Annotated in this window: 48 protein-coding genes and 3 pseudogenes (1 of these 51 running past the window's edge); 35 read left to right on the forward strand and 16 right to left on the reverse strand. The window is 55.4% G+C overall.

Translation table 11 applies throughout. The features are described 5' to 3' along the window. The 3 genes from GOB93_RS15060 to GOB93_RS15070 form a co-directional block, all read right to left on the reverse strand. Window positions 1–1,290, reverse strand: a 1,290-nt coding sequence (locus tag GOB93_RS15060) for a DUF1501 domain-containing protein (RefSeq protein ID WP_173584335.1), incomplete at its 3' end; no start/stop codon positions are given. 3 nt (window positions 1,291–1,293) lie between these two features. Continuing rightward, entirely contained in the window at window positions 1,294–2,601 is a 1,308-nt protein-coding gene (locus tag GOB93_RS15065; RefSeq protein ID WP_173584336.1) for a DUF1800 domain-containing protein, read from the reverse strand. A 483-nt stretch (window positions 2,602–3,084) separates the two neighbouring features. After that, window positions 3,085–5,874: a bifunctional aconitate hydratase 2/2-methylisocitrate dehydratase gene (locus GOB93_RS15070; RefSeq protein WP_173584337.1), complete on the reverse strand. Its 2,790-nt coding sequence runs from the start codon at window positions 5,872–5,874 to the stop codon at window positions 3,085–3,087. 495 nt (window positions 5,875–6,369) lie between these two features. On the opposite strand from GOB93_RS15070, the gene GOB93_RS15075 reads away from it, so the two are divergent. Together GOB93_RS15075 and GOB93_RS21190 are read left to right on the forward strand one after the other, a co-directional pair. Beyond that, a complete protein-coding gene (locus tag GOB93_RS15075; protein WP_173584338.1) occupies window positions 6,370–7,098 on the forward strand; it encodes an SDR family oxidoreductase in 729 nt (242 codons plus the stop codon). A gap of 181 nt (window positions 7,099–7,279) precedes the next feature. Then, window positions 7,280–7,891, forward strand: coding sequence for a hypothetical protein (locus GOB93_RS21190; protein WP_198912707.1), 612 nt, complete (start codon window positions 7,280–7,282; stop codon window positions 7,889–7,891). Here GOB93_RS21190 and GOB93_RS21195 read toward each other — a convergent pair. Then, entirely contained in the window at window positions 7,842–8,111 is a 270-nt protein-coding gene (locus GOB93_RS21195; RefSeq protein ID WP_198912708.1) for a hypothetical protein, read from the reverse strand. The two genes, GOB93_RS21190 and GOB93_RS21195, sit on opposite strands and share 50 nt — an antisense overlap. On the opposite strand from GOB93_RS21195, the gene GOB93_RS21200 reads away from it, so the two are divergent. The 25 genes and pseudogenes from GOB93_RS21200 (at window position 8,094) to grxD (ending at window position 37,275) form a co-directional block, all read left to right on the forward strand. Continuing rightward, on the forward strand, window positions 8,094–8,252 hold the full coding sequence (locus tag GOB93_RS21200; RefSeq protein ID WP_198912709.1) for a hypothetical protein: 159 nt from the start codon (window positions 8,094–8,096) through the stop codon (window positions 8,250–8,252). The two genes, GOB93_RS21195 and GOB93_RS21200, sit on opposite strands and share 18 nt — an antisense overlap. A gap of 288 nt (window positions 8,253–8,540) precedes the next feature. Beyond that, window positions 8,541–14,879 carry a DUF3320 domain-containing protein gene (locus tag GOB93_RS15085; RefSeq protein WP_173584339.1) on the forward strand — a complete coding sequence of 2,113 codons (6,339 nt, stop codon included), beginning with the start codon at window positions 8,541–8,543 and terminating at the stop codon, window positions 14,877–14,879. A gap of 586 nt (window positions 14,880–15,465) precedes the next feature. Then, window positions 15,466–16,299, forward strand: coding sequence for an endonuclease III (gene nth / locus GOB93_RS15090; RefSeq protein ID WP_173584340.1), 834 nt, complete (start codon window positions 15,466–15,468; stop codon window positions 16,297–16,299). A 188-nt stretch (window positions 16,300–16,487) separates the two neighbouring features. Then, window positions 16,488–17,495, forward strand: coding sequence for a tetratricopeptide repeat protein (locus tag GOB93_RS15095; protein WP_173584341.1), 1,008 nt, complete (start codon window positions 16,488–16,490; stop codon window positions 17,493–17,495). 6 nt (window positions 17,496–17,501) lie between these two features. Further along, window positions 17,502–18,215: an LON peptidase substrate-binding domain-containing protein gene (locus GOB93_RS15100; RefSeq protein WP_173584342.1), complete on the forward strand. Its 714-nt coding sequence runs from the start codon at window positions 17,502–17,504 to the stop codon at window positions 18,213–18,215. 54 nt (window positions 18,216–18,269) lie between these two features. Next, on the forward strand, window positions 18,270–18,461 hold the full coding sequence (locus tag GOB93_RS15105; protein ID WP_173584343.1) for a Trm112 family protein: 192 nt from the start codon (window positions 18,270–18,272) through the stop codon (window positions 18,459–18,461). A 62-nt stretch (window positions 18,462–18,523) separates the two neighbouring features. Then, window positions 18,524–18,853, forward strand: a complete 330-nt coding sequence (locus GOB93_RS15110; protein ID WP_242010819.1) for a hypothetical protein — start codon at window positions 18,524–18,526, stop codon at window positions 18,851–18,853. Window positions 18,854–19,020: 167 nt separating this feature from the next. Then, on the forward strand, window positions 19,021–20,559 hold the full coding sequence (hpnR, locus tag GOB93_RS15115) for a hopanoid C-3 methylase HpnR (RefSeq protein WP_173584344.1): 1,539 nt from the start codon (window positions 19,021–19,023) through the stop codon (window positions 20,557–20,559). A 114-nt stretch (window positions 20,560–20,673) separates the two neighbouring features. Further along, window positions 20,674–21,111 (forward strand): annotated as a pseudogene (locus tag GOB93_RS15120) (IS5 family transposase); the annotation flags it as partial. Next, window positions 21,111–21,344: pseudogene (locus tag GOB93_RS21630) on the forward strand (IS5/IS1182 family transposase); the annotation flags it as partial. The pseudogenes GOB93_RS15120 and GOB93_RS21630, both read left to right, overlap by 1 nt. A gap of 580 nt (window positions 21,345–21,924) precedes the next feature. Further along, a complete protein-coding gene (locus GOB93_RS15125) occupies window positions 21,925–23,433 on the forward strand; it encodes an exopolysaccharide biosynthesis polyprenyl glycosylphosphotransferase (RefSeq protein WP_242010820.1) in 1,509 nt (502 codons plus the stop codon). After that, window positions 23,423–24,238 (forward strand): WecB/TagA/CpsF family glycosyltransferase, encoded by an 816-nt coding sequence (locus GOB93_RS15130; protein ID WP_173584345.1) that lies wholly within the window; start codon window positions 23,423–23,425, stop codon window positions 24,236–24,238. The genes GOB93_RS15125 and GOB93_RS15130 overlap by 11 nt, the downstream gene beginning before the upstream one ends. Window positions 24,239–24,302: 64 nt before the next feature. Next, the gene (locus GOB93_RS15135; RefSeq protein ID WP_173584346.1) at window positions 24,303–26,507 is read left to right on the forward strand and encodes a GumC family protein; all 2,205 of its coding nucleotides are present in this window, start codon (window positions 24,303–24,305) and stop codon (window positions 26,505–26,507) included. A 9-nt stretch (window positions 26,508–26,516) separates the two neighbouring features. Then, entirely contained in the window at window positions 26,517–27,671 is a 1,155-nt protein-coding gene (locus GOB93_RS15140; protein ID WP_173584347.1) for a glycosyltransferase, read from the forward strand. After that, window positions 27,668–29,047 carry an outer membrane beta-barrel protein gene (locus GOB93_RS15145; RefSeq protein ID WP_173584348.1) on the forward strand — a complete coding sequence of 460 codons (1,380 nt, stop codon included), beginning with the start codon at window positions 27,668–27,670 and terminating at the stop codon, window positions 29,045–29,047. Before GOB93_RS15140 ends, GOB93_RS15145 begins: the two co-directional genes overlap by 4 nt. Before the next feature lie 45 nt (window positions 29,048–29,092). Continuing rightward, the gene (locus GOB93_RS15150; protein ID WP_242010821.1) at window positions 29,093–29,725 is read left to right on the forward strand and encodes a polysaccharide biosynthesis/export family protein; all 633 of its coding nucleotides are present in this window, start codon (window positions 29,093–29,095) and stop codon (window positions 29,723–29,725) included. A gap of 422 nt (window positions 29,726–30,147) precedes the next feature. Next, entirely contained in the window at window positions 30,148–31,497 is a 1,350-nt protein-coding gene (gene purB / locus GOB93_RS15155; RefSeq protein ID WP_173584349.1) for an adenylosuccinate lyase, read from the forward strand. A gap of 123 nt (window positions 31,498–31,620) precedes the next feature. After that, window positions 31,621–32,116 (forward strand): annotated as a pseudogene (locus GOB93_RS15160) (transposase); the annotation flags it as partial. 133 nt (window positions 32,117–32,249) lie between these two features. Continuing rightward, the gene (gene purC, locus GOB93_RS15165) at window positions 32,250–33,014 is read left to right on the forward strand and encodes a phosphoribosylaminoimidazolesuccinocarboxamide synthase (RefSeq protein ID WP_173584350.1); all 765 of its coding nucleotides are present in this window, start codon (window positions 32,250–32,252) and stop codon (window positions 33,012–33,014) included. Between the two features lie 45 nt (window positions 33,015–33,059). Continuing rightward, complete coding sequence (gene purS / locus GOB93_RS15170; RefSeq protein WP_173584351.1) at window positions 33,060–33,302, forward strand: phosphoribosylformylglycinamidine synthase subunit PurS; 243 nt, start codon at window positions 33,060–33,062, stop codon at window positions 33,300–33,302. Further along, a complete protein-coding gene (locus GOB93_RS15175; protein WP_242010822.1) occupies window positions 33,299–33,694 on the forward strand; it encodes a Rap1a/Tai family immunity protein in 396 nt (131 codons plus the stop codon). Before purS ends, GOB93_RS15175 begins: the two co-directional genes overlap by 4 nt. Next, a complete protein-coding gene (gene purQ / locus GOB93_RS15180) occupies window positions 33,691–34,392 on the forward strand; it encodes a phosphoribosylformylglycinamidine synthase subunit PurQ (protein WP_173584352.1) in 702 nt (233 codons plus the stop codon). Before GOB93_RS15175 ends, purQ begins: the two co-directional genes overlap by 4 nt. Further along, window positions 34,389–36,623: a phosphoribosylformylglycinamidine synthase subunit PurL gene (purL, locus tag GOB93_RS15185; RefSeq protein ID WP_173584353.1), complete on the forward strand. Its 2,235-nt coding sequence runs from the start codon at window positions 34,389–34,391 to the stop codon at window positions 36,621–36,623. Before purQ ends, purL begins: the two co-directional genes overlap by 4 nt. A 38-nt stretch (window positions 36,624–36,661) precedes the next feature. Then, window positions 36,662–36,898 (forward strand): BolA family protein, encoded by a 237-nt coding sequence (locus tag GOB93_RS15190; RefSeq protein ID WP_173584354.1) that lies wholly within the window; start codon window positions 36,662–36,664, stop codon window positions 36,896–36,898. Between the two features lie 41 nt (window positions 36,899–36,939). Continuing rightward, a complete protein-coding gene (gene grxD / locus GOB93_RS15195; protein WP_173584355.1) occupies window positions 36,940–37,275 on the forward strand; it encodes a Grx4 family monothiol glutaredoxin in 336 nt (111 codons plus the stop codon). 530 nt (window positions 37,276–37,805) lie between these two features. On the opposite strand, the gene GOB93_RS15200 is transcribed toward grxD, so the two are convergent. Then, window positions 37,806–38,216, reverse strand: coding sequence for a YraN family protein (locus GOB93_RS15200; protein ID WP_338422393.1), 411 nt, complete (start codon window positions 38,214–38,216; stop codon window positions 37,806–37,808). An 89-nt stretch (window positions 38,217–38,305) separates the two neighbouring features. Between GOB93_RS15200 and cls the strand changes: the two genes are divergently transcribed. From cls to trmB, 4 genes are all read left to right on the forward strand, one after another. Then, window positions 38,306–39,688 carry a cardiolipin synthase gene (gene cls, locus GOB93_RS15205; protein ID WP_173584380.1) on the forward strand — a complete coding sequence of 461 codons (1,383 nt, stop codon included), beginning with the start codon at window positions 38,306–38,308 and terminating at the stop codon, window positions 39,686–39,688. Window positions 39,689–39,910: 222 nt separating this feature from the next. Continuing rightward, window positions 39,911–40,708, forward strand: coding sequence for a 4-hydroxy-tetrahydrodipicolinate reductase (gene dapB, locus GOB93_RS15210; RefSeq protein WP_173584356.1), 798 nt, complete (start codon window positions 39,911–39,913; stop codon window positions 40,706–40,708). A 180-nt stretch (window positions 40,709–40,888) separates the two neighbouring features. Then, complete coding sequence (metK, locus tag GOB93_RS15215; RefSeq protein WP_173584357.1) at window positions 40,889–42,076, forward strand: methionine adenosyltransferase; 1,188 nt, start codon at window positions 40,889–40,891, stop codon at window positions 42,074–42,076. Between the two features lie 15 nt (window positions 42,077–42,091). After that, window positions 42,092–42,838, forward strand: coding sequence for a tRNA (guanine(46)-N(7))-methyltransferase TrmB (trmB, locus tag GOB93_RS15220; RefSeq protein WP_173584358.1), 747 nt, complete (start codon window positions 42,092–42,094; stop codon window positions 42,836–42,838). Between the two features lie 163 nt (window positions 42,839–43,001). Here trmB and GOB93_RS15225 read toward each other — a convergent pair whose 3' ends face one another. From GOB93_RS15225 to aroQ, 5 genes are all read right to left on the reverse strand, one after another. Further along, window positions 43,002–43,724: a hypothetical protein gene (locus GOB93_RS15225; RefSeq protein ID WP_173584359.1), complete on the reverse strand. Its 723-nt coding sequence runs from the start codon at window positions 43,722–43,724 to the stop codon at window positions 43,002–43,004. A gap of 117 nt (window positions 43,725–43,841) precedes the next feature. Beyond that, window positions 43,842–45,422: a bifunctional phosphoribosylaminoimidazolecarboxamide formyltransferase/IMP cyclohydrolase gene (purH, locus tag GOB93_RS15230; protein ID WP_173584360.1), complete on the reverse strand. Its 1,581-nt coding sequence runs from the start codon at window positions 45,420–45,422 to the stop codon at window positions 43,842–43,844. 175 nt (window positions 45,423–45,597) lie between these two features. After that, window positions 45,598–46,944: an acetyl-CoA carboxylase biotin carboxylase subunit gene (gene accC, locus GOB93_RS15235; protein ID WP_173584361.1), complete on the reverse strand. Its 1,347-nt coding sequence runs from the start codon at window positions 46,942–46,944 to the stop codon at window positions 45,598–45,600. Beyond that, on the reverse strand, window positions 46,944–47,399 hold the full coding sequence (locus GOB93_RS15240; RefSeq protein WP_173584362.1) for an acetyl-CoA carboxylase biotin carboxyl carrier protein: 456 nt from the start codon (window positions 47,397–47,399) through the stop codon (window positions 46,944–46,946). Before GOB93_RS15240 ends, accC begins: the two co-directional genes overlap by 1 nt. Beyond that, window positions 47,396–47,851: a type II 3-dehydroquinate dehydratase gene (gene aroQ / locus GOB93_RS15245; protein WP_173584363.1), complete on the reverse strand. Its 456-nt coding sequence runs from the start codon at window positions 47,849–47,851 to the stop codon at window positions 47,396–47,398. Before aroQ ends, GOB93_RS15240 begins: the two co-directional genes overlap by 4 nt. Before the next feature lie 319 nt (window positions 47,852–48,170). Here aroQ and GOB93_RS15250 point away from each other — a divergent pair, with 319 nt between their 5' ends. Then, on the forward strand, window positions 48,171–48,710 hold the full coding sequence (locus GOB93_RS15250) for a septal ring lytic transglycosylase RlpA family protein (protein ID WP_408742406.1): 540 nt from the start codon (window positions 48,171–48,173) through the stop codon (window positions 48,708–48,710). A gap of 114 nt (window positions 48,711–48,824) precedes the next feature. Here GOB93_RS15250 and GOB93_RS15255 read toward each other — a convergent pair whose 3' ends face one another. After that, on the reverse strand, window positions 48,825–49,811 hold the full coding sequence (locus tag GOB93_RS15255) for a YihY/virulence factor BrkB family protein (RefSeq protein ID WP_173584365.1): 987 nt from the start codon (window positions 49,809–49,811) through the stop codon (window positions 48,825–48,827). A 446-nt stretch (window positions 49,812–50,257) separates the two neighbouring features. Here GOB93_RS15255 and GOB93_RS15260 point away from each other — a divergent pair, with 446 nt between their 5' ends. After that, window positions 50,258–51,388 (forward strand): type III PLP-dependent enzyme, encoded by a 1,131-nt coding sequence (locus GOB93_RS15260; RefSeq protein WP_173584366.1) that lies wholly within the window; start codon window positions 50,258–50,260, stop codon window positions 51,386–51,388. A gap of 50 nt (window positions 51,389–51,438) precedes the next feature. Here GOB93_RS15260 and GOB93_RS15265 read toward each other — a convergent pair whose 3' ends face one another. After that, the gene (locus tag GOB93_RS15265) at window positions 51,439–52,914 is read right to left on the reverse strand and encodes a carbohydrate porin (protein WP_173584381.1); all 1,476 of its coding nucleotides are present in this window, start codon (window positions 52,912–52,914) and stop codon (window positions 51,439–51,441) included. A 207-nt stretch (window positions 52,915–53,121) separates the two neighbouring features. Between GOB93_RS15265 and moaB the strand changes: the two genes are divergently transcribed. Together moaB and GOB93_RS15275 are read left to right on the forward strand one after the other, a co-directional pair. Next, window positions 53,122–53,652 carry a molybdenum cofactor biosynthesis protein B gene (gene moaB, locus GOB93_RS15270; protein WP_173584367.1) on the forward strand — a complete coding sequence of 177 codons (531 nt, stop codon included), beginning with the start codon at window positions 53,122–53,124 and terminating at the stop codon, window positions 53,650–53,652. 13 nt (window positions 53,653–53,665) lie between these two features. Then, complete coding sequence (locus GOB93_RS15275) at window positions 53,666–54,244, forward strand: DJ-1/PfpI family protein (RefSeq protein WP_173584368.1); 579 nt, start codon at window positions 53,666–53,668, stop codon at window positions 54,242–54,244. A 61-nt stretch (window positions 54,245–54,305) separates the two neighbouring features. Here GOB93_RS15275 and GOB93_RS15280 read toward each other — a convergent pair whose 3' ends face one another. From GOB93_RS15280 to GOB93_RS15295, 4 genes are all read right to left on the reverse strand, one after another. Further along, a complete protein-coding gene (locus GOB93_RS15280; RefSeq protein WP_173584369.1) occupies window positions 54,306–55,004 on the reverse strand; it encodes an SIMPL domain-containing protein in 699 nt (232 codons plus the stop codon). Further along, entirely contained in the window at window positions 55,001–55,393 is a 393-nt protein-coding gene (locus GOB93_RS15285; protein WP_173584370.1) for a hypothetical protein, read from the reverse strand. Before GOB93_RS15285 ends, GOB93_RS15280 begins: the two co-directional genes overlap by 4 nt. Continuing rightward, the gene (locus tag GOB93_RS15290; RefSeq protein WP_338422394.1) at window positions 55,390–56,910 is read right to left on the reverse strand and encodes a sensor histidine kinase; all 1,521 of its coding nucleotides are present in this window, start codon (window positions 56,908–56,910) and stop codon (window positions 55,390–55,392) included. Before GOB93_RS15290 ends, GOB93_RS15285 begins: the two co-directional genes overlap by 4 nt. Before the next feature lie 162 nt (window positions 56,911–57,072). Continuing rightward, window positions 57,073–57,671 carry the 3' portion of a winged helix-turn-helix domain-containing protein gene (locus GOB93_RS15295; protein ID WP_173584371.1) on the reverse strand. The gene runs 82 nt beyond the window's last position, so only the last 599 of its 681 coding nucleotides appear in the window; its start codon lies off the right edge, out of view; the stop codon is at window positions 57,073–57,075.

Consider the following 57,671-nt stretch of genomic DNA (forward strand, 5'->3'; position numbering starts at 1 on the left):
TATCACTGTATCCTTCATCTGCCGTCCTTTCGCGCAGTCGTTTCTTCCAACGACCATTCTGGCACATTGCGATGCCGTGCGGGGAGGACGGCAACCACCCCATCTCACAGGCTCCGTCTTCGGACCGGGAAACACCGTCGCAACAGCGTGCAGCGGCAGACGCAGGTGATCGCACAGAACCCCCGCCGCGACCGCGCGCAGATCGGTCGTGGGCGCCAGGTCCCGGTTTTCAAAAAGCTGGCCGGAACGCAGACCCGGCCATGTGCCGCCCACCTTTCCGCCCGCAACGGCGCCACCCGCCAGGAACGTGACCGTCCCCGTGCCATGATCCGTCCCGCCCGTGCCATTCATGCGCACGGTTCTTCCGAACTCCGTCAGAGCCAGAACCACCGTGCGCTTCCAGCTTTCCCCAAGATTCTGACGCAGGGCGCCGATCCCGCGATCAAGCTGCGCAAGCGGACCCGCCAGACGCCCGGCCTGACCCGCATGCGTATCCCACCCCCCGATCTCCAGCGCGGCGACACGCGGACCACGGGGCTGTGCCAGCATCTGCCCCGCCGCTGCCGAAAGCCGGGTAAAAGCATCAGGCTTCCGGGATCTGTCAGCCGGAGACGGCATCCCCGTACCCGCTCCGGCTGTCTCCGAAAAACCCCTGGCGTTCAGACCGTTCCGGAACGCCGGCCCCGTGACAGGATCAGACGCGTTCAGAGCAGCAATCTGACTGTAAAGATCATCACCCGGATGCAAGCTTCCCGCCGGAGCGTAACTCCCCACCCTGGCCGCCCCGCGAAGCAGAAGCGGAACCGTCAGCCCCATGGCCAGCCCATAGCCGTCCGGCCTGTTCGCCTTGCCCTGAAGCACCGAAACCGCCCGGTTCAGCCAGCCGCTGTTCAGCCGGTCATCCGCGCCGCTTTCCAGATAATCCTGAGCCTCGAAATGGGACCGGCTGCGATAATGCCCCGCAACGGCATGAACAGGCAGCATCTGACCTTCGCCGTACAGAGCATGAAGCGCCCGCAGGGAAGGGTGCAGCCCGTAAAATCCCCCCAGATCAAGAAGACCGCCTTCCTGTCCCGGCTCAGGAAGAACCAGATCCCGGCGATACGTTCTGAGATCAGCATCGCCATAGGGTGTGACCGCTGCCAGACCGTCCAGCGCCCCCCGGAGAATGATGACCACAAAACGCGGATCGTCCGGCCCGCCGGATGCGCCGGCAAAAGCAAGAGAAGAACGGCCGAGAACCCAGCCCGCGGCCAGACCCAGAAGAGCAGTGCGGCGACGGATCATCATGTGTCAGCGCCTCTGAAATTCAGGAGAGGAAAAAAGCAGCGCCAGCGCATCCTGACGGGAACCGGCACGATGCATCGCAGTCCGGGTCTGCGGACGGAGCGCAGAGCCGAGAGCAATCCGGGCAATCTCCGTCGGATCTCCGGTCCGGACATGCGCCGCCATTCTCCAGGCCCAGTCCGTGCGCGCCAGCATATCCGCCGGCGCGCACCAGTCCGCCGTCCTGTCGCTCCAGCCATTGGGCAGAGGCGCCGTCCACAAAGGCTGCCCGAGAGACGCGAAAGCCGATGCAAGCAGATGCGCGGCGGAATGAGGATCATCCGGCTGGCTGGCCTCTCCGCCCATGGACAGAGCCCGCATGACCGCGGTGGCATAGTCCATGGGAGAGCGGAACTTGCCCCCGGCGCGGTCAGCGCCATGCAGATCCGCCAGAGCAAGCGATGCCTCCCGCAGATCACCCTCACTGTCCCGCAGAACGGAGGCGATATGACTGACATCCTGCGGCGCAGGCGTGTCGGAAATGAAATGCCCGACCATCCGGGTGGCAATATGCTGATATGTCGCAGGATGCGTGCCCAGAAAATGCAGCGCCTGCATGCCGCCTTCCTCACCCTCCGGAAATGCCTGGCCCATGACGGTCTTTACACCCGGCTCATGCGCCTTTTCCCGAAATACGAAGCCGGGCTGCGCCGCCTTCATATCGACGCCCCAGCCCGTCAGGATCGCCGCAAAGGACGTCACATCCGCCTGGCTGTAACCGGCAGCAGGGGAGACCGTGTGCAGTTCCAGACACTCACGGGCCAGATTCTCGTTCAGGCCATGATGACTTTTGCGCCCCGCCGGACTGGACGGCCCGATGGAGGACGCATTGTCCAGATACATCAGCATGGCCGGATGACGCATCCCGGCCAGTAGCATATCCGGAAAACGGCCGGTCACATAAGGACGAATGGCCTCGCGCATATAAGCGCCAATGACCGCCCTCGTGCTGCCCTGACGCAGACTGACCGTAAAATGATTGAACCAGAACCAGGCCAGGCGTTCGCGAAAAGGCTGTTCCGTGACAATCAGATTGTCCAGCTGGGTCGCAACCTCCGCCTGAAAGACCGGCCTGACCAGAGGATCGCCCTGCATCTTCGTGCGCCGCTGCTCCCGCAGAGCGATCAGACCATCCGAACACGGCTCCACATTCCTGAACACGGCCGTATCAGGCCCGGCCAGCTGACCCGAAAGCCAGTCACGAAGAGACGCATCAGGAACCACACTGTCCCGCTGGCCCCAGCCAAATCTGTTGATCGCACTGGCAAGTCGCATGGCATCCTCGGAAGACCCGGTGGACGGAAGCAGCTGAACTCTGCCGAAGATAACTCTGCCTGAGATAACTTTGCCGGACACTGCCCGCCCTGTGTGGCGAAATCGGGACAGGTCTGTATGAAATTGTCACATTCAGGACATGCAGAAGAACAAAACAGCGACGCCCGCCGCCGGTCCCTGTGCCCGTCCGGCACGATCCCGGCTCACAAAGCGAAAAACCTATGCCCACCGTAAAAGCAGAGCCGGTGACACCGTCAATAATCCATACGGAAAAATGAACAGCCCGCTGCCGGGCTGGTCAGTGACGCGGACCCTGATGGCGGGCGTCCTTCGCAACAGCTTTGCACCTGTCGCGGAAATGTATTGAAGCAACCTGCCGCCTGTCCGCTCTGACATCGCAGAGCAGACAGGCAGTCAGGGTTAGCGCAATGTCCCTGTCAGGACGGGCAGCCTGTCAGAGAGGACTCCCTGACGATCAGACCCTTAGTACTGAACAGATTTAGCATCGAGCGGAGCCGCTTTCGGCGGAGCGAACCGGGTCAGCTCGATCCCCTCGACGGCAACCTTGTATTCCTCAGCGCTCGGCGTCCGGCCAAGGATCGCCGACAGCACCACGACCGGAGTCGAGGCCAGAAGCGATTCACCCTTCTTCTCGCCGGAATCCTCGACGACACGCCCCTGGAACAGACGGGTTGACGTCGCCAGAACGGTATCGCCCTTTTCCGCCTTCTCCTGGTTGCCCATGCACAGGTTACAGCCCGGACGTTCCAGATAGAGGATGTTCTCGTATTCGGTCCGCGCGCTGGCTTTCGGCAGCAGGTCATTGAACTCGAAGCCGGAATAACGCTCCAGAATCTCCCAGTCCCCTTCGGCCTTCAGCTCATCGATGATGTTGTAGGTCGGGGCGGCGACAACGAGCGGTGCTTTGAACTCCACCTTCCCCTGTGCCTTCTCAAGATTCTTGAGCATCTGGGCCACGATTTTCATGTCGCCCTTATGCACCATGCAGGAGCCCACAAACCCAAGGTCCACCTTCTTGTTCCCACCGTAGTAGGAAACCGGGCGGATTGTGTCGTGGGTATAGCGCTTGGACACATCCGGGTTTTTCACATCCGGATCGGCGATCATCGGCTCGTCGATCTGGTCGAGATCAACCACAACCTCGGCGAAATATTTCGCATTGGCGTCGGGAGCCAGCGCAGGCTTCTCGCCCGAGCGAATCTCGGCAATGCGTTTATCAGCCTTGGCGATCAGACCCTTCAGTGTGCCCGCGGCATTCTCCATGCCCTTGTCGATCATGATCTGAATGCGCGACTTGGCGATTTCCAGCGACTCTATCAGCGTCTCATCCTGTGAGATGCAGATGGAGGCCTTCGCCTTCATCTCAGCCGTCCAGTCGGTGAACGTGAAGGCCTGGTCAGCCAGCAGCGTGCCGAGATGCACCTCGATCACCCGACCCTGGAAAACGTTGTCACCACACTGCCGGAGCATCTGCGCCTGCGTCGCATGGACCACATCACGGAAATCCATGTGCGGCTGCATTGTGCCCTTGAACGTCACCTTGACCGACTGCGGGATCGGCATCGTCGCCTCACCGGTGGCCAGCGCCAGCGCCACAGTGCCGGAATCAGCCCCGAAGGCCACGCCCTTCGACATACGGGTATGACTGTCGCCGCCGATGATGATCGCCCAGTCATCCACGGTGATGTCGTTCAGCACCTTATGAATCACGTCCGTCATCGCGTGATAGACGCCCTTCGGGTCGCGCGCGGTGATCAGACCGAAGTTGTTCATGAATTTCATGAGCTTCGGAATGTTCGCCTGTGCCTTCTTGTCCCACACGGACGCCGTATGGCACCCGGACTGGTACGCGCCGTCCACAAGAGGCGAAATGACGGTGGCCGCCATCGCCTCAAGCTCCTGCGCGGTCATCAGACCGGTCGTGTCCTGGGAACCGACGATGTTCACCTTCACGCGAACATCCGACCCCGCATGCAGGACCGTGCCCGGAGCAACGCCAACAGCATTGCGGTTAAAGATCTTCTCAACCGCGGTCAGGCCCTGATCCTCGACCGTAATTTCCTTGTTCGGGGCAAAAACCGGCGGCGCCTTGATCCCCAGCGTCTGGGCGGCAAATGTCTGGAGCTTCTTGCCGAAAACGATCGCGTAGGAGCTGCCCGCTTTCATGAACTCCATCTTCTGGGGCGTGAACGCGGCGGCAACATCGACCAGCTCCTCGCCCTTCTCGTCTCGGAGCCGCTTGTTCTTCACATCGATCTTCAGAACGGTGCCGGTCTCAACCGAATATTTCTGCTCAAGGACAGGATTGCCATCCTTATCCAGAACCGGCTTGCCGTCTGCACCGGTTTTCCGGACCCAGTTTTTCAGATTGATGCCGATACCGCCGGTCACGTCGACAGTGGTCGCAAAAATCGGCGAGATACCGTTGGTGCCCGCGACGACAGGGGCGAAATTGACGAAAGGAACGTAAGGGCTGGCCTGCTTGCCGGTCCAGAGCGCCACGTTGTTCACGCCCGACATGCGCGACGAGCCTACGCCCATCGTGCCCTTTTCGGCGATCATCATCACCCGTGCGTCGGGATGCTGCTTCTGCAGCGCAACGATTTCTTTCTGCGCCTCGGGCGAGATCATGCACTGACCATGCAGTTCGCGGTCCGAGCGCGAATGCGCCTGATTGCCCGGCGACAGAAGATCGGTCGAGATATCGCCTTCCGCCGCGATGAAGGTCACGACTTTGATCTCGTCCTCAACATCCGGCAGCTTGGTGAAGAACTCGGCTTTTGCGTAGCTCTCAAGCACGTCCTTCGCGACTGCATTGCCCGCTTTGTAGGCATCGCGCAGCCGGAACATATCGGCGTCATAGAGGAAAACCTGGGTCTTCAGCACCTCGCCCGCCTGCCTGGCAACCGGGCCGTCATCGCCGAGGGCAATGTCAAGCAGCACCCTGACCGACGGACCACCCTTCATATGCGACAGCAGTTCGAGGGCAAAGGCCGGTGAGATCTCAGGAACCACCGCCTCGCCCAGGACGATCTTCTTCAGGAAGGCCGCCTTGACATCCGCAGCGCTCGTGGTGCCCGGCAGCGTGTTGTAAATGAAGAATCTGAGAGCATCCGCCCGGTGCTCGTTCCCGGCATCCTCAATCAATGTAATGATGTCACGAACGAGTCCGCCGTCGTCGATCGGCCTGGGAGCAAGTCCCTGACTTTTTCTGTCCTTGATTTCGGCCAGGTAATCTGAGTAGGCGCTCATCGCAATTCCAACATAACTGAGGTGTGTGGACCTGAAATGCGGTCCCGGAAACCGGACAGGGTCAGGTCGGCTTAAGGTTCTGATGGATCCGGGTTACGGCACCCCCTGCCGGCTGACAAGACACGGCATTTCAGCAAAAACAGTCCTTCGAATTCAGCGTTAACCGCCAAAAACAGCAACCCGCATACCCACCAGGCCGCAACAGGCAGATCATCATCTCTGCCCCGTCGGGCCGCTCCGATCTGACTGATGACGAAACATTTGTCATGTCAATTTTCCGGCACTGGCAAACCACCGGCAATCTGTCGGCACGACCCGCAAAAGGGCTGAAAGCAGCCAGCCTGACACGCTGAAAAATGACCGGTTACACAATCGTCCCCGGTTGCCGTCCGGCCTCTCCGGAACGCTTCCTGACCGACGCATATTTCCCCATGGATCGCCCCTGAAAATTCAGGCAGTCTGCCTCTCCCGACATCATAAATCCCGGTGACGCCCATGCCCTCCGACAATCCCCTCGCAGGCCACGTCGCCCTCGTTACCGGAGCGGGCAGGGGGATCGGCCGCGCCACCGCCCTCCGCCTCGCCAGCCTTGGCGCCTCCGTCCTCTGCGTCGCCCGCTCCCGCGACGAACTTGAATCCTGCGTCGCCGAAGCCGGCCCGAAAGCCGCCGCCCTCCCGCTCGACATCACCGCCCCCGACGCCGCGCAGACCCTGATCGAAACCGCCCTGACCCGCTTCGGAAAACTCGACATCCTCGTGCTCTCGTCAGGCGCTTTTCACAGCGGCACACTTGAGAACCTCACTGACACCGACTTCGGAAAACTCTTCGACGTCAACGTCAGAGCCCCGCTCAGCATCATCCGCGCCGCCCTCCCGGCGCTCCGCGACAGCAAAGGCCAGATCGCCGTCGTCAACTCCACCATCATCCGCGCCGCCAGCACCGCCGGCCGCGGCCTCTACGCCGCCACCCAGGCCGCGCTCCGGTCCCTCACCGACACCCTGCGCAGCGAAATCAATCAGGACGGCATCCGCGTCCTCTCCGTCATGCCCGGAACCACCGCCACCCCGCGCCAGGAAGCCATCCACGCCGCCGCCGGCAAACCATGGCACCCCGAACGCCTCCTGCAGCCGGAAGACGTCGCCATCGCCCTCTGCGGCGCCCTGCTGCTCCCCGAAACCGCCGAGGCGACAGACATCTTCGTCCGCCCGATGATGAAATCCTGACCCAGCCGTCACAAACAGCACGTCTGCGGCGCCCTTCTTATCAAAATATGTAAACGTCCTTTTTTAAGTGGACGCCGCCCGCACGGGAAACGTAGCGTCCGCGAACCAATACGAAATAATGACAGCCGCTCAATAATAATCCCGCCCGCGTCACAGAAGCAGGGCAGCAAGGGAGAGCATCATGACCGTCATCCATCTCGACAGCACAATCTCCGACGATGAACGCCGCGAACGCCTCTTCGCCGGCGACATCTTCATCTACAGCCCGAGCGCCGCCTCCACAGCGCTCGTCGCCCATGCCCGCAGTCTGATCGAGGACGCCTTCGCCCCCCTCGACCCCGAGCACGCCCAGTTCGCCATGCCCGTCGCCGATTATGCGAACCTGCTCGGACGGCTCAAACCCCACTTCATCCACCACCCGACATCGAAAGCCCTGGTCAGCGAAATCATCGCCGAACTCGGCGGCGACCTCGCCCGGTATTACTTCGATGTCCCGAAAATGCGGTCCTCAACCAGCGACAATTACCTGACCAGCGGCATCGCGCTCGCCTTTCCGCCCCATCGCGACACCTGGTATTCCGCGCCCTTCTGCCAGATCAACTGGTGGACCCCGATCTACGGCATCACCCGCGACAACGGCATGGCCTTCTTCCCGAAATATTTCGACACCCCCATCGCCAACAATTCCGAAGTCTACAACTACTACAAATGGAACAGCACCCGCGCCACCGCCCATCTCGACCTCACCGGCAGCAGCCAGCGCGTCGCTCCCTCCGCCCGCCCCGGTCAGTGACAGCCCCGACGCCCGCTACGTCGTCCCGCCCGGCGGCCTCATCCTCTTTTCCGCCGCCCAGCTTCACGCCAGCCTGCCCAACAGCTCCGGCAAAACCCGCTTCAGCATCGACTTCCGCACCGTCCACGAAGACGACATCACCGATCAGAAAGGCGCAAAAAACATCGACAGCGCCTGCACCGGAACCGCCCTGCGCGACTTCATGCGCTGCACCGACCACATCCGCCTCCCGGAATCCCTGATCGAACCCTATGACAGTGGCCGCGAAGACGCCGAAATCCTCATCTACCAGCCCCCGCCCGTCACGGCGTCACTGACCGCGACCGCAGAGTCCGCCACGCAATCCACCACACCTCACTGACTCTCGCCGGGAACCCGCCTCAAGAAGCACACCCGCAACAGGTCTTTGATAAAAAAAGTTTTTGGGTGCCGCCTTTTTTCAAAAAGGCGGCGTTCTCTGAAGCTTTTTGAAAAAAGCTTCACCAAAAACTCCTTTATGATTTCAGAGCGAGTTTCACGGAGAAACAACTCTCCCCTGCAATCAGCTAATAAATGAGACGTTCCGCGCGGGTAACTGCCTTGCCTCGACAGAAACACAGCCAAATGCTGTAACAGAAGGAAGACGTACAGTAACATCCGGAAGACCAGAATGAATTCAGCTCCTCATGGCTCCGCGGATACTCCCGACACCAGCCATGAAGATCAGAAGACACCCCCGCCGGAACTTCACCTCAGCATCTCAATGCAGGACAGCATCAACGCCTCCCTCTGGGAAAACAGCGTCCCCGTCCTGCAAGCTCTCTCCCTCGACAACCAGACGGACCGCAGCTTCCCCCGTCTCGATGTCACCATCACCTCCGACCCGCCCCTGATCCGCTCCCATACCTGGCGCCTCCAGGATATCAGCCCGCACCAGTTCCGCGCCATCGGCGGCCTCGAACTCAGACTGGACGGCCCCGCTCTCTGCAGACAGACTGAAGCCTCCCGCGCCGAAATCACCTTCACCGTCACCACGCCGGCCACAGACGGTAAAGAACCCGAACAGCTCCACCAGCAGACCACCACCGTCCGCGTCCTCGCCCGGAACGAATGGGGCGGCCTGTCCGGCATCCCCGATATCCTCGCCGCCTTCGTCCTCCCGAACGATCCCGCCGTTGCCCGCATCCTCCGCAGCGCCTCCTCCATCCTCAGAGACGCCGGGAAAACCCACTCACTCGAAGGCTATCAGGGCAGCAAAACCCGCGTCTGGGAACAGGCGCAGGCCATCTGGTGCGCGATCTGCGCCCTGGATATCACCTACGTGAATCCACCCGCATCCTTCATCGAAAGCGGCCAGCGCGTCCGCCTTCCCACCCAGATCGCCGAAGAAAAACTCGCAACCTGCCTCGACAGCGCCCTCCTCTTCGCCTCCTGCCTGGAAGCCGCCGGCCTCCACCCCGTCATCGTCCTCACGAAAGGCCACGCCTTCACCGGCCTCTGGCTCGCCGACACCGATGCCGGCAGCTCCGTCATGCAGGACCTGCCCGCATTCAGAAACCGCCTGAAACTCGACGACCTGAAAGTCTTCGAAACCACCCTCGTCACCCACGCCCGCAAACCCTCCTTCACCGCCGCCTGCGACAAAGGCGAGGCGACCCTCCGCCACGCCGGCGAGGACGAAGACAACACCTTCCGCGAAATCATCGACATCCACCGCGCCCGCATGCGGAAAATCCACCCGCTTTCCTCCGGCGCCGGCAGGGAAAACCCCGATACCGGCGAGAACGATCAGCCGGACGCCACCCATCAGCCCGTCTTCGAAGCCGCCCCCGGCCTGCGCGAAGACACAGCAGATCCGGCGGAAGACCTCCCGGACAATCCCGCCGATCGCATCAGCCGCTGGTGCAACCGCCTGCTCGATATGTCCGCCCGCAACCGCCTTCTGAATCTGCCGAAATCCGAAAAGCAGATCATCGAAATCGACTGCCCCGATCCCGCCGAACTCGAAAACCGCCTCGCCGAAATCCGCTCCGGCAGCAAAACAAAGCCGCTCCGCTTCTGCGCCTGGCCCGAAATGATGAAAAACGGCGACCCCCGTGACGCCGCCCTCCACCACGAACGCCATCACGACGAAGCCGCGCTCACCTACGCCAGAGACGCCCTGAAACGCGGCGAACTCCTCGTCGACCGCACCGAACAGGCCCTCCAGGCCGCGCTGACCGAAATCTACCGCCGCGCCCAGGCCGCGGAACAGGAAGGCGGCTCGAATATCCTCTTCCTCACCATCGGCGCCCTCGCCTGGACAAAAAAGGAAGGCGACAAACCCTGGCTCGCCCCTCTGATCCTCGTCCCCGTCACCCTCGAACGCCCGAGCGTGAAGTCCGGCTTCTTCCTCCGCGCCCACAGCGACGACAGCCGCGTCAACATCACCCTGCTCGAAATGCTCCGCGAGGACTACGCCCTCCGCTTCCCCGAACTCGAAGGCGACACGCTCCCGGAGGACGAGGCCGGGCTCGACGTCAGCCGCATCGTCGACATCTTCCGTGCCCGTATCAGGCAGGTTCCTAAATGGGAAGTCCGCGATCACGTCACCCTGACGACACTCTCCTTCGCCAAATTCCTGATGTGGAAAGACCTCACGGAACGACGCGACAGCCTCCGCGCCAATGACGTCGCCCGCAAACTGCTCGACGGCGTCACGCAGGAAACCGCCGATACCCCGCCAGGCACCTTCTTCACCGAAGCCGACGGCGAACTCGACGAAGCCCTCTCGAAAGCCGGCCTCGTCTGCCCCATGGAAGCAGATTCCTCCCAGCTCAGAGCCGTCGCCCGCGCCGCCTCCGGTGAAAACTTCGTCCTCATCGGCCCGCCCGGCACCGGAAAAAGCCAGACCATCACAAACATCATCGCCAACACCCTCGCCCAGGGCCGCACCGTCCTCTTCGTCGCCGAAAAACGCGCCGCCCTGGAAGTCGTCCGCAAACGCCTCAAAGACATCAGCCTCGCCGAATTCTGCCTCGACCTGTTCTCACCCAAAGCCAGCAAAACCGGCGTCCTCGAACAGTTCGGCAACGCCCAGGGCGTCGCGGACAGCTTCGATGAATCGTTCTGGCAATACAGCCACACCCAGATCGACCAGCTCCGCGCCGAACTCAACGCCTACGTCACCGAACTCCACAAACGCTGGCGCAACGGCTGGACGCCCTATCGCGGCATCGGCATCTCCCTGCGCGCCTTCGACGCCCGCATCATGGACCTCGCCCTCTCCTGGTCCGATCCCGACACCCACAGCGAAGACGATTACAAAAACCTCAGAGACGCCGCCGAAGACCTCGCCCAGGTGCACGCCCGCATCGGCGACGTCGCCAGCTCCCCCGCGCTCGCCGGTCTCGCCCGCACCGAGTGGGGGCCGCAATGGGAGCGTGACTTCCTCGCCGCCATCCGCACGCTCCAGGCCTGCCTCGACCGCCTGATCCCCGCCGCGAAAGACGCCCGCAAACTGCTCGGCCTGAACCCGGACCTCCTCGCTCTCCCGGATATTCTCCGGACCAGCGACCTCTGCAGCCGGATCCTGAACCCCGAAGCCTGCGCCTGGGCCTTTACGGAAGACGCCTCCGCAACCCGCGAAACCCTCTTCGCCGAACAGACCCCCATCGCCCGCCACCGCGCCCTGACCGGCGAACTCGAAACCACCTGGAAACCGGAAGTCACCACGCTCCCCCTCGAAGACCTCCTGAAAACATGGCGTGAGGCAAAGGAGAAATCCGTCTTCCAGTTCCTCGCCCGCTCAAAGGCGCAGAAATCCGTCCGCGCCAGCCTCGCGGCTCACGCCACAGGCCAGATCCCCGAAGACTGCGAAGCCGAACTCGAACGCCTCGCTGAACTCCAGGCCATCGAAAAATGCCTGAACGACGCGCCCCATGCCAGAACCGTCGGCCCGGACCTCTGGCGCGGCCTCGATACCGATTTCGATCAGATCGAAGCCCGGCATATCTGGGGCAAAATCACCCGCGGCACACTCGCCGCCGCAGCCCCCGACGTCACCGCCCTGCTCGCCGCCCGCACCCAGCTCACCACCCTCCTGCGCGACGGCCGCGATCTCCTGCAACCCGGCGGCGCCGCCCACACCACCCTGAAAAAATTCCAGACAGAGCTTCAGACCGTCACGGACGCGCTCTCCGCTCTCAGCAGCCTCAGCGGCACGGACAGCGAGCAGCTCGTCAGCGCTACCGCCCCCGACTGGCCCGCGCTCCTCCGCGCCAGGCTGGAGAGCTGGAACAATGCCGCCCGTGATCTCCGCGACTGGTGCAACTGGAAAATCACCTGCCAGAAAGCCGAACGCCTCGGTCTAGCCCCGCTCGTCGACGCCATCGGCAACGGCCTCATTCCCCCGGAACAGACCGTCAGCATCTTCGAGGCGAACTACGCCCGCTGGTGGATCGCCGCCGCCGTCGAGCAGTCGCCCCTCCTGCGCGGCTTCATCGCCGCCACGCACGAGAAAAGCATCGAACGTTTCCGCGACCTCGACCGCCAGCTCATGACCATGGCCTCCCGGATGATCCGCGCCCGCCTCGCCGGCAAAATCCCCGATGCCCGCACCCGTCAGACCGATCCGGAATACAAAGTCCTCACCCGCGAGATTCAGAAAAAGACCCGCCACCTCCCCATCCGCCAGCTCGCGGAGAAAATGCCCGGCGCGCTCAGAAACCTGACCCCGTGCCTGATGATGAGCCCACTCTCCGTCGCGCAGTACCTCCCGCATAACGCGCGCCCCTTCGATCTCGTCATCTTCGACGAGGCCTCGCAGATCCCCACCTGGGACGCCGTCGGCGTCATCGGACGCGGCAGCCAGGTCATCGTCGTCGGCGACCCGAAACAGCTCCCGCCCACCAGCTTCTTCAGCAGCAACGCTGGCTCCGACGACGAAAATACGGATGTCGACACCTGCGATCTGGAATCCATCCTCGACGAATGTCTCGGCGCCGGCATCCCGCCCGTCTGGCTGAACTGGCATTACCGCAGCCGCCATGAAAGCCTCATCGCCTTCTCGAACCACGCCTATTATCACGGCCAGCTCGTCACCTTCCCGTCGCCCGCGACAAAGGATAACGCCGTCTCCTTCCGCTTCGTGCCGGACGGCGTCTACATGCGCGGCACAGGCAGAAACAATCCCGCCGAAGCCCGCGCCATCGTCACCGAAGCCGTGCGCCTCCTGCAGGACGGCAGCAACCGCACCCTTGGCATCGTCACCTTCAACGCCCAGCAGCAGACCCTGATCTCGGATCTGTTCGACAAGGCCCGCGGCGATCACCCCGACATCGAACGCTTCTTCAGCCCGGAGACGACCAGCGAGCCCGTCCTGATCCGCAATCTCGAAAACGTTCAGGGCGAGGAACGCGACGTCATGCTGTTCTCCCTGACCTTCGGCCCCGATCAGGCCGGCCACATCACCATGAATTTCGGCGCCCTCAACCGCGACGGCGGCGAACGCCGTCTCAACGTCGCCATCACCCGAGCCCGCGAAAAACTGATCGTTTTCGGCTCTCTCCGCGCCGACCAGATCGACATCCGCCGCACCGCCGCCCAGGGCGTGCATGACCTCCGCGACTTCCTCGCTTTCGCCGAACACGGCCCCACAGCCCTCGCCGGCGCCCATCACGGCTCCATCGGCGACTTCGACAGCCTGTTCGAGGAAGAAGTCGCCGCCCTCCTGCGCCGGAAAGGCTGGCAGGTCGTCCCGCAGGTGGGCGTCTCCGGCTTCCGCATCGATCTCGGCATCGTCGATCCCGACCGCCCCGCCATCTTCCTCGCCGGCGTCGAATGCGACGGCGCCACCTATCACCGCAGCGCCACCGCCCGCGATCGCGACCGCCTGCGCCATGCCGTCCTCGAGAACCTCGGCTGGTCCATCTGCCGCATCTGGTCCACCGACTGGTGGACCAACGCCCCCCGCGAATGCGACCGCATCGACGCTACCCTCCGCGCCCTCCTCGAAACGAAACGCAAAGACCGCGCCGCACAGGAAGAAAAAGACCGCCAGGCCGCCGAAACCGCCAGCCGCCACAAACAGAACTCCGACCGCGCCGCTGCCAAAGCCCCCGACAACACCCCGTCAGATCATCCCACCACAGCAGGGCAGGGGACAGCCGCATCCCGGACCACATCCCCGGTCACGTCTCCGGCCACATCCGCCAGCACAGCTCCGGAGACAAATTCCGACACCATCCCGTCAGATCATCCCACCATCACAACAGAGCAGGGAACAGACACATCCCCGACCGCGTCCCGGACCACATCCCCGGTTACGTCTCCGGTCACATCCTCAGTAACGCCTCCGGCCATATCTCCCGGCGCAGTCCCGGAAACAGAGACCAGAACAGAGTCCGCAACCGTTCCTGCAGCAGATTCCGCCCCGGCCCCCGGCACCCCGGCCCTGAAAACCACCCCCGAACCCGTATCCTCCCCGAACCCGGAACCCCTTTTCGCAAAAACCACGTCTCCGGACGCACCCGTCACAACCGCGCTCCCGACCCCCGATCAGAGCCGCTTCTTCGACGCCGGCTACCAGCCCACCCTGAGCGCCCTCATCACGCATTATCTCGAACAGAACGGCCCCATACGTCAGGACCTCCTCGTCCAGGCCATCTCCCGCCTCCACAATTTCGGCCGCGCCGGCCGCGAAATCCGTGAACACATCACCGGCAGCATCCCGCCAGACCTGCGCCGTACCGACGAAGACCCCGGCCCCTTCCTCTGGCCCGCCTCCATGTCCCCCGAAACCGGAATGGCCTTCCCCGCGCCGGCAAAAGGCGAAACACTCGACCCCGCAACAATCCCGCTCGCCGCCCTGACCTCCCGCGCCCGCACCCACCTCAGCGCCGGCCTGACACCCGAAGCCACAATCCTCGCCCTCCGCACCGATTGCGGCATGTCCCGCATGGGCAGCACCACCCGCGCCAGACTGGAACAGGCCGTCAGCCAATTACTGGAAGAGAATCCGGCCCCATAAAGCCATCAGAGCGGGGAGGGACAGCTACGGCCCCGGAAAACAACGCCCTGCCTGCTCCCCACACCACTCTATGCAAAACAACACCGCCGCTCACCCGGACACGACCAGACAAAAACATCCCCGATCCCCGCCAGCCCGCGCAGAACAACAGCAAACAGCCACCTCCCCCCACGGCCCCCGAAGACCAGAAAACAGAACCGTCCCCGAAACAAAAACGTCCATAACCTTCTGGAATCGCGTCCGTCCTCCATACCGTCCCCGCAACGAAACAAGACCCCCGCCAGCCCGCGCCGGAAATAATGTCCTGGCCCCGCCGCCCGGAGACACGTCCTTTTCGATCCCATTTCCCCGGCAATGCCCGGTCCGCACCATCCCGCCACCCACAGCCGGAAAGGCCAGACCCCGTTCGTGATCCGCACTCCCCTGAACCACCCCGGCAGCCCGCCTCCGGCAAATTTTTTCTGCCTCGCCAGACCGGGCCGGACAGCCCCCCACCCTTCTGGAAAACCTGGCCCCCGATTCTCATGTCAGCACGTCATTTCCGGCCTTTGACGGCAGCCTGTCCGGAATGAGACAATCGAACGCCATGACCAGCACCACATCACGCCCCGGACCGAAATCCACACCGAAATCCACGCCGCCGTCACGCAAGGTTTCGCCGCCAGCCGCAAAAGCCGCGCCGGCCAGAATCCGCCCGGCCTCAAAACGCAAACCCAAAGCCGCCACCCACGCGCCGAACGGCACCGCCAACGCCCCGCGCAACATGACGAAAGCGGAGATCGCCGGCTTCCTCGCAGACCTCGCTCGCACCTGGCCCGACGCCGCAACCGAGCTGAAATTCGAAACCCCGTTCCAGCTCCTCATCGCCACGGCCCTCGCCGCCCAGGCCACCGACGCCTCCGTCAACCGCGTCACCCCGGCTCTCTTCGCCATCGCGCCCGGACCGGCCGAAATGGCGAAACTCAGCGTCGAGGAGGTCGGCGAGCACATCCGCACCATCGGTCTCTGGCGGAACAAGGCAAAGAACGTCGTCGCCCTCTCCCAGGCCCTGATGGACCGCTTCGGCGGCGAAGTCCCCGCCGACCGCGAAGCGCTCGAATCCCTGCCCGGAGTCGGCCGCAAAACCGCCGCCGTCGTCCTCAACGTCGCCTTCGGCCAGGCCGCCGTCCCGGTCGACACGCACGCCTTCCGCCTCGCCAACCGCACCGGCCTGGCGCGCGGCAAAACCGTGCTGGACGTCGAGCGCGGCCTCGAATCCCGCATCCCGCCCGATCTTCTGCGGGAATCGCATCACTGGCTCATTCTGCAGGGCCGCTATGTCTGCAAGGCCCGCCGCCCGGAATGCTGGCGCTGCGCCGCCACCCGCAACTGCCTCTATCCCGAAAAGGAACTGATCCCGCCCCGCCGCGTGAAGGACTGACATTGACCGGAGCCGGCTCCGTCCCAATCTGAAAGGGAAAGGCCGCCATCCCGGAAACAGCCGTTTCCCCGACGGCGGAACGGGTTTGTATTTGGAACGCCCTGCGCTAGACCGGAACCGGGCGGCCCGAAGCCGAACGGCAGGGTCCGGCATCAGGCAGGGCCGCAGCGAAGCAGGATGCGCAGACGATGGATTACATAATCGGCCAGAACCCACCGGCCCAGAATCCAGGAAGCAGGAATCCGGGAAGCCATACGCCGGGAGGTATGGGCGCGCCGGGTGCCGCTCCGTCCGCGCAGACCGCCGACGTCATCATGGACGGCACCGAAACCAATTTCATGCAGGCCGTGATCGAGGCCAGCAACACCGTCCCCGTCCTCGTCGATTTCTGGGCCGACTGGTGCGGCCCCTGTAAGCAGCTCACCCCGGTCATCGAAAAAGTCGTCCGCGCCGCCAAAGGCCGGGTCAGACTCGTCAAGGTCGATATCGAAGCCAACCGCGCGCTCGCCGCCCAGCTCACCCGCATCGGCCTGCCTCTCCAGTCGATCCCGATGGTCGCAGCCTTCTGGAAAGGGCAGATTCTCGACCTCTTCCAGGGCGCCCTGCCGGAAAGCCAGGTTAAAAAATTCGTCGAAACGGTCCTCAAATCGGCAGGCGGCGGCACCCTGCCGAGCGCCGACCTCCTCACCGAGGCCCGCACGGCAATGGAAACGAACCAGCCCGAACATGCCGCCGAGCTGTTCTCGGCCGTTCTCGGAGAGGAACCCGAAAACCCCGCCGCATGGGGTGGCCTCATCCGCGCTCTGCTCGCTCTCGATAACGAGGAAGCCGCCACCGCCGCGCTCGAAGATGTGCCGCAGGCCATCGCGACCCACCCGGAGATCGAAGGCGCCCGCGCTGAACTCGAACTCAAAAGGGAAGGGCGCCGCGTCGCCGGCGAGGCCGACGAACTTCGCCGCCGCATCGAAGCGAACCCGGAAGACTTCGAGGCCCGGATGAATCTCGCCAACGCCCTGAACGTATCAGGCCACCGCGAGGAAGCCGCCGCCGAACTGCTGGCCATCATCCGCGCCGACCGCAACTGGAATGAAGGCGCCGCGAAGCAGCTTCTGTTCAAATTCTTCGAGGCCTGGGGGCACGACGATCCCGCGACCCTCACCGCACGGCGTCGCCTTTCCTCGCTTCTGTTTTCCTGAGGAGGCATGAGGCTGGACGCATCCCTTTTTGACGACGACATCCCGAGAACCGTCCCCCGTCTGCCGGATATCACGCTTGCGGACCTTCCGGCGGAAATCGGGCTGTTCCCCCTGTTCGGCTCTCTGCTGCTGCCCAGGGGCAAGCTGCCGCTCAACGTCTTCGAACCGCGTTACATCGCCCTCGTCGAAGACGCTCTGGCCGCACAGCGTCTGATCGGAATCATCCAGCCCTTCGACGAACTTCATGACGACTCCGATGAAGCCGGAGACCTCCCGCCGCTCTTCGATGTCGGCTGCATCGGCCGTATCACCTCTTTCGCGGAACGCCCTGACGGAACCTTCGCCGTCACCCTGACCGGCATCACCCGCTTCCGCTATCTTCGTGAAAGTGGCGGCCGTCGCGGCTACCGCACCGCCCGTATCGATGTCTCCGCCTATGCTGGAGATCTGAGCGAGATCCCGTCCGCGCCATTCGACCGGGACCAGCTCCTCACTTCGCTTAAAAGCTATTTCAACGTCCGGGGCCTCGGCGTGCGCTGGGAGGTCATCGACCAGATGGGCGACGATGCCCTCCTCATCACGCTTCCGATGATCTGCCCGTTTCCCTCCGCGGAAAAGCAGGCTCTGCTTGAAGCCGGGTCCCTGACAGACCGCGCCCGTGTGCTACAATCGCTGCTCGATCTGTCCGGCCCTTTTCCGGATGGCGTGCGTCCGTCATAGATGTCCGTCACAGAGACTGTAAAACTGTTCCGATAAGCTTTCCGGAGAATGTCCATGTCATCGCCCCAGACCTCCGCTCCCCTTGATCCGCGCCTGCTGTCAGTGCTGGTGTGCCCGGTCACGAAGGGTCCGCTTATCTATGACCGGGAAGCCGGTGAACTGATCAGCAGACAGGCGGGCCTTGCTTTCCCGATTCGTGACGGAATTCCGGTCATGCTTCCTGAGGAAGCACGTCAGATCAGCTGATCTGACGAGGTCCCACCAATGGTTGTTCCGACCGCTCCTGCCGCATCCGGGCCGGAGTTGCCATGAGAAAACGGCGGCTTCTGCTGCTGATGTCCATGTCAGTGTTTCTTCTGTCCTGTCGCATGACAGCGCAGGATCCACGGGCCGGAGACAACATCGATGCACCTCCTGAACGCCCCGGCCGGGATTTCCCGGAAGCCGCAGAGGCGGAGCAGCGACGTGAGCGCAATGCTGATTACAGCGATGCGTCCGCGCCCACGCGCGGCGGATATGAACCGGCTCCCTATGCGGGCACGTCCCTGCCCAAACCTGGAACGTCCAACGTCACACCGGATACGGAGGTAACATACGGGCGTCCGCAAGGAACAGAGCGCCGGAATTCAGGCAACTGACAGAGCGGCAAAGACGTTCAGTGTTCATGTCATGCAGTAACCGCAAACGTGCTGACCGCGGAAAACTTCTGTAATCAACGCCACTTTTCCAGGCGATGATGATATGTCTGCACTCTGTATCGGATCAGGCAGTCCTTTTTACCTGTGTTCTGCTGACGGAGGTGGTTATGAAACTTCTTGCTGTTCACCCAAGCGCACTTATGTACACGAGGGTGTTTCTCAGGCTCGAACCTCTTGGTCTGGAACTCGTAGCCGGTGCAGCAAGAGACGCAGGCCATGACGTACGAATCATTGATCTGCAGGTAGAAACACATCGCGACTACTGGCGGCTGGTGAAGGAATTCCAGCCTGATGCAGTCTGCTTCTCCGGTAACTATCTTGCCAATGTTCCTGAAATTATCGATCTCTGCAAGGAAACGCGAGAAAAGCTGCCAGGCGCACTGATCTTTGTTGGCGGTCATTCGGTTTCGTTTATCGCCCAGGATGTTCTGACGCTTGGGGACGGCGCTATCGATTGTATTTTGCGGGGTGAGGGCGAGCCCGGTATTGGCCCGCTGCTGGAAGGCTGGCAGAAGGGTGATATTTCCGCTGTGCCGGGTGTCGTCGGAAAGACCTTCGCAGGACCGCCTCCTGCCTTCGTCAAAAGCCTTGATGACATCCGGCCAGCACGTGATCTGCTTCGTCATCGCAACAAGTATTTCATCGGTACGCTGGATCCTGCCGCATCTATCGAGTTTGCCCGCGGTTGTCCCTGGGATTGTACCTTTTGCAGCGCATGGACATTCTATGGACGCTCCTACCGCACGGCGAGTCCGGAAGTCATTGCTGACGAACTGGAAAATCTGAAAGAGCCCGGGGTTTTCATTGTCGATGACGTAGCTTTCGTGCATGCCGAACATGGCCTCGCCATCGCCAGAGAAATCCGCAGGCGCGGGATCAAAAAAGAATATTATCTTGAAACCCGTGCCGATGTGCTGCTTCGTAATAAGGAAGTTTTCAAAGAGTGGAGCGAGATTGGCCTGAGCTACATCTTCATCGGACTCGAAGCTGTCGATGAAGAAGGCCTGAAACGCTTCCGCAAGCGGGTCTCTCTCGATCGCAACTTCGAGGCACTGGAATATGCCCGGTCACTGGGGCTGATCGTCGCGATCAATCTGATTGCCGATCCGTCCTGGACGAAGGAGAGATTCGAGGCTGTGCGGCAATGGTGTCTCGAAATCCCTGATATTGTTAATATCTCCGTTACTACACCCTATCCCGGTACTGAAATCTGGCATAAGGAAGCCCGCCGTCTGACGACACGGGATTACCGGCTTTTCGATATCCAGCATGCCGTATTGCCGACCAGACTCTCACTCCCCGAATTTTACGAAGAACTGGTCAAAACCCAGCAGGTACTGAATACAAAGCACATGGGATGGGCCGCACTCCGGGATACTGTTGGTATCGCAGCCCGGCTTCTGGCTCATGGCCAGACTAATTTTGTGAAAATGCTCTGGAAATTTAATTCTGTGTTTAACCCAAAGCTGCAACTGGCCGACCACATGCGCCGCCCACGTTACGAGATGCCACTTCAGCCTGATGTCGTGCAAAAAATTGATCCGAAGACTCTTTATGTTCATGATCCAAAAGGGCGCAGGTCACGTTCTCTTGACGATGCAACTGAGAATTTCGTCGATGAAACCCGCATGGGTGCAGAAGTCTGATTGAGACAGTAATTTACTATTTATCGAAAGAGAAAGTTATCGAATAGTTGTTAGACTCAGGCCCCATTGATCTGAGGAAGTAAGTTTGCTTCAGCCTCTGTAAGGATGCTGGAGATGAGCGACCTGTACTGGCTGACGGACAAACAGATGGATCGTCTGCGGCCCTTTTCCACAGAGCGACGGCAAGCTCCGGATCGATGATTGCCGCGTGCTGAGCGGCATCATCTTTGTGAATCGGAACGGCCTGCGCTGGCGGGGACGCGCCGCGAGAATATGGTCCACACAAGACGCTCTGTAACCGTCGGAAACGCTGGGGCAAAATGGTACTTCTATGCGGATGATGGATGACCTTTCTTCCGCAACATCAGGGCCACAGACGAGCATGATTGATGCAACCTATCTGAAAACACACTGCACGGCTTCGAGCCTGCGGGCGAAAAAAGGGATGCTGGCCGCCTGATCGGTCGCACTAAAGGTGGCATGAACACAAAGCTGCATGCAGTTACAGACAGGAAAGGACGCCCGTTCAGCTTCTTCATGACGGCAGGAGAGGCTATGCCGATGGGAAACTGCGATTCCCCTCGTCGCCATGGGGAGGTGGACGATCGGGATCATGAGGCGATCGAATATGGTCAGGGGATTCGAGGTTCTGCCTCGACGTCGAGTTGCTGAACCAATTTTCGCATGGCTCGGTCGTTACAGAGGTGTTTGCCAAGGATTGGGAACGACCGATCACCTCAATCCGCACGCTGACCCGCAGAACCGCAAGGTATTGTCATAACTGAAGAACTTTCGAATCAGGCTTTAAGCTTGTTGAATGTCTTTTGATCTGATTTACTCGGCAGGCCTTTTATGCGAAAGTCAGCTATCAGTTAATGGTATGAGAATGCGATGTAGCAACATCCTCATCATGTGAGGCCTGTATGTAGTATCTGCATTCTGCAATAGAATACAGATAGAAAGTGTCTCTATACAATGCGCTATCTGATTATATTGGCTGTTTTTATAATTTAAGTTGCTATTGACGCAGGATGGTAAATTTTGATCTCACTATCGAGGCTATTCATTAGATTATTTTAAAAGAACGAGATCCGAAAGCTTTTTATATTTTCGATGATAGTGAACCTGACGAGGTTGTCCTTCAATGGCTCCTTCGCTTCAAAGCCATTAGCGACGTATATTTCTTGAGACTTGGTTCTGAATGAGGTGCTGGCATTGTATGGTGTTGCTTGGAGGTAGCGGCTCTCTCGGTAGCTAATGGAGACAGTTTAAGTTTTGCAGTCTGAAAAATCTTGGTTTCCTCGTTAGGAGCTGCCTCGTGGTTCGGCCCGATGACAAAAATATGAAGCTGGAGGACGCGTGATAATGGGCGACCGTTTAGTGCTCGCGGACAACAATCCGGTTCTATCTAATGTCAGAAAAGATATGATTGAAGGGATAACGCAATCTGGGCGACAACTGCTACGTGAACCTTATCCATATTTTCATTTTATGCTTGCGGCAATAGTAACCTGGTTAGACAGATTGAGTCTGGTTGTCGGGTCTCTGATTGTCGATGTATTTAAATTGCAGCGTGTTCCATCTGATGCTGTCCCAGTAATAGTTGTTGGTAGCGCGGTAGCTGTTTTGGTATTCTGGCTTTTTCCAAAAAAAAGAAATCTTCTTAGTTTTCCGAAAATTCGAAGAATAAAAGCACAGTTTCGTTATTTATCGCTCTCTCTCTTTTCGTCCGCTTTTGCCTGTTTTTTTATAGAATTGATTTTCTTTCGGTCTATGGAGTTTTCTTTTGAATTTTCTTTGACATGGTTGGTCGTTACCATAGGTGTTCTCTTTATTGAAAGATTGTTTGTTACGTTTATTCTGTACCAGCCTGCAATTGTATCTAGGTTACAGAGAAAAATTGCTATTGTGGGTTTTGGTGAAGAGGCTTCGCAACTTGCGGAACGTATTTCTTGTGACGCTGGCCATACTTACGGCTTGTATGGTGTGTATAATGACCCCAACGAAATGCATCTGAATAATAATTTTTCGGGAGGAATTGACGATCTGATAGCAAGAAGTCGACGAGACCCCCTGCATGCTATTATCTTTGCTTTTCCACGAGTTGATGAAGGTGACGAGTTTTTAAAGTGTATTAGTTTGAAGCTTCGACAGGTTCTCTCTGATATATATATCATACCATCTTTAGTTGATGGTGTGGATGTTTCCATGCCGGTTGAATATCTGGGCGATAGCGCGCTCTTTGTTCTGCAGAGGAGGCCTCTTTCTGATTTTCAGATATTTCAGAAGTCATGTGTCGATTTTGTTCTGGCGTTATTTGGTATAGTTTTTCTTTTTCCTTTTTTTGTTTTGGTGGGTATAGCTATTAAAATTGATTCACGCGGCCCGATATTTTTTAAGCAACCTCGATTGGGTAAAAATGGCCGGGAATTTTTCGTATATAAATTTCGTTCAATGTACGCGCATATGTCTGATGCTATGGCCGATCGTCAGACCAGCCGCGGTGACCCCCGGGTGACCAGAATCGGAAAGTGGCTAAGAAAATTAAGCATTGATGAAATCCCGCAGTTGTTTAACGTTATCCAGGGAGATATGTCATTGGTGGGTCCGCGGCCTCATGCGCCGCACACTCGAGCTGGTGGAAAGCTGCTTGATGATGCGCTGGCAGAATATGTCCTCCGGTATCATGTAAAACCCGGCATCACAGGATGGGCGCAGGTGAATGGTGCTCGTGGAGAGCTCGTTACCCTGGAGGATCTGAAAAAGCGCGTTAGTTATGATCTCGATTATATTCGTCGCTGGTCGCTTATTCTTGATTTTAAAATTATGTTTTTGACAATTGTAAAAGAGGTCTTTAGTCGTCATGCGTTTTGATGAAGAGGTAGCCGATATTCACGAGGTATGTTTTTCGGGGAACAAATTCACCACTGTGACATTGATGGGTGTGAAGCTTTTCGATATCCCGAGAGAGGATTTGGAGCGTGGATTAATATCGGCTGTGCGGGCTGGTCAAAGACTACGTGTAATTAATGCTAACGCACACTGTATAACAATTGCTCAGCGTCTTCCGTGGTTGCGTGAACTTTTTCGGCAGTCGGAGGTTGCTTTTTGTGACGGGGCGGGGGTGCAGTTGGCGTCCTTATTTCTGACAGGAAGGCGTCTTCATCGCACAACGCCGCCGGAGTGGGTTGGGAACGTTCTGCGGGAATTGGGTTCCGAGGCTTCCGTGTTTTGGTTGGGCGGCGAGGAAAGCGTCGTGGCGGAAGCGGCGCGAGCCTTTGAAAATAAATATGGATGTCGTACGGCGGGATGGCGGAATGGTTTCTTTGATGCAAGTCCTGGATCGACAGCGTCAAAGGAGCTTCTTGAAGATATAAATCGAACGTGCCCATCGATATTGCTGCTAAATATGGGTATGCCCCGGCAAGAGCGGTGGTTGTGGGATAACTGGGACAAATTGCCGCCTGTTGTCGCGATCACAGCGGGGGCGCTTGTGGATCATGCGGCCGGCAAGGTGAGTAGACCGCCGCGATGGGTGGCTAATCTTGGTCTGGAGTGGCTGGTTAGACTCAGTCGTGAGCCCCGAAGGCTTTGGCGCAGATATATTATTGGTCTTCCTCTCTTTGGCTTTTATGTCTTACGATCAAAGCTAAGCATGATATTAGATAAGTCCAGATGACCGTCATCAATGTGGCTAGATGAAACAGCGCCCGAACCCGGTCGCCTTGAAGGCGTAACTCGATATGCTAGAACGCGCTTTAGATCATTCGTTCGATCAGCCGAAAATACATGTGCACCCCGATGGCGGAGCATACGCTATCGCTTCCCGGTATATTGGTGTGGGATGGCGTTACCGCAATCTCTTCCTGATGGTGTTTGTCGCCATCCTTGCAGTTGGGAGTGTCGCTGTTTTTTCACTTAAAAGATCTTATATGGCGAGCGCGACGGTTGTTGTCACAACACGTGTAGCTGATCCATTAAGTCAATCACCGGACGGTAGTAATAATTCGCTGGAGGATGATGAGCTTGCCACGCAGGCAGCTCTGATTGGGTCGCGAGATGTCGCCGCGGCCGTACTTAGAGAGTTGCCGGAACCACCATCCCCCGTTCGCCATACCTGGCGGCAAAATCTGTGTCTGTACGGCATACATTTCTTTTGTAATGTTTCGTCATCGTCTGTGAGTAACAGTGTAGCAGCTTTGGACCGTGCAATAGATGGCTTGCTTTCGACCGTTACTATTGAGCCGCAACCTCACTCTCGTGTGATCAGCATAAGTGTAAAGGCGAATACCGGTGAGCGAGCTGCTGCGATTGCGAATGCCTTTGTGACTGATTATCAAAAACTGGCGCTAACTCAACGTCAGGGAGATCTTAGACATGAAGCGGACTGGCTTGATGAGCGTACGGCTGCGTTGAGGGAGCGATGGCTTGAGGCTGAGCGGGTGGCAAGTAAGTACAATGAGCAGCATGGATTGGTTAATACGGATGCTGGATCTCCGCTTGTGGACAGACAAATCTCAGATATGGCATCCAGTTTAGGGCAGGCTGAAACCCGTTATGCAGCTGCCCAGGCCCGCGTAGAATCTTTAAATATTGCGCTCAGAAATGGTGATGCGCGCGCAATGATTTCTTTGGGGGATCAGCCTCTTCTTGTTGCGTCAGCCAGTGCTCTTCTGCAGGCTGAGATGACCCGAGCTCAGAAAGCGGGGTCTTTTGGTCCAAATCATCCTGATGTTCAGGCTCTTGATAAGCAAATTGCTGGTGCACGTGCTCAGCTTCGTTCGGAGATGCAGCAGGCTCTTACCTCAATCAATACCGAACTTGTTTCTGCAAAAGCCGATGTTGCTGCTTTGACTCGTTCAATGGGAAATCTTCAGGCGGAATCCGCCGGTCAAAGTGGTGCGCAGGCGGAATATAGGACGCTACGGCAGGAATCGGAGAGTGCACGAGGTGTGTATGAGGCATTTCTTGATCGCGCGAAAGAATTGACTGATAGAGTCGCACTTTTACAGCCCCCGGTCACGTTTGTATCACACGCAGCTGCGCCTGCTGCACCGACATTCCCTAATCGAAAAAAACTGCTTATGGGAGTTGTGCTTCTCGCTGTCGTCGCGGCGATAAGTGCTGTTGTGCTTCGGGCGTTTCTTTCGCCGAGTTTTATTGACGTTGATGAGTTGCATAATTTTGGAGGTGTGCCGCTTCTGACAATACTTCCTGTAATGAAAGGTGTTCGGAAAAAAAACCTCGATCGGTATGTGCTGGATCATCCTTTTTCACAAACGGCTGAAGCAATGCGAGGTTTGTCGGCTCAGCTTTCTCTTGCCGGAGCGGCTCGACTTGAAGGTGGCCAAACTCTTGCAATTGCGTCGGCATCGCCGGGTGACGGGAAGACGACAGTAGCGATCTGGCTGGCAAGCGTCCTAAAAGAAGCGGGGCAGTCAGTCTTACTTATTGACATTGATTGTCGTCGTTTTGCATCTTCAGAACAAACAGGTGGCGTGCTTCAGGTTGGGTTTACCAATGTTCTCGCGGGTCAGGCAGTTGTGCGTGACGTTATAGTAAAGGACGATGTAACGGGAGTTGATGTTCTTCCTGCCGGAAGTTCGCGAATCAGTTCATTTGACCCGGCTGAAGTATCTCAGATACGTGATCTGCTGGCGGATTTGTCTCGTAGTTATAAGGCAATTATTATTAATGTTCCTCCGTTAACTGTTGCTCTTGACGGGCTTATTATGGCTTCTATCGCCGACCAGACTATTTTTGTATGCCGGTGGGCACGTACTTCTCGTGGTGCTGTTGCCGCGTGCCTTGATCGGTTGCGCGTCTATGGTGCCAGGCTGGCGGGGACGGTTTTGACGGGAGCTGAAGAACGATCAGCTAATTTGCTGTGTGGCGCTCCGGTTGCAAGAAACGAAGTCAGGCTGATCACTCATACTTATCAAGGCTGAAGGTTTTTTGTGAAAATTCTTCATGTTGTGAGGCAATTTAGCCCGTCAGTTGGTGGGTTGGAGGATGCTGTTCTGAGTATCGCACGGCAGCAGCGTAATGACGCTGGTCTGGATGCGCAGGTTATTACTCTGAATCGTGTTTTTAATAATGATGACTTTCTCGCGCCGCGAGATTCTGTGTCCGGCGTGCCTGTAATTCGGATTCCGTGGGGTGGCTCAACAAGGTATCCGATTGCACCGTCAGTGTTATGGCATCTTAGCGGAGCAGACATTGTACATGTTCATGCTATAGATTTCTTTTTCGATTATCTGGCTCTGACAAGATGTTTGCATAGGCACCCTCTCGTTGTATCGACACACGGAGGCTTTTTTCATAGTGGTGCTTATTCACGGCTTAAGAAGTTATGGTTTTCAAGTATTACGCGTACCAGTATCCGGGCTTATTCGCGGATTGTAGCTTGTAGTGAAAACGATGCGGAATTGTTTGCTCCTATTGCCGGGGTACGGCTAATTACAATTGAAAATGGTATTAATCAGGAAAAGTTTTCAAATGCTGCTTCTGTAGCGCCGTGTCGAACACTCATAAGTTTTGGCCGATTTTCACCGCATAAGCGTCTTGATCTTCTCTTTCCGTTGCTTTCATCGCTGAGAAAGCGCAATCGGGAATGGAAACTTATTATCGCTGGTCGTCCGGCTGAGCTGACAGTGGAAGATCTCCTTGCAATGGCTAGGCAGGCCGGTGTTCTGAGTGCAGTAACCTTTCTTCCCAATCCGTCGGATGCAGAATTGCGCCGCGCATTGGGAGAAGCGTCATGGTTTGGCTGTCTGTCAGAACATGAAGGTTTTGGGCTGGCTGCAGTTGAAGCGATGTCTGCGGGATTGATTCCTGTGTTGAGTGCAATCGCGCCATTTCGTCGATTAGTAGCGCGAACAGGTGTCGGTGTATTAGCTAAAGCTGGCGATCTTGATGAAACAGCGGGTATAATTGAATCTTTGCAAGCCGACGGTGCCCTGTCAGTAAACAGGTTTAGGAAGCAGGCAATTGCAGGGGCGCAATTGTATGATTGGAAAGATGTAGCGAAGCGTTATATCGAGGTTTATCAGGATGTTATTAGACGGCACCCTGTTCCGCCACCAGGTGTCGTGAGTGCCGGGGTATCATGAGACGGAAATACTATTATGTTCCTTCTCTTTTTTGCATTTTGAATTGTAATATTATCAATGTAATTTTATGTATGCTGTTTGTTCCCTGTGGGAGTGTTTTTTTTTCATACGAAGCGCAAGCTCAGTTAATTGCGAAGTATTTTCCGAATGAATTGCCGGGTTATTCGGCTGATTCTACCGGTTCAGTTGCCATGCATCAGATTCTTCAGAATATTCATCCCGGTATTCCTGTTGGTGAATACTTTATTAAGCCAGCGGCGTCACAATCATTTGGATATAACACTAATATTCTTGGTGCCCCTGATACATCGGGAGCAACAATAAATACATCAGCATCATTGGGTGTGACATCTAACTGGAGGCGTCATGCGATCGGGGCTTCGGTAAGTGTTAATAACACTGCTTATCCCACATTGTCAGCTGCGAACCAGACAAACTGGACAGCCGCAATCGGAGGTTCCGTTAATGTGGGAAAGGACCAGATCAGTTCTGGTTATTCGCATTACGTAATGCATTTGTCTGCAACCGACTTGGGTAATTTTGGAATTTCTTATCCGATCCCATATTCCGCTGATGATTTTCGCGTTAGTTATAGGAAAAACTGGTCCCGGCTTGCATTAATCCCAAGCGCTTCTTATGACAAATTTTCCTTCGGCCAAGCGGGTGGTACATCTGCTTTTGCTGGTAGAGACACAGAAGCGCTTGGGCATCAACTTGAGACACAGACACTACAGGGGCGATTCGAAATCTCAAAAGGTAACGCTCTGGTCGCAATTTTACGTGGAACTGAGGCTCAGTTTTTAGCAGTGCAAGGTACTACACCGAGCGATTATGTTAGTGGAGGAGGCTTTTGGGGTCTCGATATGCGTGCCAGTTCTGTTCTGCAATATAGGGCATTGGTGGGTGGCGAAACCAGATACTTTGTTCGTAGCAGTACGCGTGCAATCACGACTCCGACGGCTGAGGTTGATGTTATCTGGATGCCGGATCGGATGAGCACGGTCACTTTGACGGGCCAACGAGGTCTGTTTGATCCGACTTCTCCTTTTTCGCGTAATCAGGTTATGTCGACTGTCCGTATACAGGTAGACCACGAATTGCGTCGTAATATATTTATTCGCGGTTTTACTTTTATGGGAATAACTGATTCTCGTCCGACTGGTAGTGAAGATGATTTAAAAACTCGTCGTCAGACACAGTTTAATTTTGGTGCCTCCGTGAACTGGAAAATAAATCGCGATTTTACCTTGTCACTTAGCTATAGTCATACTACCAGTTATACTAAAAATGGAGTTACTGCTGTATTGGATAATGGCATTGCTCATGCAACATTTACATCCAATACTTTTGCCGTGGGTGTCTCGTTTGCACGCTAGTTACTGAGTTAGAAATTCACGAATGGTCTCGACTGATGTCTTGTGATGAAAGAGAGTGAAAGGATGCAGAAAGCTAATTTTTTTGAGTGGGGGGGGGGGGCTAAGCCAATTACTATAATTGGAAATATTGTTGGCGGCTGCTTTCTGTTCAGCGCACTTGTCGCATGTTCTCCCACGCATGATCTCGCTCCTCTGCCTCAGGCGGCAGGTGCTTATCGCTTGGGGGCAGGTGACCAAGTACGTATTATTACATATAATGATCCTCAGTTGAGCAATACGTTTCTCGTGAGTGATTCTGGGAATATCGCATTCCCTTTAATTGGGATAGTGAAGGCGGCAGGTGACACACCACAAGGACTGGCTGATGAATTATCTGACATATTAAAAACACGGGGTTTGCTGTATAAGCCAAGTGTGTCTGTCGAAGTTGTTCAGTATAGGCCGGTATTTATTCTTGGAGAAGTTTCTCGTCCAGGGCAATATCAATATACCCCCGGAATGACGATGCAGTCTGCTGTCGCTCTTGCTGGCGGATATACATACAGAGCGGTAATGAGTACTGCTAGTGCAGTTCGTACTGAAGGTGTTAACGGTGGCAAGCCTGTAAATGGAAAGATAACTCCGGAAACGCTTCTTGCTCCGGGAGATGTTGTGACGATCTACGAGCGATATTTTTAAGAGAGTTGCCGCTGATTTCAATGCGGCGACTTAAGGTAATGGAGTGCCAGCCATATTGTCATTATCCACAGTGAAAAACATAGAAAACTGCTAATTACTAGTCCGCGAAAAGCATAACCACCGTGTTCGGCGGTGTGTTTAATCGGAGATGTAGTAATATTCTCTGTCTTCAGATCATGTGCATTCGACAACGGTATGGGGTGGGATGTCTGATATAAGCTCATCTGCGGTCCTGATTTTCAAATTTTGTCTCTTTTATGGTTCGTTGGTTAATTATGAGTTGAGTTTGTGTTGAGTGATTGGCGAGCAGCTTTTCGTGGGACAGTGATCGGATTTTCGTATGAGATATTTCAGCCGAGCCAGAAATGTTTTAGGACCGGTCATTATATTCGGCGTCCAAGTCTGCAGGAGAGCAAAACTCAATGGTGCCTCGCTATACAAGACCCGCAATGATGGCCATCTGGGCACCGGAGAACCGTTATCGTATCTGGTTCGAAATTGAGGCGCTGGCATGTGAGGCTATGGCTGAACTGGGAGAAGTTCCGTCTGAAGCGGCGAAGAATGTTCGTAAGCGAGGAAACGCTGCAATAGCCAGCTTTTCTCAGGCTGATCTGGACCGGATTGATGAAATTGAAGCTGAGACGCGTCATGATGTCATTGCGTTTCTCACATGGCTGGCAGAAAAAATTGGACCGGACAGCCGGTTCGTGCATCTTGGTCTGACGTCCTCCGACGTTCTTGATACTTGTCTTGCTGTGCAATTGACACAGGCAACCGATCTTCTTCTTACAGATATCAAATCTGTTCTTGAAGCGCTCAGGAAGCAGGCTTTTGAGCATAAGTATACTCTGACTATTGGGCGTTCTCATGGCATACATGCTGAGCCTACGTCTTTCGGGTTGAAAATGGCGGGGCATTACGCAGAATTTGAGCGTAACCACATGCGGCTTTTAACTGCACGAGCTGAGATTGCTACCTGTGCAATCTCAGGCGCGGTCGGCACGTTCGCGCATCTCGATCCACGAATTGAGTCATATGTTGCAGCGAAATTGGGATTGCGACCAGAGCCGGTTTCGACGCAGGTCATTCCCCGGGATCGTCACGCGGCGTATTTCTGTACACTGGCAGTAATAGCAAGTGGCATCGAGCGGCTTGCAACTGAGGTTCGCCATCTGCAGAGATCTGAAGTTCGGGAAGCGGAAGAGTTCTTTCACGCCGGGCAGAAAGGCTCCTCAGCGATGCCGCATAAGCGTAATCCGGTGTTGTCGGAGAATCTGACGGGGCTGGCCCGTCTCATCCGTTCCTGCGCCATTCCCGCTCTTGAGAATGTCGCTCTCTGGCATGAGCGGGATATCAGTCACTCATCTGTCGAACGTAATATTTGTCCCGATGCAACAACAGCTCTTGACTTCGCGCTTATGCGTCTCGCCGGGATGATGGATAAGCTGGTTGTATACCCAGGGCAAATGATTGCAAATATTGAGAGTCTGGGCGGCGTGGTGCATTCCGGTGAGGTGCTGCTCGCGCTTACACGTGCTGGTGTCCTGCGGGAGGATGCATACAGGATCGTTCAGCGATGTGCGATGGCAACCTGGACACAGCTCGGTAAACCGGAAGGGCGCACATTTCGCGAAAATCTGGACGCTGATCCTGAAATTGCAGGCAAAATTGGATCAGAAGTGCTTGATGCTGCAATGGACAGCCGTTTGCACCTGCGCGCTGTTGATGATCGTTATCGGATGATTTTCGGCGAAACAAATCTTACAGCCTGACGATGTCAGTCATGCTCTGTCTGGCTGAGAAAGCTAAGCTCAGGACTCATAGATTAAAGCTAAGCTGAGGGCTCATAGATTTGAGTACGGAACACTGATTCAGGCTCTGTGAGGAGACTGGAAATGAGCGACCTGTACTGGCTGACGGACGAACAGATGGATCGTCTGCGGTCCTTTTTCCCAAAGAGCCACGGCAGACCCCGCGTTGATGACTGCCGTGTGCTGAGCGGCATCATCTTTGTCAATCGGAACGGCCTGCGCTGGCGCGATGCGCCCCGGGAATACGGTCCACACAAGACACTGTACAACCGCTGGAAGCGCCGGGGCGCCATGGGGATCTTCACCCGGATGATGGACGGGCTGGCTGCCGGGAGACCGGGGTTATGACGCTGACCGGTTCAGGGATGCCCCGGAGGAAAAAGGGATCAGACCCTGCATTCCAGGACGGAGATCCCGCGGGAAACCTGCCAGATACGACAGGCGGAAATACAAACGGCGCAACCGTATCGAGATCATGTTCGGAAGGCTCAGGGACTGGCGGCGGGTCGCAACCTGCTACGACAGATGCCCGACCGTCTTCTTCTCAGCCATCTGTCTCGCTGAAACCGTCATGTTCTGGCCAGGAGTCCTGAGCCTAGGGCGCATGGAACTGTATCATCCGGTCGAGAAGGCTGCTAAGAGGCAACGCAGCGAGGAGTCAGTAGGCTCCGGAGCAATTCGCGTGATTTTGCGCTTAGTGAGCAAGGATGACAATGGCCCGCCGACGCCAGTTGTACGAGGGAAAAGCCAAGATTTTGTTTGAGGGGCCTGAACCCGGTACCCTTGTGCAGTATTTCAAGGATGACGCTACAGCCGGAAACGGGTCAAAGAAAGGTATTATTACAGGTAAAGGTGTTCTGAATAACCGTATCAGCGAATATATTATGCTGCGGTTGCAGGAAGTGGGAATTCCGACTCATTTTATTCGGCGTATTAATATGCGGGAGCAGTTAATACGTGAAGTCGAGATCATCCCTCTGGAGGTTGTAATCCGTAACATTGCGGCAGGAAGTATTGCAAAGCGCCTTGGAATACCTGAAGGAACTCGTCTTCCTCGTTCTATCGTTGAGTACTATTACAAGAACGATGCTCTTGGTGATCCGATGGTTGCGGAAGAGCATATCACTGCATTTGGCTGGGCCAGTACTCATGACATGGATGATATGGTCGCCATAGCGCTGAGAGTGAATGACTTCCTTTGTGGCTTGTTCGCTGGTGTCGGGATCGTGCTCGTCGACTTTAAGCTGGAATTCGGCCGGTTATGGGAGGGCGATGAGATGCGTATTATTCTTGCAGATGAAATATCGCCGGACAACTGTCGGTTGTGGGATGCAAAAACCAGCGAGAAGCTGGATAAAGACAGATTTCGACGGGATATGGGGCGTGTCGAGGAAGCTTATCAGGAAGTTGCCCGTCGGCTGGGAATACTGCCCGAAGCCGGGAACAGTGACATGAAGGGTTCGGAGATGATGCAGTGACTCGTAACTGACTGCAGATACATGAGAAAATGGTAGGAGGCGGTTATGAAGGTACGGGTGGCGGTGTCGCTGAAAGATGGCGTGCTTGATCCGCAAGGTAAGGCAATTAGCCACGCACTTCATGTTCTGGAGTTTCCGGAAGTTCAGGGCGTGCGTGTCGGTAAGATCATTGAGCTTGAGGTGGGTGAATCTGATCCGGAGTATGTTGTCCAGCGTGCGCGCCGGATGGCTGAGAGCTTGCTTGCAAATCAGGTTATCGAAGATTTTACCGTGGAGATTGTAAAATGAGCCGGTCAGTATTTATCCAGGCGGCATTCTGTATTTTTATCGGTTTGTCTTCTGTTGCCGGGGCTAGTGCTCAGAGACTTTCTCCGCTGAAAGCCGGAAATTTCGGTCGTATCTGTTCCCGACCTGCTGGTGCGCAGGTTTGTGATGCTTATATATCTGGCCTTGCCGATGCAGGCGCGCTGGCTAAAGTCAATGACCGCAATGAAGGTGATCCGAAAGCGCCGCCGGGTTTCTGTGTCCCTCAGGTCGAAGCCGGAACGGCTATGCGCGGGAAAGTTATTTCATGGCTAAAGGCCCATCAGGATGTACTGGACAAGCCTGTTGGAGAGGCGGTTTTTATGGCTCTGCACGATTCGTATCCATGTGGCACTCAGGCCGGTAGCCTGAAATGAAAGCCGGAATTGTCGTTTTCCCGGGGACTAACAGAGAGCGTGACATGGCGATTGCGCTCAGAGTTGTTAGTGGGCGCGCACCGAAGATGCTGTGGCATCGGGAGACAAGTCTTCCGGACCTGGATCTGATCGTACTGCCGGGAGGCTTCAGTTACGGCGACTATCTGCGCTGTGGTGCCATGGCTGCACATTCGCCGATTATGCGCGAAATCAGAAAGTTCGTAAGCGAGGGGGGCTATGTTCTCGGTGTCTGTAACGGCTTTCAGATTCTGACAGAAACAAAAATCCTCCCTGGCGCATTGTTGAAAAATACAGAGTTAAGGTTTCTTTCTCAGGACTGCTTCCTCCGTGTTGATAATGCTGAAACGCCATTTACGGCAGGATGGCAGAAGAATGACGTTTTTCGGGCTCCGCTGGCTCACGGCGATGGAAACTACGTTGCAGATGAAAAGACCCTTGAGCAACTTGAAGGCGAAGGGCGGATTGCGTTCAGATACGTGTCTTCTGCGGGAATTGCGTGTTCCGAAGACCGTAAATCCAATCCTAACGGTAGCGTTAATGCTATAGCCGGAATTGTGAGTGCTGACGGTCGTGTGTGTGGAATGATGCCGCATCCGGAAGATCTGGTTGATCCTCTGATGGGAGGGGAAGACGGCAGGCCCCTTTTCGAGGGTTTGATGGAGGTATTCATCCGGTGAGTCTGAAGCAGAAAGTGGCTGATGCCGCGCTGGCGCGTGAGTTTGGCCTTTCCGATGACGAATATGATCGCGTGCTCGCAATTATGAGTAGAACACCAAGTCTGACAGAACTTGGTATTTTTTCTGTGATGTGGTCCGAGCACTGTTCTTATAAATCGTCGAGGAAATGGCTCCGTACGCTGCCGACGACTGCCCCCTGGGTCATTCATGGTCCTGGAGAAAATGCAGGTGTCGTTGATATCGGGCAGGGGCTTGCAGCTGTTTTTAAGATGGAAAGCCACAACCATCCGTCCTTTATCGAACCCTACCAGGGGGCCGCGACAGGTGTCGGCGGTATTTTGCGTGATGTTTTCACAATGGGGGCGAGGCCGGTTGCTAATCTGAACGCTTTGCGTTTCGGCTCCCCGGAAAATTCGCGCACGCGGCAGATTGTCGACGGCGTTGTGCGGGGCATCGGCGGGTACGGTAATTGTGTCGGCGTTCCCACCGTCGGCGGTGAGGTGAATTTTCACTCCGCGTACGACGGAAATCCACTGGTCAATGCAATGACTGTGGGAGTTGCTCGGCAGGACAGGATTTTTCTGTCGGCTGCGGCGGGTATAGGCAATCCGGTTGTCTATGTGGGCTCGAAAACCGGACGGGATGGAATACACGGCGCCACAATGTCGTCAGCGGAATTTGATGAGCATGCGCTGGCAAAACGACCGACCGTTCAGGTTGGTGATCCTTTTGTAGAAAAACTTCTGATTGAAGCCTGTCTTGAACTGATGGCCACCGATGCGATTGTCGCGATTCAGGATATGGGAGCGGCGGGTCTTACGTCATCGTCGGTTGAAATGGCGGGTAAGGGTAATGTTGGCATAGAGCTTGATCTGGATGCCGTTCCCCAGCGTGAAACAGGTATGACGGCCTACGAAATGATGCTGTCTGAAAGCCAGGAGCGTATGCTCATGGTTCTGAAGCCCGAATGCACAGACCTGGCGCGGACGATTTTCGAGAAATGGGAGCTGGATTTTGCTGTTGTCGGGCATCTGACTGATACGGGTCGTATCGTGGTGACACATAAAGGGAAGGTAGAAGCCGATATTCCGCTCGCCCCGCTTGCCGATCAGGCTCCGATATATGATCGGTCCATTACTCCGCTCGTTCCTCCGGGGCCAGTTGGACCGGTTCATGATCCTGTCGGGCTTGAGCAATCACTGATCAAACTGATTGGATGCCCCGATCTCGCTTCCCGTGCCTGGATATGGAATCAGTATGACAGCACTGTAGGTGGTCAGACTGTTCGACGCCCAGGTAGGGCAGATGCGGCGATTGTGCGTGTTGAGGATACCTCAATTGGACTTGCGCTGACTACCGACTGCACACCCCGTTACTGCTATGCGAATCCGAAAGCGGGTGGAGCGCAGGCTGTTGCCGAGGCATGGCGAAATATTACCGCAACAGGCGCGACTCCCCTCGCTGTGACCGACAATCTGAATTTTGGTAATCCGGAAAAACCCGAAGTCATGGCGCAGTTCGTTGCTGCAATTGAAGGAATGGGTGAAGCCTGCAGGGCTCTGGATTTCCCGGTAGTGAGCGGAAACGTCTCTCTCTATAATCAGACCCGAAATCCTGATGAGTCAGCGCGGGCTATTTTGCCTACGCCTGCTATTGGGGGGCTGGGGGTTCTCGCTGACGTTGAGAAGCATGTCGGAATGGCGATGCCAGAGAGTGGCACACTGCTTCTGATAGGCGAGACGAAAGGGCATCTTGGCCAATCCCTGTGGCTACGTGAGGTTTTAGGTCGCGAAACCGGCGATGCGCCAATGGTCGACTTGGCTGCTGAGCGACGCAACGGGGATTTTGTACGCGAGCAGATAGCATCAGGTGCAGTTTTGGCGTGTCATGATGTCTCTGATGGGGGCATTCTTGTCGGAGTCGCTGAAATGATTATGGCCGGTGGCCATGGTTGCGAGCTTGAGCCTCCGCAATCGGGAATGAGACCAGAAGCGTTCTGGTTTGGCGAGGATCAGGGTCGTTATCTTCTGGCTGTGCCGGGTGATGGACAGGAATTGCTGAGCATGGCTCGTGCTCGTGGTATTGCATTACGGGTTTTGGGAGGAATAGGCGGTGAGGGTTTGACATTGCCAAGTGGTGCTACAATATCCACCCCTCGTCTGGTGGCGGTGAATGATGCGTTTTTCCCGGCCTGGATGGGAGTTGACGCTTTTGAAGCTGTGCGGTCGTAAACATGATATCAGCAACCAGATAAGTGGAGGTCGGACGGATGGCAATGAAAGCCTCGGAAATTGAGAGTTATATCCTCAAGGCATTCCCGGATGCCCATATCAGGATTGATGACCTCGCGGGTGATGGTGATCATTATGCCTGCACAGTTGTGACTGAAGCCTTTCGGGGGCTTTCCCGGGTCAGGCAGCACCAGCTTGTTTACGACTCATTGCAGGGGCATATGGGCGGTGCATTACATGCTCTTGCATTAAAAACGTCGGCTCCTGAGAAATAGTATTAGTCAATATAACCGTTATCGGAAACTGGAGTAATGAAATGTCTGCATCTGTTGGTCAGCGTATTCAGTCATTGATTGAAGAAAACCCGGTGATGTTGTTCATGAAGGGGACAGCTGATTTTCCGCAGTGCGGCTTTTCATCGCGTGTTGTTCAGATACTTAATCATATTGGTGTGCCTTTTAAAACTGAAAATGTTCTCTCTGATCCTGAGTTGAGGGAGGGAATTAAGGTTTTTTCCGACTGGCCCACTATTCCTCAATTGTACATTAAAGGCGAATTCATCGGAGGATGTGACATTGTCAGTGAAATGGCTCAGTCGGGTGAGTTGCAGTCCCTGCTTGCCGAAAAGGGTATCATAACCGCGAATGTTTGATTCATGGCGGTATACAAAAAGCGCAATCTGGTGCGCTTTTTGTCGACGTAATAGATAAGAATGTTCCGATAACAGTGGAGCGTTAATGCTTCGGGGGTTGTCAGCATGATACAGCCGATTGTAGTGTTGTGCGGGATAAACAGGTGAGAGTTACGATGATTGTAAGAGTGCTGCAAAGGCTAACTTTTCTCACCGTTGGCGGATATGCGGCGGTTATGCTTTCAGGAAGTAAGCCCGCGCATGCGGAACGCATTATTTCCGATTATGAGGCAAGTAAACTTACTTTAGAGTCTCTTACGGCAGCGCCCGTTTATCATCCTGTTCATCACGTCGCTTTTACCTCACGTAGTAGCGGACGGCGGTTTCAGGAAGTCAGTGCACATCGTAATCTCGTACATCTGGTAGCGTTTCACACGGTAAAGCGTAGTGGATCTTCTGCCCATACTCGTCATCGTACCTGAGCAAGAAAAGGCAGACCAGAAGCTTAGGTTATTTGCTGATTTTGAGAAATCAAGCTTCTGGCGAAGTTTTTAGCTAAGGTAAAAAGCGTTTTTAATTCTTCGCGCTATTCCATGCTTGTTTACAGCGATCACATCGAAGCTGATTGAGTCGTAAATCCAGGCAGGATTGTCTGCAAGAATAATCTCTGCAGCGCGCATAATCCGTTCTTGTTGTCTCTTGGTAAGAGAGTGGGCAGCTTCTGCCCATGTTGGTCTGTGCTTAACCTCAATAAAGCATAGTTGCGATCCGTGCTGTGCAACCAGATCAACCTCTCCGCATGCAGTTCTCGCCCTTCGTAATAATATCCTTGCGCCATTCGAGATAAGCGCCGCTTCTGCGACTGCTTCGGCCTTCACACCCGCAGACTGAGCAATCTGACCTCTGACGGCATACTGGTGCCTGTTAGTATGATGATTTACCATAGATATTATTTTCGCCATTATACGTAAAAACTCTATAAATGCCGGCAATCAGCCGAGATATCAGGTGGCAGACAGGGAAGCAGAGAGTGACGGGCTTTCTGATAACCATGATGTTGTGCCATCTGGCCGTGGCGATAATTGCCACTGTACATATCGTACTTACGAAAAGAGATACGTCTGCTGCAATCGGCTGGATCAGCACAACGTTCATGATGCCTGTTGCAGGGATCTGCCTGTATATGATGTTCGGAATAAACCGCGTGAGGCGTCTGGCGCGACGACTGGCCTGTCGGCATGTTTCGCCGGTGATCACGACTCTCAATTATGCTTCCGGAGTGGAAGAAGGATCGTTTGCTTCTCTGGCAAAAATGGTCGGTAAACTGACTGGACGTCCTCTTGTTGGCGGTAATCGGATTGACATCCTTATCGACGGGGATAGCGCATATCCTGCGATGCTTCGTGCGATTGCAGACGCCCGGGTCAGTATTCTCCTGTGCTCTTATATTTTTCGTAATGACAATATAGGCGGAAAGTTTCTGGATGCCCTTATCGCTGCGCACGACCGCGGGATTGTTGTGCGCGTACTCGTTGATGGTATCGGTTCAGGATATTTTTTCTGTCCATCAGCGCGTCGACTGCACACGGCAGGAATCCCTTGCTGCCGTTTCCTGCATTCAATATTGCCATGGCGTATGCCCTTTATAAATCTCCGGAATCATCGCAAAATTCTTATTGTCGACGGAGTTGCCGGGTTTATCGGAGGCATAAATATCGGTGACGAGAATTTTGTATCGCGTCGTCCGGAAAATCCCGTATCGGACGTTCATTTCTGCTTAAAAGGGCCGGTGGTCAGGCAGGTGACGGAAGTATTTGCCCGGGACTGGTCATTCACATGCGGAGAAGAACTCAGCGGCTCAGACTATTTTCCATTGCTTTCCGAGTGTGGCGGACAGGCGATGCGGGTTGTTACGTCTGGGCCAGATACAGATCTGGAAAAGATTGAATTCATAATTTTACAGGCCTTCACGCAGGCGAAAAGCAGCATCCGCGTGATGACGCCATATTTTCTTCCGGGATCCAGGATTTTAACTGAACTGAGCCTCGCTGCTTTGCGAGGGGTCATTGTTGATATCGTTATTCCTCAGGCAAGCAACCATGTCATCATGGACTGGGCCTGTCGGGCTGATATCCATCCCGTCCTGGATGCGGGTTGCCGGGTCTGGCTTGCTAACCCGCCGTTTAACCATGCAAAATTGATTAGTGTAGACCGAAGCTGGTCGTTCATAGGCAGTTCCAACCTCGACATGAGGAGCCTGCGATTGAATTTTGAAATGAATGTGGAATGTTACGATGTCGATTTTGCGAGTGAAGTAGATGACCTGATCGCACAGCATCGTGACAGTCGTCTTACCCATCACGATCTCGACGAGCGATCATTGCCTGTACGTCTGCGTGACTCAGCAGTGCGTCTTATCTCACCCTATCTGTGACATGGGAATATCTGCGTCTGTTTCGGTCATATGGGAGTCGGGGAAATTGTCTGTATGAACGGAGTATATCCGAACATTGAACCGGTGTTGCAAACGTCGTAGGAGGAATATGTCCATGGTGATCCCCCAACTCGCACCGTGGATGAATACCGGCGACGCGATCTTCCCCCCGAGGTCGCGTCGCCACTTCAGTCCCAATGTTAAATAAGGATTCTCTTTGCGATGATGTCGCGTCCCTTACGTATTGGTATAGCCGGAATTACGGGACGCATGGGACACGGACTGGTTGCGAGTTCCCTAGACGCAGGTTTTACCGTCGCGGCGGGTACAGTCCGGCACTCCTCCGACGAAAAAATTACAGATCCGCGGACAGGCGGAATAAAAATCAGCCAAAATCTTCAGGACATTGTAGCATGCGTTGACGTTGTTATCGATTTTACGCACGTGTCTGCGGTTATTTCTCATGCGCGTATTTTAGCAGATGCTGACGTGCCCTGGGTTCTGGGAACGACCGGCTTAACCCTTCCGGAACAGAATGCCGTCGACGTCGCTGCACTCCGGATTCCTGTCGTGCAGGCAGCAAATTTTTCGGCCGGAGTGACACTCATTACGCGGCTTGCCCGGGAAATGGGAGCCGTTTTATCTGCAGATAAGTATGACGCAGAGATAGTGGAGATGCATCATCGTCAGAAGGTGGACGCTCCATCCGGAACGGCACTCGCTATTGGCGAAGCGGTAGCAGAGGGGAGGGGGACAACCTTATCAGCCGTCCGGGAGCCTCTGAGAGAGGGTCTGTGTGGCCCACGAAAAACCGGAGCTATAGGATTCGCGTCCATGCGGGGTGGACAAATCGTGGGCGAGCACACGCTGTTCTTTACCTCTGGAACAGAACAGATTGAACTGGGTCATCGTGCATTTGACCGGCGCGTTTTCGCCGACGGTGCTGTTCAGGCCGCAAATTGGGTAGTTGATCGGCGCCCGCGTCTTTATTCAATGGACGACGTGCTGGGTCTCGCGTAATTAGTAACATCAGGAGCGGTTTATCGAGCCTGCTCTGACGTCTTGTTTTATTATGCGTGACCCAGATTAACAGCCCTGCATCTTGACCCGAGGCATATCCTCCGCCAAACGACATGCCTCCTGGATGCGATGTCCGCAGTCGCGACACTTCCACCTTTTAGTGAGGCAGTCGGCATAATCATGCTCAAGCACGGCGAGTTTCTGTTTACCTCAGAGTCAGTGTCTGAAGGACACCCGGATAAAGTCGCTGATCGGATTAGCGATACCGTTCTGGATGCATATCTGACGGCGGATCCTGAGGCGCGCGTAGCGTGTGAGACGCTGGTAACGACCAACCGCGTCATTCTCGCCGGCGAGGTGCGCGGCCCGGCATCAGTGACATCAGAGGGACTGATTGAGGCTGCCCGGGAAGCGATTCGCGATATTGGGTATGATCAGCCAGGCTTCTCCTGGAAGAATGCGGAAATCTCGAACTACCTTCACGCGCAGTCTGCCGACATCGCTGTTGGCGTGGACAGTGCAGGCGAAAAGGATGAGGGAGCAGGTGACCAGGGGATCATGTTTGGTTTCGCGACAAACGAGACCGAAACTCTTATGCCGGCGCCTCTTTTCTATTCACATAAGATCCTTGAAACGATGCGCGATTTGCGGCGTGCCGGGGACGCCCGTGCGTCGGGGCTTCAGCCGGATGCTAAAAGCCAGGTTACGCTGCGGTATATAGACGGAAAACCTGTTGGCGCGACGTCGGTCGTGATCTCCACACAACATGACGAAGGCATGAGCCAGAAAGCGTTGCGTGAAGAACTTCGGGAGATTGTCGCAGGCGTGCTGCCCGCAGGATGGGTGCCTCCGGAAGACGGATTTTATGTAAACCCAACGGGAATTTTCGTGATCGGTGGTCCGGACGGCGACGCAGGTCTGACGGGTCGTAAGATTATCGTTGATACATATGGTGGTGCAGCGCCTCATGGCGGCGGAGCATTTTCGGGTAAGGACCCCACGAAAGTTGATCGTTCGGCTGCTTATGCCTGTCGTTATCTTGCCAAGAACGTTGTTGCCGCGGGGCTTGCTGATCGCTGCACTCTGCAAATCTCTTACGCCATCGGTGTTTCGCATCCGCTGTCCGTTTACGTCGATCTCGATGGAACCGGAAAGGATGTGGACGAAACAAAGCTCGGGCAGGTACTGCGCGAGATAATGAATCTTTCACCACGAGGAATTCGTCAGCATCTCCGTCTGAACCGGCCGATCTATACTGAAACGTCAGCATATGGCCATTTCGGCCGTAAGCCAGATGATAATCGTGACACATTCCCATGGGAGCGGACCGATCTGGTCGACGCGCTCCGCGGTGCATTTAATCGCTGAGACTGAAACTTAAGTATGACGGAGACAAAAGACGTAAAGCCGTTGGAGGAACGTACAAATCTGTCTGTAGCTGAGGTAAAGCCACCAGCCGCCCGTCTGTACGGGCGACAGAAAGGTCGTCCCCTTCGGCAACGACAACATCTTCTGCTTGAAAAAGCGCTTCCAAGGATGCGTCTGTCTCTGCAGGACGCAAGTAATCTGGCCGCTGTGTTTGATGAGGTGCCGGAGCAGATCTGGATGGAAGTCGGGTTCGGTGGTGGAGAGCACGTTATTGCTCAGACCGCTGCCCATTCCAGGGTCGGCTATATCGCGTCGGAGGTTTTCGAGAACGGTCTCTGTTCGCTACTATCCCGCCTTTTTCCCGAAGGTGGTGAAGAGACTGCTCCTGTCCCTCCCATGCTCAGACTCTGGGATGATGATGCCAGGCTGCTTCTTGAAAAATTGCCGGATGCATCTCTCGATCGATTGTTCCTGATGTTCCCTGATCCATGGCCGAAAGCACGTCATGCTAAGCGGCGGTTTGTCCATCCGGGGAATCTTCCGCTTGTGGCCAGGGTCTTAAAGCCAGGAGCGGAATGGAGAATTGCCAGTGATGACCCGATCTATCAGGCTTGGGTTTATGAAGTTATGACAGCACAGAGCTTTTTTGCTATAGCTGCCTCTGACACGATACGTCCGTCTGACTGGCCTCCTACTCGGTACGAAGCTAAAGCTGTCAAGGCAGGACGCAAACCAGTTTACTGGCGCTTTATCAGGCACTGATCAGAAGCGAACTTACCCGCCGTTATTTGACGATATTCTACTTCAATGCATATTATACTCAGCAAGAATAGTATTATTCCTGCCTCAGAATATATTGAAAGTGTGGTCTCCAGGATTCAGATGAAGACCGCAGCTTTTCAATCTGATGCAATAATACAACCGGTTAATGCGCTTCGGCTGCAGAAATAATATCATAGCCGGGAGAGCCGGGCGGCGGTCCAGGTGGAGGCGCATCCTCTGCCGCCAGAGAAATAAGTTTCTGGCTATCAGGTCCAATTTCATGAGCATTAATGGAAACGCCCAGTTCCCCTGATGTCCCGGGACCAGCGGCAAAAATTATTGCTCCTGGAGTAAGCCACGATGCAATTCGTGCAGCAGCTCCGGGTGGTATCTTAACGACAGTATGGTCTTTCAGTACAACACCACATAATGTTCCCTGAATATCATACAGACGCACCCAGACAGGACCATGAACAACGATGTCCGGCCCGGTTATCATTTCCGGCGAATGCTGAGGCATCGTAATTCCGGTGTCTTCTGCGCTGCGCCCATGTGGACCGGAGATTGCAAATGCCCGGATAAGCGGCAGTGTCTTACCTCTCAGACCTGTACCTGTCACTTTTTCTCCGGGCTTCACAATTTTGGGCAAACTCCATGCCACGTCCGGAGAAACAAGCACTTCCGTTCCATTATCAAGAAGGATGCCTGTCACTCCGCCCGATGGAGACGGGATATATTGTGAGACAATACCACTAAAGGCCGGGAGTACTGAAAGATCATAAACTGACAGGCTGCCCGCCCCCGTTGCTGCGCAAGCCGGGTTTATAGTAAACCCGCAGGCCACGCCAAAAACGATTGCTGTAAAACAAAAAAACTGACGCATCATGACAGATCCAGGCAGTCATACATCTGATGATAAAGTTACATCAGATTACATGACGAAAAAAACAATGCTTATTAGCGACATGATGCACGTCGCAGGGCAAGGGGGGATCTCAGCGGGTCAGTGTCGGAAATGGCGCATACCGGTAAACACCATAGCGATCCCGGCAGCATCGGCGGCGGCAATCACTTCATTATCCCGGATCGACCCGCCGGGCTGAATCACAGCAGTGGTCCCGGCGGAGATGATCGTTTCAAGACCGTCAGCAAAAGGGAAAAAAGCATCGGAAGCTGCGACGCTGCCTTTCGTCAGGGGACCTTCCAGTCCAAGTGCCCTCGCCGCTTCCTTGCTTTTACTGACTGCGATACGGGCGGAATCCACACGGCTCATCTGTCCCGCACCAATTCCGACAGTCGCCCCGTCTTTCGCGTAGACAATTGCATTTGATTTCACATGCTTTGCTACACGGAACGCGAAAAGGAGATCCTGCATTTCGTCTGCCGTTGGTACGCGCCGGGTGACAACTTTCAGCGTGCTGGCATTTACGCGCCCATTGTCGCGTGTTTGGGCAAGAAAGCCTCCTGCTACTGAACGTACAATGAGACCCTCAGCTGTCGGATCAGGCAGCCCCCCCGTCAGCAACAGTCGAAGATTCTTTTTTCGTGCCACAATTTCTTTCGCGGCATCTGTGGCATCAGTAGCGACAATGACTTCAGTAAAAATCGTTGCAATTTTGGCTGCTGTTTCTTCATCCAGAATGCCGTTGAGTGCAACGATACCTCCAAATGCGGAAACGGGATCACAGCGCAGGGCGTGATCCCATGCATGTGCATAGGTAGCCGCAGTCGCGACACCGCACGGATTTGCATGTTTGACAATAACGACTGCTGGCGCCTCAAATTCCGCTACGGCTTCAAATGCTGCATCCGTGTCGTTGAGGTTGTTATAAGATAAAGCCTTGCCCTGGATCTGACGTGCTGTAGCCACGCCCGGACGATTGCTGCCGTCGATATAGAAGGCGGCCTTCTGGAGCGGATTCTCACCATATCGCAGAACTTCGTGACGCTGACCGGCCATAGTGAAACGTTCCGGCAGAATATCACCGCGTTTTTCTGCAAACCAGGCTGCAATCGCCGCATCATATGCAGCAGTGCGCGCATAGGCCTCTCCAGCCAGTATACGCCGTGTTTCCAGTGTCGTTCCGCCCTCGCTCACTGCCGCTATAATCATCGCATACTGTGATGGATCCGTCAGGACTGCGACGTGAGCGTGATTTTTGGCTGCAGCCCGAATCAATGCCGGGCCACCGATATCTATATTTTCAATGCAATTATCATCGGAGGCTCCGGATGCTACCGTTGCTTCAAAAGGATAGAGATTAACCGCTATCAGATCGATCGGTACAATCCCGTGAGCAGCCATCTGTTCCACATGTTCCGGTAAATCCCGTCGTCCAAGAATGCCACCATGAATTTGAGGAACCAGCGTCTTGACCCGACCATCCAGAATCTCCGGAAATCCGGTGTGATCAGAGACCTCGGTCACTGGCAGACCGCCATCTCGTAAAGTTTTTGCCGATCCTCCGGTCGAAAGAATTTCTGCGCCCTGAGCTATCAGAACCCGGCCAAGTTCAGTCAGCCCGGTTTTATCTGACACGGAAAGCAGGGCACGCCTGACTGGCAGAAGAAGAGGCTGACTCATCGGAAATTTTCTCTCGCAGCGTCAAACAGGCTAAAGGCAGTCTGAGACTGCATATAACCATCTCGCGGCGTGCTTAACCAGACACCCGCATGTTGGCAACCACGAGACTTCACTATCATGTGACGCAGTTATTCATGGAGCAGACTCCGGAACGTGGTGCCTGCCCCATTACAGATTAAGAGCGGTTACGACTCGTGAACTGTTCCAGCCAGTGAATAGTATAATCACCACGCTGGAATTCCGGGTCCGCAAGGATACGCCGATGGAGCGGGATCACCGTTTTCACGCCTTCGACGACGATTTCATCCAGTGCGCGCTGCATTCTCGCTATGGCTGCCGCACGTGTGGGAGCGTGAACGATTAGTTTCGCGATCATACTGTCGTAAAAAGGCGGCACACGGTACCCGGCATAAATCGCACTGTCTATACGAACGCCAGGTCCCCCGGGGGGGTGAAATACCTCGATCGTGCCCGGGCTGGGAATGAAAGTGTCCGGATCTTCGGCGTTGATCCGGCATTCAATTGCATGCCCAGAGAATGTAATATCGGACTGGGTGTATCCCAGCTTCTCGCCTGCCGCGATGCGGATCTGCTCTCGTACAAGGTCAATATCACACACGACTTCCGTCACCGGGTGTTCGACCTGCAGGCGGGTGTTCATCTCAATGAAAGAAAACTGGCCGTCCTGATACAAAAATTCCAGGGTTCCCGCATTCCGGTAGCCCATTGTTGCAAGAGCTGCGGTGGCGGTTGCGCCGATTGCATCGCGTTCCTCAGGAGATAAAACCGGGGAACCTGCTTCCTCGAGCAATTTCTGGTGGCGTCTCTGGAGTGAGCAGTCACGTTCACCGAAATGCACCACGTTTCCATGTGTGTCTCCGAGAATCTGTAACTCAATATGGCGCGGACGATTGAGATATTTTTCAAGATAAACGGCGTCGTTACCGAATGCCGCAAGAGCTTCCGTTCGCGCCACACTCCATGCTTCGGCCAGTTCGGCTTCGCTGTGTGCAACTTTCATGCCACGCCCGCCGCCGCCCGCCGCTGCCTTGATCAGCACTGGGTAGCCAACTTTTGAAGCAACGTCACGTGCCTCGTCCAGATTTGTGAGTTCGCCGTCCGAACCCGGAACGAGAGGCACGCCAAGGGCCTGCATCGTCGTCTTGGCAGTAATCTTGTCCCCCATCGTGCGAATGTGGGCAGCGGTAGGGCCAATAAACGTGAGACCGTGAGCCTCCACGGTTTCCGCGAAGTCAGCGTTTTCAGAGAGAAATCCATATCCCGGATGGATGGCTTCAGCTCCGGTGATCGTCGCCGCTGAAAGAATGGCGGCAACATTCAGATAGGAATCCCGTGCTGCAGGAGGACCTATGCAGACCGCTTCATCGGCAAGCCGCACATGCATGGCACTTTCATCCGCGGTCGAATGCACGGCTACTGTGCGTATCCCCATTTCGCGACACGCCCGCAGAATACGCAGAGCGATCTCGCCGCGATTGGCGATCAGGATTTTTGAAAACATCACTCTATAATGACAAGTGGCTGGCCAAACTCAACGGGATCGCCGGATTCAACAAGAATCTGCTTCACGATGCCGCTTTTGGGAGCTTTGATCTGGTTGAAGGTTTTCATGGCCTCGATCAGCATCAGCGTCTGCCCGGCCGTCACCGTCTGGCCATCGCTGATGAACGGAGGGGACGAAGGGTCTGGCGTCAGATAAGCGATTCCCACCATCGGGCTGTTAACGGCCCCAGGATGGCGAGACATGTCAACGGGTCCAGCCGCGATCGGCGCAGATGATCCGGAAGCGATAGTCTGAACAGGTACTGCCTGGACGGGTGCGGCCACCGGGGCGGCTGCACGTACGACGCGGATACGACTATCCTTTTCGGCAATTTCAATTTCGGTCAGTCCGGTTTCTGTCAGAATGCCGGCCAGTGCCCGTATGGCATCTGCATCTACGAGCAGTCGGCTCATTGCGTGTCCTCACTGAGAATAATGTCGGTCATAGCCTGGAGTGCAAGTGCGTAACCCTGAACTCCCAGCCCACAGATCACGCCGAGAGCTCCGCGCGATACATAAGAATGATGCCGGAACGCCTCGCGACGATGAATATTGGAAATATGGACCTCGATAACGGGAAGATCCACCGCCAGCAGCGCGTCGAGCAATGCAACGGATGTATGCGAATAACCTGCCGGATTGATGATGATACCCTGCGCTCGCCCACGGCATTCCTGAACCCAGGAAATCAGTTCCCCTTCACCGTTGGTCTGGCGAAAATCGATGCCGATATCCAGCCGTTCTGCAGTCTGTGCACAAAGCTGTTCCACATCATCAAGAGTTGCGCGGCCATATACTTCCGGCTGACGCAATCCAAGCATATTCAGGTTAGGTCCGTTCAGAACGGAAATAAGGGGGCGATCCATGGTGACGCGCCGTTAGCACGACCTGCGCCTGGCTCCAATAGCGGTCAGACGTACCCTGCCTGCCTTACGCAGATTTAGTCTTCTCCTGAAACTGGGGGTGTGAACCGTAGTGTACGCGAGCATGTTATAATAACGCTAATTCGGGTGACTTTACTCTGTGGTATTTTAAGCCGTTATTTAATTATTTGCCATATTTGCGACATATTATTGGTTGTTTAAAGCTGGAATTGCTAGCTTCCACACTAGGTAAATTCATGTTGAATTTACGCCCCGAATTATGTTTACTGCAAACAACCTGAAACTGATTCCGGACCTGCCTGTGGCTTCTCATCGTGGAAAAAATGGTTCTGGCATTCTCTCGGCTCTCTTCCTGACAGGGCTGGCGTGGAGCAGTCATGCCAGTGCAGACGAGAGCAGTGGTATGCACCCTTCGATTGTTCATGATGCACAATCGCCCAATACGTCGTGGGCAGCTTCCGTGCGAGCCGCTCTCGCACAGCGGATTATCAGGTCAGGTGAACGCGTCCAGACAGGTCTTGCCAGCTGGTATGGCGGGCGCTTCGCTCATAAAAGTACCAGTTCAGGTCATTCATTCAGTCCCGCTGAAATGACCGCAGCGCATCCTTCAGCCCCTATAGGCACAAAACTGCTGGTCAGCTCTCCAGAAACGGGGCGCTCCGTCGTTGTCACCGTCAATGATCGTGGTCCCTACAGGCGCGGCCGGATAATTGATCTGTCGCATGAAGCCGCGTCCAGACTGGGCATGCTGAATCGTGGTGTTGCGCATGTCACCATCAGACCTGCGAGCTCTGAGGATGTGCTTGAGGTGGCTCAGGCGCCGGACAACAGCGGAAAATAATTACGGGTTTCTGAGGCTCTGGTCTGGTTCCGGCCCAATCTGGGGATGTTATGAGAGCACATGATGGCTATAAAACATCCGTCTCGACTTGGTTAAAATAAAATCAGGCCTAACCTAGACCTGAAGTACCTCACGCTTTATCCCAAAAGCCAGTGCCTCCAGTTCAGCGTTGAATTCCGCACCGAGAAGCACTACCCAGGCGCTGACAAAGAACCACATCATAATCGCGACAAATGCACCAAGAGGTCCGTAGGTCGCGCCGTAGCTGGCGATATTTGCCACGTAATAAGAAAAAGCTGACGCTACGGCGATCCAGATAAAAGTGGCGGCAATTGCCCCAGGAGCGACCCAGCGCCATTTTGTGTGATGATTGCTTGGGCCAAAACGAAACAGGATCATGTACGCCGTAATCATGAAGGTCGTCATGATTCCTAATCCCGCCATGCGGACTACGAATTCCATTGAACCAGGCGGCGGCTCAATCATCAGCAGAGCTGGGAGGTACTGAAACAGAATTGGGAGTGCGACCATGGTTGCAACTCCGAGGCATGCTTCAACGGTTGCACCAAGGGTCAGTGAAAGGGCCAGCGCCTGAAACACAAAGAAATTTCGTGTTTCGCTGGTGCCGTAAGCTATGTTCAGTGCGGACAGAATTGATTTAATTCCCGCAGAAGCTGACCAGAGCGCGATTGAGGTCGAAATTAGGAGGTTGACTGTGAGTGAGCTGTGCGGCTCCGAAACCAGCTCCTGTACGCGATCCTGAATAATGGAGAAAGCTGCCGGGGGCAGAAGGTTACGCATCATATCGAGCTGGGTTGCCACGCTCTGGACATCAAAGGCGAGTCCGTAGATCGAAATAAGTGTGCTGATCGCCGGGAACAGCGCCAGAGTGGCGTAAAATGCGCAGCCAGCCGCAACGAGAGTCGTCGGTCCGGAAATGAGAGCCATAACCGTTGATCTGCAAACGGATTTCCATTGCGACAATGTCAGTTGCAATGGTGATGAGGCCATTGGATGTGCCGTTTTCTGTTCATCATTCAGCCCGCCACCGTTTGTACCGGCGGATTGCTCAGGCTGATTTACAGACAGGGTTGAACTCATAAGGGCACTTAACCTCGAAAAAATTCTGATTGTCTCTGCTGACAGGCGCGACTGATAAAGATGCGCTTATTAAGGTGAGGCGGATTCGCCTGTCGTGGATAAAATATCGGGCGGAAAAACCGGCCGAAGGAGGCATAAGCTAAAGCCCCATATAAGAGCGCCGCTGTCCAATACTGCCCGATTTTAAAGGGAATTCATCGCCGCATTCTACTTTTTTTCAAAGATATTCAAACTTCCTGTTGCATGTGTGTCTGTTTGGTTCCATATGCGCCACCCTACGCAGCAACGCACGTGCCACTGGCCCATCGAGGTTACGCAACGACGTCAAGCGTTCTGGCAATCGGGATCTCGCAAGAGATTCAGTCTTGGTCGCTGGTCCGTTAGACCGTTTCGCAACACCGCCTGCCATGGTTCCAGTCTGGCAGGCCCAGAGAGGGTAAAGTGCGATGACACCCAAAATCTCGCAATTTCTGTCACAAAAAAATCCGTCCACGCCCTGTCTGGTTGTCGATATCGACGAGGTCGAACTCCGTTATCGTGCCATGCAGGCCGCACTTCCCGCAGCCCGGATATACTATGCTGTAAAAGCTAATCCGGCGCGACCTCTTCTCGATCGACTCGTCTTTCTGGGTTCATGCTTTGATGCTGCCTCCTGGGAAGAGGTGGACCTCTGTCTGTCGGCCGGAGCGCGTCCCGAAAACATTTCGTTTGGAAATACGGTCAAGAAAGTCTCTGCTATCAAAGCGGCCTATGATGCCGGGGTGAGACTGTTTGTCTTCGATTGCGTCGAAGAACTGGAAAAGCTTGCACGTTTTGCTCCCGGCTCACGTGTCTATTGCCGGCTTCTGGTCAATAATCATGGGGCTGAATGGCCATTGTCACGGAAATTCGGTACAACGCCGGAAAGCGCACGAACATTGATGCTCCGGGCACGTGAACTTGGTCTGGACCCTTACGGTATCTCCTTTCATGTGGGGAGCCAGCAGCTTTCTGCCGATGCGTACGAAGTAGCCATTGCTCAGGCAGGTTCATTACTGGCTGATCTGGCCGCTGACGGATTGCGCCTGCGGATGGTGAATCTGGGAGGAGGTTTTCCAATCCAGTACCGGGATGATGTGCCCGGGATCGCGCATTTCGGTCAGGTCATTTCGCGTGCCATGAAAATCCATTTTGGCGAGACATTACCCGAAATTCTCGTGGAACCAGGTCGGTTCATCGTCGGTTCCGCCGGGGTGGTTTCGACCGAAGTCGTCCTGGTCAGTCAGCGCGGACGCGATGAGGGACCACGCTGGGTTTATCTTGATATCGGGCGATTTGGCGGTCTTGCTGAGACTGAAGGAGAGGCAATACGTTATATGATTCGTACAGCGCGGGACGGCGAAGAAGTCAGTTCCGTTGCTCTCGCCGGACCAACATGTGACGGCGCCGATATTCTTTACGAAAAGTCCTGTTACACACTGCCCGTTACGCTTGAGGCGGGAGACCGGGTCGAGATTCTTGCGACCGGTGCCTATGTCTCGACCTATTGCTCAACGCGATTCAACGGGTTCGCACCACTTGCTGAACATTATATCTGAATGATCAGAGATCGCCTGGTTCCTGCAAAACGGACCGGGCGACCATGGGCTTACATGACAACGTTGAACTGGAGCGCCATAACAGCGGCGTCATGAAACGTAGTCGTTCCGCCCGGACGATTAATATACTGAAAATCAGGCTGAAGCGTGAGGCCTGGCGCTACGTGAGCATTATAAAAGAGTTCGTAAACATTTTCATGAGTCTGCAGCCCCCAGCTTGGACCCCATTGATTCGACAGATAGGGCTGACCGAGAGCCAGTGAGCTTTCCTGTTGCAGAAGCACGGCGCGACTCATGTCGAGCCACTGATACATGACACCCATGCTGTCCAGTGGACGTCCCCAGGGGGCACCTGTTTCTACCATGCCTGCCCATATATGATGCGCCATGGCTGTCGTCTTGCCGTCAGTCCACATATAACCGGCAAGAGCGAGTAAACCATTGGTCGGTCCCGCACCATTACGGATCAGCATCTGGTCAAGCTGTACCCATGCGCTTGCCCGCCCAGCATGCATTCTCCTGGGCAGGCCGGTCGCCTGCCATGAATTTCCGTTTATATCTGCGTAAAGATCAGGGTAGCGGGAATTATCGTAGCTGAAACCGGCCTTATAATGACCATCGAGTTTGTCTCGTCCGAAATGAGGCATCCACGCAATCTCAACCGGGGACGAAAACTTGCCTAAGCCATCCTGAGCCCAGGCCCAGCCAGAAATGCCACCATTAAAGGAATGCGGAGACACGGCGAACAGTCCGGCCATAATGTATGTATCAGGCGTCGGATTTACTCGGGCAACAAAGCCAAGATTTCCCGACGGCCAGTCACGGTTGCCTTCGGTATATTTGTTGGGTGCCGGATTTCCGCACATGGCAACGTTCATGAACATACAATAGAGCGGTGAGGCTGCAAAAAAACTGCCGACCGGAATCCAGCCAGCACTTATGTCAATGCGGTTGTGAAGGAATGTTTTTTCACCCCACAGATAGACAAGATGCGCAACCACATTGCCGCGGGCACCATAGATCTGCTGAACCCCTCCGATAGCGTCGCCGATATATTGCGTGCTGAGGTTTCGCCCATGGCCGTTCACGACCATCATATGGGTCCAGAACCCATCCATAAATTTCGCGTTTGTCAGACGGCCCCAGTCAATGTCCGTTTCCACGCCGACCTGTCCGGCATCCGTAACGCCCTGACGCCAGCCACCGCGAAAGTTTCCTGCCAGTTCCTCATGGACATCCACGAGAATATGAATTCCATGATCCTGTAACCAGGGCTGAGCACCCCACCAGTCGCCAAAAAAATGTGTCGAACCATAAGGCGCCGAGAATTGCTGCGGATACTGATTATCTTTGCCGAGTTCATTGTTGACTGCGAGAGATGGCTGAAGTCCGACAGCACTGTTTCCGCCCGGCAATATCTGTGCCACCGCTGGCACTGACCCGACACCGATAATAAACAATCCGGTCACAAAAATTCTGCACGAAGAAAAAATTCTTCCGGCGAAACGGGTTAAGCCACGGGTCATATCGATGACAAACGGGAAACAGGACATAAAGTTCCGGCTCTGATGCTTTTTGTTTTTGCGCGTTGTCGCGTGAATCATTTTCAGATCTGCACGTTGTTCTATCATGCGTCACGGAGTTTTCGCGATGCTGTCACGTAAAAAACAGCGCTGCGTGACATTTTTGCATAATGTTGACGTCAGGTGCAGCTCCGGGGATATCCTTAATTCATGACAGGTATCGATCATTCAAAGCCGTTTCTTCCCGTAAGGATCGCGGTTATGACCGTCTCGGATACGCGCACACCTGAGACCGATACGTCGGGCAGAGTGCTCGTTGAAAGAATCAGGGCGGCGGGTCACGTCGTGGCTGACCGGTGCATTGAGCGGGACGATGCAGATGCGCTGGTCCGGCATCTTGAGAAATGGATTGCCGACCCGTCGATAGACGTTGTCATCACCAACGGGGGGACAGGGGTAACAGGCCGCGATGTAACGCCGGAGGCGTTTGAACGTGTGCTGGAGAAGCGTATCGAAGGCTTCGGCGAACTATTTCGGATGCTGTCCTACAATAAAATAGGAACATCCACGATCCAGTCCCGCGCACTCGCCGGGGTCGCCCGCGGAACGTATCTGTTCGCTCTTCCAGGTTCGGGCGGTGCGGTAAAAGATGCCTGGGACGATATTCTGGTATTTCAGCTCGATAGTCGTCACATGCCATGCAATTTCGTGGAACTCATGCCGCGGCTGCAGGAACGGTAGGAAGGAAGATCTGATGCCGGATGATATACGACTTCTCATGCTGGCCGGTGACTACGTTGAAGATTACGAAATCATGGTGCCGTTTCAGGCTCTGACGATGGTAGGCTACACAGTCGACGTTGTTTCACCGGGAAAGAAAAAGGGCGATACAGTCCTTACTGCCATTCATGATTTTGAAGGAGCGCAGACCTACAGTGAAAAGCCCGGACATCATTTTACTCTGACCGCGGATTTTGATGCGGTTACCACCGATGATTATATCGGTCTTGTGGTTCCCGGTGGACGTATGCCCGAATATCTCAGGCTTGATCCGGAAGTCATCGCTATGGTTCAGGCTTTCGCAGACAGGCCGATCGCATGCATATGTCATGGTATCCAGATTCTTACGGCAGCGAATATGGTAAAAGGCCGCCGCGTCTCGGCTTATCCTGCCTGTCGTCCGGAAGTTGAAATCGCCGGAGGAACGTATGCTGACATTCCTGTGACAGATGCTGTGACAGACGATCAGCTTGTTACGGCTCCGGCCTGGCCAGCACATCCTGCCTGGCTCGCACAATTTCTTAAGGTGCTGGGCGCCAGCGTCTCCATCTGAGCAGACGGCGCTGCAGATTCAGTCACGGCTGAACAGATGCCGCGCTTACTGCGGGCTGCGTTCAGCCTGCGTGCCTGAGAATTATGGTTGCGCGGACTGTCGCGGTTACTTTCTGTGAATCCGGTGTCGACATCGGAGCCGCTGCTGCTTTCGCCATAAACATTACAGGCCGGGGATACATAGCTTCGTCAACGGTCACGTCGACAATCGTTGCGACCTTCATGGAAAGGGCGGATGCAATGCCATCCGCCCGGCGAAGCATATCCTGTGTCGCGAGTTTTTCAGCATCAAGAGTAAGAACTTTCCGGTGGTCGTCGGAGAGAGACCAGTCGATCCCTTCAAGGAGCAGGCCGGAAGACTGCAGGCGCCCGACCAGCGGCAGTAGTGTGTCTGCGTTCTTCGATTTTATCGAGATTGTTTGCCGGGCTTCCCAGTTCTTCGGCATGTTGTTGGCAGGGCTGGTCTGCGAAACGAAATAGGAACCAGCGGAGGAGGATATATTCCCTACCTGCTGCGCCATCATCATAGCTTTATGCATCATCTCATTTGTTTCGGACTGAGCGCGAACAGCGCTGCTGGCCTCGGAGCGTGCTGTCAGCGTCGCGATGATGAGATCCGGAGATGCTTCCGCCGATCCTGAACCTGATATGTGCAGTTTTGTTCCATCATCGCTGCTGTCCGGACTGGCGACGGCAGGAATCGCCGTGCTGAAGCAAAAACATAGGCTCGTGACAACAACCGCCAGTTTCGGATGCCTCATTGATGATCTTTTCCTTTAAGTGCAATCAGAGCTTCGCGCAGACGAGCCAGCCCCAGCCGTACATGACCTTCGTCACACAGGCGTTCCCCCTCATAACGTAACGAGCGGATTGAATTAACCGCCTCATTATCGTGTTCATCAATGACACGAAGCAGTCGTGAGCAGAAATCACGGCTGTCAGAAGTCACGACAATTCCGTGATCTTTCCCGGCTTCAACGCTGTCACGGTCATCATGCGTTGTCTGTGCAGTCTCCGCACCAGGATAGGGAGAGATCTGATTGACTGTGAACAGGGCAGGTGAAGGGCGCCCTGTCTCCTGGTCTCCTGTAGCGGCACAGAGTTCCAGAGCCATGGCAGGCATAACAATCATGAGCATCGCACGATTCATGGATGACGCTTTATCATCGTCGTCCTGTCCTGAGGATGGGAGGACTGTGAATCCTGATTCATGTCAGCCCCTGTCCGGGTGTCGCCTGTATCGGAAACCGGCAGATGCAATTCCACGGACAGCCCAGGCGATCTTCGCATAAACTGAAGGCTGCCGCCGTGTAACTGCACGATAGCCTGAACGAGAGACAGACCAAGACCCGAGCCTGGTGTATTTCTCGCTGAATCAGCGCGAAAAAACCTCTCGGAAGCGCGCTCGAGATCTGCTTCGTTCATTCCCACTCCCTCATCTGTCACAGCGATGGTCGCGGCCTGTCCGGATGATTTTCCGTCGCAGGACAAATCGGGGCCAACTGCTGCCGAAACGGTGATCGTGCCGCCATGAGGTGAAAATTTTATAGCATTATCAATGAGATTGGAGACAGCTTGCTGGATCATGGAACGATCACCGTAAAACAATACATGGCTGGGCGTCCGCGGAATAATGCGAATGGCCTGCTCCTCAGCCACAGGCTCATAAAGTTCGACGATATCGTGCAGTACTGCGACAAGATCGAACACAGCGAAAGCCGATCTGCGTGATCCGGCTTCGATCTGCGCGATTCGCAGCAGCGCCTCAAAAACAGCAGTGATATTATCAAGATCGCTTACGCCGTTCTCGATCGCACTTCGCAACGCTGCCTCGTCCGGTGCGTGTAACGCCGCATACTCAAGCTGTGTCCGCGCCCGGGTTATGGGCGTGCGAAGATCGTGAGCGATAGCATTTGAGACCTGTTTTACGCCGTCCATCAGACGCGCGATGCGGTCAAGCATCTCGTTGATAGCCTCAGCGACTTCGTCGAGTTCGTCTCCGCGGCCGGACAAAGTCATTCGTCTGCTCATATCGCCGTGGGCTATGGCGGAAGTTGTGCGTGCGATTGAAGAGATCATCCTGCGAAACATATTCCGCACGAGCAGCGCGCCGACGAGCGTAAGTACAGTGATAAAAACCCACGCCCATAACAACGTGTCAGTCAGCAGCCGCCGAAGATTGGTGCGCCCCCGGACATCACGCCCGACCAGAAGCCGGTAGCCACTGGGCAGATCGAAGGCCTGGACTTCGGCGACGCCGCGCGCTCCGGCTCTCCGGATCGTAAGCTGATACCAGACGCCGCTCATCGCAACATCAGCAGGCCAGGCGGACAAATTTCCAGCGACACGCTGATTGTGAGGGTCCACAAGAAGATAAAGCGCATCGTCGTCGACATTATCTTCAAGGCGATCTTCTATAGTCAGGGCGAGCGCTGAAAGCCCTCCGTCAGTCCATCGCTCAGACAAAGCCCGGGCATCGGCAGAGACTGACGCCTCGACCTGCCGCTCCAGTAACCCGGCTGTTCCCCACCAGATAACAGAGAGAAACAATACGGCCGATACCCAGAACAGGACAGCGTAACCAAGCGCGAAACGGACGCCTGCAGAGCGCAGGCCGCCAATATGATGACGAAATGCGGCATATGAAAAACGCCGTTTTTTCCGGATGCTGCTCTGGCGCTCAGGGCCAGAGGCAGAAAATCGAAATCGGATCACTCTGTCTGATCACTGCCGGGAGGCAGATCATGTATTGCCGCCAGCCTCGAAGCATAGCCGTGCCTCATCCCGGACCGGACTGAAGGGTGTGTCACAGAACAGATTGTCACGAGTTCAATCCGCCCGCAGCATATAACCGGAATTGCGGACAGTCTGGATCAGGGGTTGCGAAAAAGGCTTGTCAACTTTCTGGCGCAGTCTCGAGACATGCACGTCAATGACATTGGTCTGCGGATCAAAATGATAGTCCCAGACGCCTTCCAGAAGCATCGTGCGGGTCACCACCTGGCCTGCGTGTCGCATGAGGAACTCAAGCAAACGAAACTCCCGTGGCTGGAGATCGATTTTCTGTCCATCACGACGCACGCTCCGCGACAGAAGATCCATTTCGAGTCCTCCGACCTCCAGCTTCGTCTGGGGTGCGGCCTCGTTTCGTCCACGACGTCCGAGTGCCTCAACGCGCGCCAGAAGTTCGGAAAACGCAAATGGTTTGGTCAGGTAATCATCGCTGCCTGACTTGAGACCGGCAACCCGGTCGTCCACATCCGCCAGCGCCGACAGGATGAGGACCGGCGTGGCGTTTGCCTGAGCTCTGAGGGTTTCAAGAATGCGAAGCCCGTCAATGCCTCCTGGCAGCATACGGTCCAGAATAATGACATCAAATTTCTCGCTGACGGCGAGGAACAGTCCGTCCTTTCCATTATCGGCCTGTT

It is taken from the genome of Acetobacter musti (genome assembly GCF_011516835.1).
Taxonomy (GTDB): domain Bacteria; phylum Pseudomonadota; class Alphaproteobacteria; order Acetobacterales; family Acetobacteraceae; genus Acetobacter; species Acetobacter musti.

Bases quoted from the DNA above. Each gene is read 5' to 3' on its own strand.
- GOB93_RS15175 (WP_242010822.1), top strand. From the start codon at position 33,299: ATGAGCCGGTCAGTATTTATCCAGGCGGCATTCTGTATTTTTATCGGT.
- metK (WP_173584357.1), top strand. From the start codon at position 40,889: ATGCTCAAGCACGGCGAGTTTCTGTTTACCTCAGAGTCAGTGTCTGAA.
- GOB93_RS15200 (WP_338422393.1), bottom strand. From the start codon at position 38,216: ATGGCGAAAATAATATCTATGGTAAATCATCATACTAACAGGCACCAG.
- GOB93_RS15260 (WP_173584366.1), top strand. From the start codon at position 50,258: ATGACACCCAAAATCTCGCAATTTCTGTCACAAAAAAATCCGTCCACG.
- GOB93_RS15095 (WP_173584341.1), top strand. From the start codon at position 16,488: ATGGATTACATAATCGGCCAGAACCCACCGGCCCAGAATCCAGGAAGC.
- GOB93_RS15240 (WP_173584362.1), bottom strand. From the start codon at position 47,399: ATGAGCCGACTGCTCGTAGATGCAGATGCCATACGGGCACTGGCCGGC.
- GOB93_RS15265 (WP_173584381.1), bottom strand. From the start codon at position 52,914: ATGACCCGTGGCTTAACCCGTTTCGCCGGAAGAATTTTTTCTTCGTGC.
- moaB (WP_173584367.1), top strand. From the start codon at position 53,122: ATGACAGGTATCGATCATTCAAAGCCGTTTCTTCCCGTAAGGATCGCG.
- grxD (WP_173584355.1), top strand. From the start codon at position 36,940: ATGTCTGCATCTGTTGGTCAGCGTATTCAGTCATTGATTGAAGAAAAC.
- GOB93_RS21200 (WP_198912709.1), top strand. From the start codon at position 8,094: ATGCGCTGCACCGACCACATCCGCCTCCCGGAATCCCTGATCGAACCC.
- GOB93_RS15285 (WP_173584370.1), bottom strand. From the start codon at position 55,393: ATGAATCGTGCGATGCTCATGATTGTTATGCCTGCCATGGCTCTGGAA.
- cls (WP_173584380.1), top strand. From the start codon at position 38,306: ATGATGTTGTGCCATCTGGCCGTGGCGATAATTGCCACTGTACATATC.
- GOB93_RS15100 (WP_173584342.1), top strand. From the start codon at position 17,502: ATGAGGCTGGACGCATCCCTTTTTGACGACGACATCCCGAGAACCGTC.
- GOB93_RS15135 (WP_173584346.1), top strand. From the start codon at position 24,303: ATGCTAGAACGCGCTTTAGATCATTCGTTCGATCAGCCGAAAATACAT.
- GOB93_RS15105 (WP_173584343.1), top strand. From the start codon at position 18,270: ATGTCATCGCCCCAGACCTCCGCTCCCCTTGATCCGCGCCTGCTGTCA.
- GOB93_RS15145 (WP_173584348.1), top strand. From the start codon at position 27,668: ATGAGACGGAAATACTATTATGTTCCTTCTCTTTTTTGCATTTTGAAT.
- GOB93_RS15280 (WP_173584369.1), bottom strand. From the start codon at position 55,004: ATGAGGCATCCGAAACTGGCGGTTGTTGTCACGAGCCTATGTTTTTGC.
- accC (WP_173584361.1), bottom strand. From the start codon at position 46,944: ATGTTTTCAAAAATCCTGATCGCCAATCGCGGCGAGATCGCTCTGCGT.
- GOB93_RS15125 (WP_242010820.1), top strand. From the start codon at position 21,925: ATGGGCGACCGTTTAGTGCTCGCGGACAACAATCCGGTTCTATCTAAT.
- GOB93_RS15255 (WP_173584365.1), bottom strand. From the start codon at position 49,811: ATGAGTTCAACCCTGTCTGTAAATCAGCCTGAGCAATCCGCCGGTACA.
- purQ (WP_173584352.1), top strand. From the start codon at position 33,691: ATGAAAGCCGGAATTGTCGTTTTCCCGGGGACTAACAGAGAGCGTGAC.
- nth (WP_173584340.1), top strand. From the start codon at position 15,466: ATGACCAGCACCACATCACGCCCCGGACCGAAATCCACACCGAAATCC.
- GOB93_RS15110 (WP_242010819.1), top strand. From the start codon at position 18,524: ATGAGAAAACGGCGGCTTCTGCTGCTGATGTCCATGTCAGTGTTTCTT.
- aroQ (WP_173584363.1), bottom strand. From the start codon at position 47,851: ATGGATCGCCCCCTTATTTCCGTTCTGAACGGACCTAACCTGAATATG.
- dapB (WP_173584356.1), top strand. From the start codon at position 39,911: ATGATGTCGCGTCCCTTACGTATTGGTATAGCCGGAATTACGGGACGC.
- GOB93_RS15085 (WP_173584339.1), top strand. From the start codon at position 8,541: ATGAATTCAGCTCCTCATGGCTCCGCGGATACTCCCGACACCAGCCAT.
- GOB93_RS15130 (WP_173584345.1), top strand. From the start codon at position 23,423: ATGCGTTTTGATGAAGAGGTAGCCGATATTCACGAGGTATGTTTTTCG.
- GOB93_RS15190 (WP_173584354.1), top strand. From the start codon at position 36,662: ATGGCAATGAAAGCCTCGGAAATTGAGAGTTATATCCTCAAGGCATTC.
- trmB (WP_173584358.1), top strand. From the start codon at position 42,092: ATGACGGAGACAAAAGACGTAAAGCCGTTGGAGGAACGTACAAATCTG.
- purB (WP_173584349.1), top strand. From the start codon at position 30,148: ATGGTGCCTCGCTATACAAGACCCGCAATGATGGCCATCTGGGCACCG.
- GOB93_RS15070 (WP_173584337.1), bottom strand. From the start codon at position 5,874: ATGAGCGCCTACTCAGATTACCTGGCCGAAATCAAGGACAGAAAAAGT.
- GOB93_RS15075 (WP_173584338.1), top strand. From the start codon at position 6,370: ATGCCCTCCGACAATCCCCTCGCAGGCCACGTCGCCCTCGTTACCGGA.
- GOB93_RS21190 (WP_198912707.1), top strand. From the start codon at position 7,280: ATGACCGTCATCCATCTCGACAGCACAATCTCCGACGATGAACGCCGC.
- GOB93_RS15225 (WP_173584359.1), bottom strand. From the start codon at position 43,724: ATGATGCGTCAGTTTTTTTGTTTTACAGCAATCGTTTTTGGCGTGGCC.
- GOB93_RS15065 (WP_173584336.1), bottom strand. From the start codon at position 2,601: ATGCGACTTGCCAGTGCGATCAACAGATTTGGCTGGGGCCAGCGGGAC.
- GOB93_RS15150 (WP_242010821.1), top strand. From the start codon at position 29,093: ATGAAAGAGAGTGAAAGGATGCAGAAAGCTAATTTTTTTGAGTGGGGG.
- purC (WP_173584350.1), top strand. From the start codon at position 32,250: ATGGCCCGCCGACGCCAGTTGTACGAGGGAAAAGCCAAGATTTTGTTT.
- hpnR (WP_173584344.1), top strand. From the start codon at position 19,021: ATGAAACTTCTTGCTGTTCACCCAAGCGCACTTATGTACACGAGGGTG.
- purS (WP_173584351.1), top strand. From the start codon at position 33,060: ATGAAGGTACGGGTGGCGGTGTCGCTGAAAGATGGCGTGCTTGATCCG.
- GOB93_RS15275 (WP_173584368.1), top strand. From the start codon at position 53,666: ATGCCGGATGATATACGACTTCTCATGCTGGCCGGTGACTACGTTGAA.
- purH (WP_173584360.1), bottom strand. From the start codon at position 45,422: ATGAGTCAGCCTCTTCTTCTGCCAGTCAGGCGTGCCCTGCTTTCCGTG.